Source organism: Micromonospora sp. RTGN7 (assembly GCF_033804645.1).
Lineage (GTDB): Bacteria > Actinomycetota > Actinomycetes > Mycobacteriales > Micromonosporaceae > Micromonospora.
Genome location: NZ_JAPZLF010000027.1, coordinates 1 through 57671, shown reverse-complemented (window position 1 = coordinate 57671; position 57671 = coordinate 1). Strand labels below are relative to the sequence as shown.

Below are 57671 nucleotides of genomic sequence, written 5' to 3'. Positions count from 1 at the left end.
CGAGGTCGCCGAGGTGCAAGACACCGAGCCCGAGGTCGCCGAGGTGCAAGGCGCCGAGCCCGAGGTCGCCGAGGTGCAAGGCGCCGAGGTGCAAGGCGCCGAGCCCGAGGTCGCAGAGGTGCAGGACGCGGAGGTGCGACAGCCGCGATGACGGCGCACGACGGTGCCGAGCAGCATGCCGAAGGCGCGCCACCGACACTCTGATCCCGATCGACCAGGTCGTGGACCAGAAGCCCTACTACTCCACCGTCAACGGCCACCATGCCAAGATCCGCACCGTCGGCGTCAATCGCCTGTCGACCGGAATCTGTCACAGGTCCGCTGACCTGCGGTGTGCGGGTTGAGGTGCTCTGTCAGCACCTTTCGGGCGGCGACTGCCTCTGGTGTTGCGGACAGGAGCCAGGATTCCGTGGCCCGTGCCGGTCGGATGGCGGGTCAGGAGGTTCAGGAGGCGGCGATGCCTTCCATGCCGATGCCATCGGCGAACTTCGGCAGGCCGTCGACGGTGGTGACGAGGGTCAGGGAGCCGTCGTCGTTGACCTCGTAGCCCTGTACGTTGCCGACGGCGGCGTTCTGGACGTACAGGAAGCCGTCGCTGGTGGTCATGTCGATCGGCCCGCCGCCGGTGTCGGCGGCGATGGCCCTGACTAGTTCGAGCTTCCCGTCGTCATCGACTCGGTAGGAGCTGATGGTGGAGCTGCCGGCGTTGGCGACGTAGAAGTAGTCACCGACGCGCTGTATCCAGCACGACGCCTGCTGGCCGTTGGGCACAGACGGGCCGATCTGGTCGAGCCTGCCACTCTCGTCGAGCTCGAATCGGCTGACCTCGTTCGTGCCGGACTCGGTGACCAGTAGCGAGTCCTCGGTGTCGAAGGTGAAGGCGAACGGTACGGAGCCGGCATCGCTGATGACCGGGTGCCGGGCCAGTTCGCCCTCGGGGCCGATCTCGAAGCTGAACATCACGTCGGCGGCCTTGGCGCTCACCAGCACGAACTCACCATCGGGGTCGATGTCGACCTGGGCGGGGGCGGTCATGAAGGCGGGCGGGTTGCCGTTGTGCAACCCGAGCGAGCGGTTGGCGTCGCGGATCGACGACAGGCGCCCCCCGTGCAGCTCGAACCCCTGCACCGAGCCCTCACCCCCGGCATTGAGCACGTACACAAGGCCGTCGCGCACCGTGACGCTGACCGGCAGCAGCCCTCCGGACCAGATGACCTGGAGCCGGTGCAGCCTGGTGCCGTCAACAGCGAACACCGTCACGGTGTTGCTGCCGGCGTTCACCGCGAACAGCAGCCCACGGTGGTAGATCAACGATCCCTGCGACGCCAGCGCGTCGACCGGCGCGCCGACGGTGAACCCGCCCAACCCGCCTGTCTCGTACTCACCCGCCCTGGTTAGTCGGCCGTCCTCATCGCGGTCGTAGACCTTGATGGTGTTGCCCTCTGCCTTGTTGGTCTGGACGAAGACCGCGCCATCACCGTCGTGGTGGTGCCCGCGGCCTCCGCGGTCGTCCTGGTACGACTCGGGACCGCCACCGTCGGCGAAGGCCGGCCCGGAGGCCTGCCCGACACCGGTCAGACCCGTCAGGAGAGCTACCGCAACCGCTGCTCCGCGCCTCATCGTGACTCCTTCCACCCAAAAAGATCGAATGCGAACACCCTTCTCTTTGTGACGCTATCGGAGATAACAGCGGAGTTAAGGCCATTAACCCGAAAGGGGGAATAATGAGCATTTTCATCTCAGGGCGTTGATGATGCCGTGGGCCCGGGCGAATCAGCGTGCCGTCGAGAATCGCGTACGCCAGCGCGGACTCGGGCCATGACGGCAGCCCGGTCGTCCGCGCTGGCCGGTCACGCTTCTTAGCCTGATCAGGACCGTCTCCTCGTGGGTCATCGATCAAGTGGTTGATCAACGGGTGTGTAGCGGATCGAAGCCGCGCGGCCTCCAGCGTCACGAGTGGCTACGCTGGAGGCCGCCGGCCTTCGAGTATCTACGGGTCAGTCATTTGGTACGGGTCGTGTGGTTAGCGGTCGATGCCGAAGTAACGGGCAACGTGCACGATGATCTCCTCGGCGTACGGAGAGAGCCGGAACAGCTTCTTCTTGAGCACCTCGGTGGTGGCGGCGGTCAGATTGGCGAGGCTGGCCAGGTTCGACGGGATGTTCCTGAGATCGGGTTCGAGGGTTTGGATCAGGTCGTAGATGCTGCCGAAGCCCTCGCGTTGCAGCGCCTTGGCCAGGGATGCCGGGGCGGTGTCGGAGGCAGCGATCGGGTCGAGTAGGCGGCTGACGAAGGTGACCCGGTGGAAGACGCGCCAGCAGGGTGGTTTCTGGTCGGCCTGGTTGGCTTGGCGTAGGGCGGCGGCCTGGGGAGAAGTGGCGAGCCAAAGCGGGTCGACGACCTTGCCGTAGAAGTCTTCGAAGTTGTCCTTGGTGACGTCGAGGTAGAAGGTCATGAAACGGTAGGCATCGACCCTGCCGGGGGCCGTGACAGGCTGGTTGGTCTTGGGGTCGTAGACCGGGGTTTCGCCGCCCTGGTAGCGCTGAAGATCCCGGCCGCCGGTGCACCCGATCTCGATCCCGAACGTCTTCGTGGCCGACTTCGCCCTGGTGCGGGTGACGCTGCTGCCGCCGCCGATGCTGGCCTCGAAGCCGATCTTCGTGCCGCCCGCGGCGCCGCCGATTTCGAACATGCCGCCCCCGCTGAGGGTGCCCTTGATTGAGTAGGACCCGCTGGTGGTCTCGGTCACCGTGTCGGTGGTCTCGGTGGATTCGGCGAAGAAGCCGCCGCCAGCGGTCCAGACGTAGGTGTTGGCCAGATTGCGCCGGGCCGAAGACCTGTTGGCCACCTCTCTGGCTCTCTCGGCCGTCCGGTCTGAAGCGTGGGTCTCCGTGGAGGCCGAGTCGTAGTAGCTCTGCAGTTGCTGCGCCTGGCGCTCGATGCGGCGCTTCAGGGCGTAGGCGTCCCGGGGTTTGAAGTAGCTGTACTCGGCGCCGTCGCCGGCGGTGGGATAGTGGGTGGGGTCGGCGAAGGGGCCGGTCAGCCCGTAGCCGACGAGCCCGTCGAGGGTGCCCTGTTTGGTGTAGAGCGGGTTGATTTGGAACTCGATGATGTTCCAGTCTCGGGGGATGTCGGGGTTGGGCATCATCCGGTAGGCGACCAGCGCACCGGTGTGTGCGAGGCGCAGTGCGAAGACGTCGGCGGTCTCGGACTGAACCAGGGCGTAGCCGGTGTTGGCCGGTACCCACCGCTGGCCGGCAGCCGGGTTGAGCGGGCGGTTCGGGTCTTCCCACGCGCCGCTGAGCGCGACGGTGCTGGTGCGGGTGGTGTTGCTGCCTTCGGAGACCTCGGTGTCCTTGGTCCAGCCGTTGGAGAATTCGAGGCCGAGGTCGAGATTCCCCTCCATGGCGAGCTTGGCCAGCGGTGTGGCGATGCCGACACCCAGCGGGGCGGCGATCTGTAGTACGTCCGCCGAGACCTCCCACGAGAACTTCAACTTCAGCGCGACGTCCATGCTGATTTCCTTGCTGGACGACAGCGTATTGGTGACCTCCTCAGCCTGGACGAAGGAGACGGTGGAGGCGTCGACGTAGTCGTCGGTGCCCGGACGCTTGACCAGGTTCTCGGAGGGGACTGGCGGTGCCCCCTCGATGTAGCCGACGAGCTGCGGGTCGAACTGGGCCTGGCCGACCCACTTGCTGACCAGGTTACCGACCTTGTAACCGGTGATCAGATGCCAGCGGCCATCCTGCTGGTAGCTGTAGCAGCGCTTCATCACTCCCTGCACGCCGCGATGCGGGACCCGCTGGGCGTCGGCGTACTCGGCGACCGAGGGGGCTGCGCCGATTATCTCGTGGAAGGTGGTGCGAATGCCGGTCAGCGCCGAGCGGACCTCGGCGGTATCGGCGGAAACGGGTGCCATGGAGAGCACGATGACGGGCTCACTGCCGGCGGTGGCGGTCAGGTTGTTCCCACGCGGCCCGGCGTCGAGGATCGGGGCGCCGATGACCGTGGAGGAGGCGTCGAACGGGTAGTAGCAGACGAGGTCCTCGGATTCCCCGCGCAGCCGGGTGAAGACGTTGTCGAGGATCTGTTCGCCGGTCCGCGCTGCCTGCCAGACCCGGATCTCGTCGAGGGCGCCGGCAAAGGCGTCGCGCAGACCGTCGTTGGTGGCCGTGCAGCCGCCGACGGTGAACTGCTCGGGCCCGTAGCCGGTGGTCACGACCGCCTCAGTGGCCGGCACTGGGTCGGCGGGGGTCGCATCCCCGTTCTGATAGAGCCGGAACCGGTTGCCTCCCGGGTCCGGCGTCTTGACCCAGCTGGCGCCGTGCAGCCTGCCGGAGTAGCTGCCGGCGACGTCGACGGTGGTGTTTCCGGCGTCCTCGGGGAAAGTCCACTGGGCGACCAGCCCGGGCGTGCTCTCGGTGATCGCCACGCCGATCTTCGCCGCCTCTCGGGCCACGTTCCACAGCCGTACCTCGCTGAGCACGCCGCGCAGCCCATGGCTGGTCTGGCCGTAGCGGTAGCGGCCGATCTCGAGGAGCCCGTCGTTGCCCGTCGGCGCCGGGCCGATGATGGTGGCGGTGCCTGCCGACGCGCCGTTGACGAAGAACTGGATGTCCGACCCGTTCGGGTTGGCTCTGCGGGTGACCGCGACCCGGGTGAAGACGCCTGCCGACAGCTTGGTCGTGGAGACGGCAACGGCTGGCTGGATGCTCGCGGTGTTCTCGTAGGTGAAGGCCAGCGCCCCGTCAGGCTGCACATAGAAGGCGTACGACACGGTCCCGCCGGCGCCGTCGGCCAGCCCTCCCTTGCAGACCAGCCCCTGGTTGTTGCCCAGCGTGTCGAGCCGGAGGAAGACCTCGATCGTCAGGTCACCTGTGATATCGAGGGCGTCGGCGCGGCCGGTGTCCAGCCACGCGGCACCGTCGAAGCGCAGCGCCCAGTCCTGCTCGAACGCCGCCGCCAGGTGGCCCCACTGGCCGGCCGGGTAGACGTCCCGGCTACGCACCAACTGGTCGCCTACCCCGGCGAGGATCTTGTATCCGGCGAAGGTGGAGCCGACGACCCGGGGGTTCCCGGCGATCGTCGCGTCATTGCCCCGCCCGGTCAGGTCCGTGGTCCGCCGGCCGGGAAAGTTCCAGTAGCCGAGCAGGTCGGCCTCCCGCCCGGTCAACCGGCGGTCCTTGTCCGCCTTCAACTCCTGCGCGGAACGGGCCCGACCCCAGATACGCATCTCGTCGAACTGGACATAGGCTTTGTAGCCCCAGATGGGAGCTAGGCCGAGCACGAGTTTGCCGGTGCCTGCGAAGTGCCCGATGGCGGTATCGCGGGCAACTTCCACGCCGTCCCGGTAGATGATCTGGATGCGGTTGGTGCCCTCCCGGTCGTAGACGCATGCCCAGTGGTGCCAGTTCAGATCGCTGTAGGAGGTCGAGGCGTCCACGCTGTCGTTGTAGAAATCCATCGTGAAGGCGTTGTTGTCGCGGAACCCGACGTGCAGGCTCTTGTCCGTCGCGGCCGTGGTGCCGAGGCAGACAATGAAGTCCGTCCGGCCGGTTGTTCCCCGCTTGGCCCAGAACTCGATGGTGAAGGAGGTACCGGTCAGGTCTATGCCGGTGCCGCAGTCGAGGTAGTCGCTGCTTCCGTTGAACTCCAGCGCCGAGGGATAGGGCGTGCCGGAGACGCCGAGGGTGTACCGGGTGGTGGGGGTGCCGGGCAGGTGGGCGTGCACGATACGGCTCTGCGGGCCGGCGAAGCCCGGGTTCGCCCAGGCTTCCACGGTGAGGTCGCCGACCATCGCCGCCCCGGGGCGCTGGGCGGCCGGGAGAGCGAGCCGCTTGGTGCCGTCGAAGGAGAACGAACGCCCGGGGGCATGGCCCCGCCAGTGGTTGCCCCGACCGGCCATGACGTCGACGGCCGCGCCGTTGGGCACGGCGGCGGTGATGGTCGCACCGACGCCGACCGCGACGATCAGCGAGCCGCCGTCCAGGCGCGCTCCGGGGCGGCTGGAGCTGGCCGAGGCGTAGTTGTAGACGACCGTCCGCACTTGCGCACCCGCCGGTGCCGGGGCCGGATCCGTGGTCAGGGTGAGGGTGGTGGCATTGACGAGCGCGGCGTTCTTCAGCTGGCGGACCGCGCCGGCCACCCGGATCGAGGTGCCCACCGCCAACGCCACGGCAAGCGGCGCGGCGAGGGTCACGGTGCTGCCCTGGACCGAGGCCACCACGCCCAGCAGGTCCCCGGTCGGGGTGCCGTTGAGGACGGCAGCGAACTGGTCGGCGCGCCGCGGCACCTCGTTGAACGTCTCGGTCTGGGTCGTGTTGTTGGCCGTGCGGGTGACCACCACCGTGCAGAGGTCAGCGCCCGCGACGCCCGAGACGGTGAAACTGAGCTCGGGCAGGTCGACCCCGGTGTCCCGGCTGGTCAGTTGCAACCGGCCGGAGGGGAGCTTGATCTGCTTGACCGCCCGGGAGGCGGTGACGTCGTAGTAGACGGAGAAGAACTGCCCATCGACGCCGCGGAAGTACAGCACCACCTCGCCGGTCGCACTGTCGAGCAGGACCGGAGTGTCATGGCTCCACGCGAAGGCCAGGATCGCGCCGAAGATGCTCAGTCCGGTGTTGTCGACGGCGACCACCGGCATCGCCAGCGCCACGTCGTCGCCGCCCTGAAGCCCGCCGCTGAGCGCCGCCAGCACGGCCTCCTTCTCCACCAGTAGGCCCTGGTCCCGGATCAGTTGCGCCTGCGCATCCGCCAAAGTCTGGAGTGCGGCGTCGCGGGCCGAGCCTGCCGAGTTCAGCGCCCCCAGCAGGCTGCTCGCCCGACCATTGCGATCATGGGGCCAGACGAAACTTCCCTGGTCGTAGCAGTAGCCGGAATTCACGAAGCCCCAGTACCTGTTGTTCCAGTACTGATAATTCGGGAGCTGCCCCTGCACGGCCTGGTCTGCCTGGTCGATGAGCGCCTGGTCCTTGACCAGCATCGCCTGCGCGGCAGTGACCGCGGCCTGGGCCGCGCTGAGCACGTCCATGTCGTTGGTCGGGTTTGGGCGCCCGACGGTGGAGAGTGCGACCGAACGAGGCACCTGCGCGAGCCGGCCGTCGGCGGCGAGGGCGAGGTCAAGGGTGGCGATCAGAGGATTGCCGTCCGGGGCGAAGGTGTCGACCGTCGGGCAGGCCAGCAGGACCCGCGCCTGCCGCTTGGCCGGGCTGGGCTGGTCGGCGTAACCGGTGACGGTCTCCTCCTGCTGGAAGTACAGCACCGCGGCCAGCCCGGCCGCGAGCGACCGGCCCGCGAAACCGAAGGTCTCCCGGGACAGCCCGGGGCTGTCCCCCACCGGCGCCCCCGAGGTCAACCACGTCGCGCCGCCCCGGACGGTGCCGTCGAAACCGTTGTCGGTGTGGTCGGCGATGCTGGCCCCAGCGCCCTCGTCGAAGCGGTAGTAGGCGACCATGCCCGGCTCGACCCCGGCGAGGCGGCGGCGGACGTCCCGGGCCAGGTCGGCGCCCGTCCGCGCCTGGCTCCAGATGCGCACCTCGTCGACGTCACCGGAGAAGAAGCCGGTCGCGGCGCTGCCCGACGGCCGGGCGCCGACATACGTCACCACCCCGGCGGAGGAAGAGGCGGGGGTGAACGACATCGGGGCGCTGGCCACCTCGCCGCCGTTGACGTACAGCGTGCCTCTGGCCTCGGTACCGGTGCTGAACACCGCCGCGACGTGGGTGTAGCGGTCGATCGGCACCTTCCCGGCGGGCGAGGTGAGCGTGTTGCCGGTGCCGGGATGGGTCAGCACCAGCGCCCCGGTGGTGGTCAGGCTCAGGCTGAACGATCCCGCCTTCACCCCGTCTCCGGCGGCCGCGATGTACCCGCCGGAGGCTGCCGGCTTGACCCACGCCTCCACCGTGTAAGCGCCCTGCAGCCGCGCGCTTGGCGCGCTTCCCAGGTCGAGGTAGTCGTCCTTTCCGTCGAGGCGCAACGCGGTCCCCGCACGGTCGGTCGGCAGCGCGACCGGCACCAGCGGTTCCTTGGTGAACGGGTCCGCGCCGGGCTCGCGCTCGAGCACCGAGGCGGCGTACCTCGGGTCCGGGCTGGTGTAGAACTGGGTGCCCGCCAGGTTGAACAGCCCGTCGTCGGCCCGTTCGAAGTTGAACGCATCGATGCGGCCGGTCACCCTGTTCACGGCGAAGAGCTGCCACCGCATGACGCCGTCGACCTGGGTGGGCAGCAGCATCACCGCGAACTCACCGTCGGTGACGTTGCGGACGAAGGACAGCTGCCGGGTGGTCTCGTAGAACGGGTTGCCGTCCAGGTCCCTGGTGCCCAGGGTGTCGCCGCTGGAGGCGGGCGAGGTCTTGCTCCGGCTGCGCCGGTAGCGCACCTCGAGCACCGGCTTGACCGTCGCCCCCACCTGCACGAAGCGGTCGCAGAGCACCGTGTCGGACACCAGCGGCACGTTGGCCCCGCTCGCCTGGGCGTAGTCCTTCCGGCTCGCGTCCCCGGAGGCACCACCGCCGGTCAGCCGGAACAACGCGTCCGGGTGCGTCTCGTCGACCGACTGGCGGAACAGCAACAGGTATCTGCCGTCCGAGACGACCTGGAACGGCGCCTGGGCACCCAACCGGGCGGTCGTGGACAGGAACGGATCCAGATCCTCGGGCTGGAGCTGCATACCGGCGGCGACCTCGGCCCGCCCGCCCAGCTTCACCGCCGGCACGCCGACCGCCTTGCCGCCACCGAAGCCGACCTCGGTGACCTCGCTCGGGAACATGAGCTGCGGCGGGTTGTCGTCCCAGTACGAACTGTCGATCTCGCCTCGCTCACGGCTGCCCATATCCAGGTTCAGCACGTTGTAGTAGATACGCCGGGAGTCGTCCATCGCGAACGCCACCGTCGTGCCCTGATGGCGCACCATCGTCGTATACACGTAGGTCCTGTCGGTGTACACCCTGACCAGGTTCTTGTTCGGCATTCCCTACCTCACGTCGATGAATCACCCATATGCGCGCAGGAAAGCTACAGAATCGGCCCGGACGCGCACCAAACAGGCCGCTCTGGAGACATGGTCCACCTCGGATTCCGTATTACCGAACCGGACCCGTGCAGTTACGACGATTCGACGTCGACATCAACGTCCGGGGCCTACGCGGCGATGGGCCCCGCCTATCCGGAGGAAATGCCGGAATCAGCCAATCCCGGGCTTACAGCTTCACAGGTCGGCCGGACTCGCCTCTGGATAAACGACCCGCACAGGTCGCCCGGTGAGCCCGGAATGCACCGGCGGGACCGGAGACATTCAGCACAACGGCCGTGGTGGAGCCGTGATGATGCTCGGGCGCCCCCCGCTCGCCCGCTCTTCCCACGAAATAGATCCTCGGCAAGGGGTACTCAGGCAACCTGCCCGATGTCGCCAATTCCGACGTGCCGTGATAATGCCTAACGAGTGGTAGGCGGATCGTCTGCCGGGTGTTGACAGGCTCGACATGACCTCTTCGGCATCGTTCGCCACCCGCTTCGGTGATCAGCCCTGATTTTTACCTCTCCCCCGCCCCCGGGCATTCTCAATTCTCAGACGCCGCACCGCAAACGTCAAGGGGTGTTCACGTGTTCGACTCAGCGTTAATCATGAGTTCTATATTAGGAATATAATCATGTCGGGAAATATCCGACCGATGCTGGCTCCGGCGGAGCGGTACAACAGTGGAAGCCCCTGCAGGAATTTCACTCAACAGCTTCACCGAATGATCAAAGTGTGCCCCGTGCAGAACGAACGCAAGAGCACGGTCCACATACGCTTCACGTAAAGTCGGCAATCGGTCGGAACCAACAGAACCTTCGCGTGCCGTACGACCCGGAACAGGCACTACACCCGGCGGGGACCGACGCGTGCACGTCAACGACGGCCGCACCATGATCTACGTCGATAATTTCGCCGAGCGCGATTTCCACCGCCGAGTGGTAGTCGCACAGAGAGCCACGCCGGCTCTGTTGCGTTGTCGGATCGGTGGACGCGCCGAGGGCTCTGTTGCGTTGGGCGAAAGCATGATCGACTCCGGCTTGCCCGGTGGGGTCTGCTTGGCCGGTGAGGTCGTCGTCTCGTGTCCGGTTCGGCTCCCCGTCGCCGTCGGCGTTCGTCGGGTTGCGGTTCCCGCCTGAGGTGATCGTGCTGGCGGTCCGTTGGTACCTGCGGTTCAACCTCTCGTACCGGGATGTGGAGGAACTGCTGGTCGAACGCGGTGTCGAGGTGGATCACGTCACGGTCTACCGGTGGGCGCAGCGGTTCACCCCGCTGCTGGCCGACGCCGCCCGCTTTACCCGAGGGTGCTCGCCGGCTCAGACCGATGCGCGGACTCCGTTCCGACCGCGCCGCCCAGACGATCATCACCGGCCACGCCTTCGTGAAGAACCTCCGACGCGGCCACTACGAACTCGCCACCGACGCCCCACCCGCGACCCGGGTGGCCGCCGCGTTCACCGAACTCGCCCACGCGATCTGACCAGTGCCTGCTGACGCGGCTTGCCTGCCCACGATCCACCAATGCAACAGCGCCGGTTGACGTGCACGATACCGGCGGTCGGGTCTCAATAGTCGATGATGACGGACCCTCGGGTTCCGCTGAAAGACCGTCAGTTTGGCTGAACCCACGCGGACGGCTGGGCCGGCGGGGCGCGGTCAGAGGTCAGAGGTCAGAGGTCAGAGGTCAGAGGTCGAGCTTGAAGCCCACATGGCTGGCCTTGAATCCGAGGCGCTCGTAGAAACGGTGCGCATCGGTGCGGCTGGTGTCCGAGGTCAGCTGCACCAGGCCGCAGCCGCGGTCGCGGGCCTGCTCCACCGCCCACTCCATCAGCGTAGCGCCGAGGCCGGACCCGCGCTCGCCGGACGCCACCCGGACCGCCTCGATCTGCGCCCGGGTGGCGCCGCGCCGGGCCAGGCCGGACAGGAAGGTCAACTGGAGGGTGCCGACCACCTGGCCGTTGCGCTCCGCCACGGCCAGCATCTGGTGCGGGTCCGCGTCGATTACGACGTACGCGGCCGTGTACGGGGCGGGATCGTCCGGGCTCTCCCGGGTGGCACCCAGCGGGTCGTCGGCGAGCATCGCCACGATGGCGGGTACGTCGGCCGCAACGGCGCGCCGGATGGTCAGGTCCCCCATGTCGTCACTCCCACTCGATCGATGACGGCGGAGCGGGCCACCCTACCGGGCGGCCGCAGCCGACCGTGCGAAGGACCTGCCGCCCGGGCGCCGGCCCCGGCGTTCACGATCGCGGCCGGCGCCCTCCCAGCCGGCGCATTCCACTGTTCCCGGTCCGGCTTATTCGCCCTCTGCGGCACCGTTCCGAGCCGCGTCCCGTTTCCGGATCGGGACACCCGTCATGCTGCGATCGGCCGGTCAGTAAATCACCAGGATTTCCTTCCGGCATGTCACCGTGCCGACCCGAGCGAGGCGCGCCGGCGCCGGCGGCGGCGCCGGCGGCGGCGCCGGCAAGCGCATTGCCGAAAGACCGTCGCATGCAGTCCCCATGTAGTCCGCAGCACATCCTACGAAAACGTCGGCAAGCGTATTGCCCGCTCCGCGCTCCGATAAGAAAGTGGGATGTCGGGCACCACGGCACCCGTCCTGGCGCTACCAGACGGAACGCCGTGGTCCATCGAGATCCGGCGACGTGATACCCGCGGCGCACGGCGCGGTCGGCTATCGGACCGAGTCGCTCCACACCGCCCTGACCTGCGTGACAACCGTCCCGCACGGCCCGCCCCTTCCCGGCCCCCTTCCCAGCGACCGAAGCGGAGCGGTGTCGTGCCTGCGTGCAGCCGTGTTCCGGGTGTCGCCCGCAGCTTCGGGAAACCCCGCCGGAACGGCCCGCGCGACCGTTGGTCACGCGCGGTGTTGACTCACTTCTCAAGGCACCGGTTGCCGGCCACCGCCCACGGCGACGCCGCCGAGGTCACCGCGGCGTGCCTGGCGTACGTCGGCTCGGTGGACGCGGACCGGGCGGGCCCCCGTACCGCCGACCGGGCCGCACGGCACCGGCTCGCCGCGCGGGCGTTGATCCTGCTCACCGGCGCGGCGGGTTACGACGCCGCCGCCGCACGGGCCCGCGGCCTGCTGGGACCCGTACCGGAGGGCCGGCTCGCGGCTGCGTGGCGCATGGCGGACGAGGCGGCGGCCGGCACCGCGGACTTGCTCGTCAACTCCGCCCGCCGGTACGCCTGGAATCACCTGCGCCGGCCCGCGCCCGAGGCGGCCACCCCGACCCACGTGCGTCGCTCGGCCGAGCTGGTGCGGGCGTTCGCGCCGTCCACCGGGGACGGTGACGCCGGATGATCGGTCTGCTGCCCCGCGACCGGCCCAGCCGGCTGCTGACCATCGGCACCGGAATCGACTCGCTCGGCACCGGCATGTTCTTCGCCTCGTCCACGCTGTACTTCGTCGGGGTGGTGGGGCTGCCCGCCGGGCAGGTGGCGCTGGTGGTCACCCTGGCCGGGGCCGTCGCCCTGCTGGTCCCGGTGCCGATCGGGCGGCTCGCCGATCGGGTCGGTGTCGGCCGGTTCTACGTCGCGCTGTTGGTGCTGCGCGGGGTCGGGTACGGCTGCTACGCGTTGATCGACGGCTTCGCCGGCTTCCTGGTGCTGACCGTGCTGCTGACCGCGGCCGACCGGGCCGGTTCCCCGTTACAGCAGGCAGTGGTGACCGTGGTGGCCGGCAACCGGGACCGGACCCGGACCATGGCGGCCATCCGGGCCGTCCGCAACGTCGGCCTGACCCTCGGGTTCCTGCTGGCCGGCGTGGCGTTCGCCACCGACCGGCCCGCCGCGTTCACCGCGCTGTTCCTGGGCAACGGCGTGTCGTTCATGATCATCGCCCTGCTGGCCCGGGCAGCGCTGCGGCACGCCGAGGCCGCCCGGGTGCCGGCCCCGCCGGCCCGGCCCGCCGATCCCGACCGCTCGCCGCTGCGCGACCGCTGGTTCATGGTGTTCACCGTCGGCAACGGCTTCCTGTCGCTGTACGACACCGTGCTCATCGTGCTCCTGCCGGTCTGGATCCTGAGCCACACCGGGGTGCCGGCTGCCTGGGTGCCGGTGCTGATGGCGGTGAACACCGTGCTGACCGTGGTGTTGCAAGTCTGGGTGGCCCGCTTCGCCACCGACAGCGCGGGGGCACTGCGGCTGCGCGCGCCCGGCTGGACAGCCTGGTAGAGCGGACCCTCGACGTGCTCGGGGTGGAGTTCGGGGCCACCCACACCGAGGTGGTGCTGACCGCCGACGGCCCGCGGGTGATCGAGACGCACGTCCGGATGGGCGGCGATGAGATCCCGGCGCTGGCGCACGACGCCACCGGGGTGGAACTGGCCGAGTACGTCGTCCGGCAGACGGTCGGCGAGGAGGTGCTGCCACAGCTGCGCACGTCGCTCGCTGCGGCGCCGGCCGGGCGGTCCTCGGCCATCTGGTTCGCCGCCGCGCCGGCCGCCGGGGTCCTGACCGCCGTCGAGGGCACCGAGCTGGCCGCCGAGGTGCCCGGGGTCACCGAGGTGCGACTGCTGGTCGAGCCCGGTGCGAAACTCGCCGCGCTGGCGTCGTCCGACGACCGGATCGCGTACGCGCGGGCGGTGTCGGACAGCCCGGGCGCCGCGTTGGCCGCCGCCCGCCAGGCGGTGGAGCTGCTGGAGTTCCAGATCCGCTCACGCGCGACCACCGGGCCGACGGTGTGAGCGGGCGGGTATCGCACCGCCGCGCACCGGGTGCTGGCGCCGGAAGTGGTCGACTACCTGGAGGGCGCCGCCGACGAGCACAGCCTGCGCCGCAACGAGCAGGCCTACCACCGGCTCGGGCTGCTGCCCCGGGTGCTGACCGGGCACGCCGGCGCGGACCCCGGCACCACCCTGTACGGGAGCGACCTGCCGTACCCGGTACTGCTTGCGCCGACCGCCGCGCATCAGCTGTTCCACCCCGACGCGGAGCTAGTGCTCTGACCACGAACGTTCACGGTGTGGGTCAGGCGGGTCTGTTGCGAGATCATCGTCTCCCCATAGGCGCGGCGCAGTGGGGCGACATGGCGATCTGCCGGGCCCGGACGCGTCACCTGGGTGGCGCGGCGCGGCTGTGCCTGACCAGCGCGACCGGCAGGAGTGAGTGAAAGGCGGGTGCCCCAGGGAGGCACCCGCCTTCGCATCAGCCCTGACCCTGCGGGATCAGGAGCGCTCCTCGGTCAGCAGGGGCCCTGCGAGTCCCAGGGGCCCCACTGCCCGCTGTTGGCCGGGTTGTCGCCCTGCGTCCACCACTTGGCCCGGTAGCGGTGTCCCTCGTGCGAGACCTGCTGGCCGCCGGTGTAGACGGTCGTCGGGTTCCACGTCGGGGCGGAGCAGGTGCCGGAGGTGGGGGACGTCGATACCGTGGGCGACGCGGATGCCGTGGGCGACGGAGTGACCGCGCCGCGGGCGTGGTCGGCCGTCAGGGCGTAGGTCTGGCCGCCGAAGCTGAGCGTGAAGTTCGATGGGCCGGCGATCGGCAGGCTGTAGTTGAGGGTGACCTCGGCGAACGAGCCTGGTGCGATGGCCGACGGCACGTTGAGCCGTACCCGGTGGAAGTCGCCCTTCAGTCCGCCGACGTTGCTGCCGGTGTGGCCGGCTGACACCACGGACAGCGCCCACCCGGACTGCTGTCCGAGCGTGCCGGGTGCGGAGGTGGGGTAGTCGAACTCGAGCTGGGCACCGGCGGGGATGGTGGCACCCGAGTTGTTGGTCAGGCGCAGTTCGGGGTTGATCGGGTAGTTGTTGTCGCCGAGCGCGAAGCCGCCCATTGTCGCCGCGACGTTTAGCGTCTGGGTCGGCATGGCGATCTTCGCCTTCCGCTCCCCGTACGGGCTGGCGGTCTGGAACTTGTCGTAGACCAGGTTGGTCATGGTGTTGCCCATGTAGTATTCGCCGCGCTGAGCGTTCCACGCGTAGTCGCCGGCCAGCTCCCAGATCATGATGCCGCCGAGGCCCTTGGCCACGACGTAGTCCGCCTTCGAGGCGATCGACTGTTCGTCCTCCGTGGACAGGTAGACCTGCTTCTGGGAGTTCCACAACCACGGCGCGACCAGGCTGGACGAGTAGTGGCGGGTGTAGCTGCCGGTCAGCACGTCGGTCGGGTCGGTCTGCGGGGTCAACCCGTACGCCTCCAGGTAGCTGCCGCTGCGCCCGTCCTGGAGGTTCTTCGCGTGCCACATCGGGTTGGCTCCGCCCGCCACCTCGGCACCGTTCTCCAGGTCGTGCCAGACGTTGTCGATGCCGATCGCGCCGTTGCCGCACGGGGTGGTCGATCCGACCGTCCCTCCTGTTCCGGCGGGACACTTGGTCTGGTCGGGCAGCGCGGCCCGGCCCCACAGTCCGTTGCTGCCGCCGGTCACGCCCCGCCAGCCGCGCGTGTAGTAGGGCACGCCGATGTTGATTCGGCCGGATTGCATCGCGCCCCGGAAGTAGTGGTACGCCCAGTCGGTGTTGAGGTATCCGATGTTCTGGTACGCCCCGTACACGCCGCCGGCGGCGAGTTCGGCGTCCTGCCCGTCGTCGTAGAGGGCGGCGTTCGGGCCGACGAAGTGGTTCCAGGCCCCGTGCAGGTCGTAGCTCATGATGTTGACGTAGTCCAGGTACTGCAACGTCTGGTACGACTCCATGCCGCGCAGCAGCCAGCCGGAGGCGGGCGCGGCGACGGTGACCATGTAGTACTTGCCGTCGGCCGCCGCGGCAGCGTCGAGCTTCTCCCGCAGGGTCCGCATGAGCACCTGGTAGGAGGCGTTCAGGCCGACCCGTTTGGCGTCGGCCTGGGCGAAGTCCAGCGGGTGGCCGGCCTTGTTGTTCGACGTCGGGTACTCGTAGTCGATGTCCACGCCGTCGAGGCCGTACGTGCGCAGGAAGGTGACCACCGAGTCGGCGAACGTGTTGATGCCGGCGGTGTTGACGGTGTTGCTGCCGGTCGTGGTCATCCGGTAGAAGCCCCCGGAGTCGATCCGGGTGCCGTTGGCCTCGATGTAGCCGCCGGTCTCGGCCCAGCCGCCCACGCTGACCAGCGTCTTCACGTCCGGGTGCTGCTTCTTGAACTTGTTGAGCAGGTTGAAGTGGCCGGTGTAGGAGTACGCCGGATCCATCTCCGCGCCAGACACACCGGGCCAGGTCATGTTGGTGGCCGGGTTGTTGGGCGCGGTGGGCGAACCGATGGAGATCTTGTTCGCCGGGTCAACGTGGGCGAACGCGTAGTTGATGTGAGTGATCTTGTCCCACGGGATCTGGTTCGCTAGGTATGCCGGTGCGCCGTTCTTGCCAGTGCGCCAGCTGGTGAAGTAGCCGATGATCCGTCGCTTGTGGTCGGCGCCCATGACCTCGCGACCATCGGTGTCGTAGACGTCGCAGTAGGGCGTGGTGACGCCGGGCGTCTGGTAGAGCCCGTCCGGTCGGCACTGCGCGTGGTCCACCTCGGCGGAACTCGCCTGACCTGCCAGTGCCACGACCGCCGGCACCATCAGCAGGCTGGCGGCGGCCGTGGCGATGAGATGCGGTAGTCGCCTCCGTCGCATGGGATGCCCCTCCAATATTCAGTAAAGAAAGTTAACAGTAGTGCAGCCAAATATATGCCGACATCGATGCCGGCACAAGGGGTGGGTCTGTTGCGTTGGGCGAAAGCATGATCGACTCCGGATTGCCCGGTGTGGTCTGCTTAGCCGGTGTGGTCGCCGTCCCGTGTCCGGTTCGGGTCCCCGCCGACGTCGGCGTTTGTCGGGTTCCGTTCCCGCCTGAGGTGATCGTGCTGGCGGTCCGTTGGTACCTGCGGTTCAACCTCTCGTACCCGGGATGTGGAGGAGTTGCAGGATCTGAGGTGGGCGAGGAAGCCGTGGCTGGAACCGGCCGAATCGGCGCGTAGCAGGATCGGGGTGCCATACCGATGCTGGTCGGGGATCTGGGCGAGGGCTTGGTCGAGCACGGTGATGTGATCGGCGGTGGTGTTCGACCCGGCCCGGCCGGGTCGCAGCATGCCGGCGAGGGCTTCGCCGGTGTTGTCCAGGAAGCACAGCAACGGGTGGAAGCCGAAGGTCTTCTTCCAGGTGCGGGTCGCCGATTCCTTCTCGGAGCGGCAGAGCACGATCGTCGCGTCGATGTCCAGCACCAGTCCGTCGACCGGCCGGCCGGCAGCGCAGGACTGCGGCCGGTCACCGCGGGTGGCGGCATGCTGGGCCCAGGCGACCTCGCGGGCTCGGGCCCGGGCGGACCGCAGCTCGGCCAGCACCGACTCGTCCACCTGCGACAACAGCCGCCAGGCGGTCGGGTCCGAGGCGACCGGCCCGAACAGGCCGGCCTGGTCACGCAGCGCCGCCAGGTCCGCGATGGCCTCGCCGCCGTCGGCCAGCATCACCGCCAGATCGGCAGCGATCCGGCCCGGGTCGTGTCCGCCCTGCTGTTGCCGCAGCCCGGCCAGGGCCTCACTGAATGCGCTGGTCAACCCGGTCACATCAGCGAGGTCGGCGAGCAACCGGGCACCGGCGTGACCGACCACGCCCCGGCCGCCCCGGTAACAATGATCTTCGGACGTGTTGCGATAGCCTTCACCCAGCAAGTGCCTTCCGTGACGGGTTAACAGGACTCTCGACAAGCCCTATTTTCCCTGATCAGGAGGCACTTCTTCGTTCTCGGTCCACTCCTTGGACAGCCCTTAACGAAGGGCCGAGGCTAGCAGCCGCGCCACGTGCTGTACGAGTTTCCTGGGGACGTCCAGGATGGCCCGATAGGCAATCACGTGGGGTCCTTCCTGGCAGATCAGATCCGTCGCAAGAACCTGTCGGGGGCCCCACGCCCTGTCTCTGCGCCATCCGTTTTGAACGCGTTGCCCGTGTCATCCCGAACTGAGCCCGGATGGCTGTTGAGATCACCTCACTCCACCTGCGGCCGCACCGCTTCTCTTGTGTACTCCCATTGCACCCGTGTATAAAGGAGGAACGGAACTGATTCCGGAACCGTGCGCATTCGGTACACTGGCGCGGTCTCGGAATCGAGGGAGGAAAGGAATGTCATGACCAAGATTGGGAAATTAGCCACACGTCTGGGCATTTTCAGTGCGATGGTCGCTGGCGCCGTGTCGCTGACGACGGCGGCCCCCGCAAGCGCCGCCCCGGTGAACGGCGGGTGGTTCACCTCCAGCACCGCCTGCTACCAGGCCGGCAGCAACGCAGTCGACCGGCCGGACTCGCGTTACTCCGACTATTCGTGCACCTATTCCGCCAGCCACAACCCGCACTGGCACCTGGTCCTCTACACCTGATGTCCACCACCGCACGTAGAGACCCCCGGAGGTTGCCGAGTGTTGATGTTGGGTTCGCCGAACTCGGTGTAGGTCTCAACGTGAGGGTCCTACCGGTAGGACTCGGTCAGTTGACTCTTCGCTTTTGCCGTGGAGCCGCCGGTGACCCCAGCTCTGGTGGCGTGCTCGCGTAACTCGACGGTGCGGCCCTGGGCGTCGACGATCGTGGCGGTCGGAGTGCCGCCGGTCGGCGGGTTAGGGGTTCGAGTCCCTTCGGGCGCACAAGTGATCAAGGTCGTGACCTGCAATAACAGGGGTCACGGCCTTTTTCTTTCCCATTTCGTGGCCGTCGGTCCCGTCTGCTGGAACGTTGGTGCTTCGTTGGTGCTCGTCTGTTTCGGCGGTGGTTTGTGCTGGGCTGCGTCTAAACTGTCGGTGAGTGTGCGGTGCGTGTACCGTGCCAAAACCTCGTTCGGGCGTGACCTGGCACTTTGAAGATTTCGCCAAGCTGCCCGGTGGTACTCGTTGATCACGCCGCCGAGACGTTGTCGGCGTTGGACGGGAGCGTCCATCGCGATGACGCCGGCTGGATCGTGGTTGGGTGGCAACTGTTGCCGGCCTTGATGCGGGCGGTGATCATTGAAGTGGTCCACGTACTCGCCGACCACCGCGAGGGCGTGTCGTTCGCGGTATCACAGCAACCGGTTGGCGGATCCAGTTGCGCAGCGCCTCGGGATGCACACCGAGTTGCTCGGGCCAGGCGCTTGATCACCGGTTTGGGGTCGCGAGTGTTCGACACACAGCTCTACAAGCAGCGCAACGTCGTCGAACGGTGCTTCAACCGGCTCAAGCAGTGCCGCAGCGTCGCCACCCGATACGACAAGACAGCCAAGTCGTACCAGGCCACCGTCATGCCCGGACCGGTTCCCGCACGTCACATCTGGGGGGAAGTCTTGCGCCGGCTGAGGTTGGTCGCCTGTCGGACCTCCGGTCGTAGCGCCTGGCGAATCGTCTCCCGGCTGTACCCGGTGACCCTTTGCAGGTCCACCGGCCGCCAGCCCGCCGTGTGAAACGCCCGGAGTTGCTCATCCCGCTCGGTCAACGCAGCAGCCCTGGTCGCCTCGTACCTGGCGACGACCGCGTGCAGATCATCCTCGGAGAACCGGTCCATGCCCGTAAGCCTATTGGGCTAGGCCAAGCACGCTTGACCAGCGGGGTGAACCGCTGCACCCACCGGTAGGCGGTGACGCGATCCGGCGCTGTTGCGTTGTCCGACCAGTACTCCTCCACGTCTCGGTAGGAGAGGTCGAACCACAGATACCAACGGCCGCCAGAACGATTACCTCGGGCGGGAACCGGAACCCGAAGAAAGCCGTATGCGGGCGGAGACCAGGACCGGACACGAGACGACGATCTCACCGGCCAAGCAGACCACACCGGGCAAGCTGGAGTCGATCATGCTTTCACCCAATGCAACAGAGCCTCTGGAACCATCTGCAGAAACCGGCTCACTCCCTCCGCCCGGCGCGGATCGGCGAGGCTGTCCAGTTTCTAATTGACATCCGCGATTGTGGCCATGACTGTGCAACCTATCGCGCGCCAGGCAGAGAAGCTGGCTCGAGAGTGCCCTTCCGAGCCGCTCAGGTCAGGGGCTGTTGACAACCCGATCATCGCGGCCCAGAAGGGCACTCTCGTCATCCACCCGCCAGCTCGGACGCCGCTATGAGCGGGGCCGAGCCACGGATCGAGGCTCAGGAACTTCTTACGCGGCGGCGGACGTTACGCACGCTGGCGAGCACGAGCAGTGCGCCGAGCGCGGTGGCCACGGCACCGGCGGTCAGCGGGGTGGCCAGGTTGCTGCCGGTGACGGGCAGCTCGCCCGATTCCAGCTTGACCGTGGCTCGTCCTTCCGCAGTGACCGGGATGCCGGTGTCAGTGACCCCGCTGGCGGTGGCGATGTTGGTGTACATCCCGCGAGGGGGTGTGCGCCGCCACCGGGCGGCGCGCCGGGCAGCGCGCCGGTCAGGCAGGCCGATCCGAACGCCTCGAAACGTGGGTCCGCAGTCGCCCCCGTGAAGGATTCGGTCACCAAGGTGCTCCCCGATTGGGCAGCAGCCGAATCGGGCACCGGTATCACCGCCAGCCCGACACTGATCAGCATCGCCGCAGCTGCTGCGGAAACCTGCCGCAACCGGCTGGAAAGCGCAGAAACTCCCATAGTCGTCACAGAACGCAGCATAGCTAGCAAATAATGCTGCCCGTACTTAACCGGACAAAAAGCATTTGAGGCTGATGTTGGCCCGGCCGTAGCTTCCAGTGCGACGAGGCGTTCGTGCGCCGCTTCCGGACGGGCCGCGACGTGCTGGGGGCGGCGGTGCAGTTGTGCACCTTGCCGTGGTTGGGGTTCGTGTCGGCGGCGCCGGCGGCGGTGGGCCGGTGCACGCCGGCGGGAAGGTGAACCGGCCGGTGGACCGCTCGAACCCCTAACCTTCTGATCCGTAGTCAGATGATCTTGCGGAGAGTGACGAAAGTCCGGTGAACTTTTGGCAGCATCCGAACCGGTCCGGCCGCGTCCCCGCAGGTCCGGCCTTACTTGACTGAAGTGGATGCGTCGCCGCACTGTCGGATTCGCCGAGAATCCCTGGTGCGCGAGGTTGAGGAGAGCTTCCTGGGTGTAGCGGCCGGATCGGAGCGTGGCGTCGATGTCGATGAAGTCACGGGCAAACGCTCGTCCGTAAAGCGCGCTCATCTTGTTCGCGACCGCATCGTCGGGGTGCAGGACCGGTCCGATCGCCATGAGGATGGGTTCGTTGGCGCGCCAGTCCACACCGAGTTCCACCTTGGATGCACGGTCGCCGTCGGTGACGGTCAGCCGGGCGAACGTGTCGTACTGCCGCTCGATGTCGACGGTCAGCCATCGTCGCGGTAGGCGTCCACGACGGCCGTGACCGCAGTGCCGAATTCGTCGCGGCGCTCCCAGGCGGTGAACAGGTCGACATCTTCGCTCGGACGCTCAAGCAGCCCAGCGGCCTGGACGGCGTAGCCGCCGGCGAGAGCGAAACCGTATCGGCGGGCGGTGGCGAGCCCGGTGCGGGCGAGCAGTTCGTGGAAGGCATCCATCGTTACGCGGCGTTCGTGTCGGTGGTGACGAGTTCGGGGAAGGCTTCCTCCCAGTGTCGTCGGAGTTGGGGTGGTAGCCAGAGGGTGGGCCAGAGTCGCCGGAGCTGGTCGGCATTGAGCCAGGTGTTCAGGTCGTCGACCGTGCCGGCTTCGGTGAGTACCACCTTGTACATGCTGGCCAGGCGGGCGGGCCGACTCAGGTCGTACTCGGTGTGGCCTGACCAGTCCAGATGACGAGGAAGCTTCTTCCGACCGGGTCGCTAGGGTGTCTCCCGGCGCTGGAACACCAACCCGACCCGTGCGTAGTGGGCTATGGATGGCCACTCCGGCCGGGAGGCAATCTGACCCCTGCAGGCACCCGTGCTGAGTAGCGGGCGAGCCGTAGAGTGGCCCCATGGTTGCCATCAGCTACGCCCGCGTCGTCCGCATCCCTGGCGTCGGCTACGGCACCGTCCACCAGCACCCCACCTCCTTAGCCTGACCGCGATCCCGCTCAGCCTCGAATCTGATGGAGGTATCCCGCCAGTGGACGAGATCAACGTGATCGTGGGGGCGCTCGCGGCCGGCGCGAGCGCCGGGGTGGCCGGCACCGCCACCGAAGCTGTCAAGGACAGCTACCAGTTGTTGAAGGCGTCACTGCAGCGCCGGTTCACCGGACGGGCCACTGCCCTGGAGCAACTGGCGGCCGACGAGACCGAGCCTGGGGTGTGGCAGGCCCGCATCGGCCAGGACCTACACGACAGCGGCGCGGTCGCCGACCAGCAGATCTTGACGGCCGCTCGGGAACTACTCGCCTTGGCCGACCCCGCCCGCGCCGCACAGTTGAACATCACCGTGGACACGGTTAACGGTGCGGTCGGCTCTTTCCATGCACCGGTCAGTTTCGACCAAAGGACACAGTTCCCCCCAGCACCGCCGGCAGCCGGGTAGAGGCGACGGCTGCCGGCACCACTGATCCGCCCGGCCTACGTCTACGCGACATGTACGGTGCGGTCGGGACCTTCTACGGCCCGGTCACGGTCGGCGGCCGCAACCAGGTCGACTGGCCATACCAGTCAGGGTCGATTCCTCCGGTTGCCGACCACTTCCAGCTGCGGGACGTGGCGGCCGCACTGGACGCGGCGACCGCACCGGGTAGCACCGCTGTCGTGTGCCAGCTGCTGTCGGGCCTCGGTGGCGTCGGCAAGACTCAACTCGCCGCCCACTTCGCCCGGCGGGAGCTGACCGATGGTGCGGTGGACCTGCTCGTCTGGACGACCGCCACGTCTCGGGCGGGCATCCTGTCGTCCTACGCCCTTGTAGGCAACCACCTCGGCGGAACCGACCATCAGGACCCGCAACGGGCCGCCGAGGAGTTCCTGGCCTGGCTCGCCAACACCGGGCGACGCTGGCTAGTGGTCCTGGACGACCTCACCGAACCGGGCGACCTCGCCGGGCTATGGCCGCCGTCAACGCCGAACGGCCGGACCGTCGTCACCACCCGCCGTCGGGACGCAGCGCTGCTGGGCTCCGGCCGCATCCCGGTCGAGGTGGGCATCTTCACGCCGGCCGAGGCCGAGAAATACCTGCGTGGCAAGCTGGCCGGCCGGGCTGACCTCGCCGAAGACGTGGAAGGGCTCGCCACCGACCTGGGCTACCTGCCGCTGGCCCTCGCCCAGGCCTCCGCATATCTGATGGACCGGGGACTGACCTGCGGCGAGTACCGCAAGCGGTTCGCCGACCGGCGACGGCGGCTGGCCGAACTCATGCCGGAGCCGCAAGCACTACCCGACGGGCACCGCGCGACGGTCGCCGCGGCCTGGTCGCTGTCGATCGAACTGGCCAACGCGATGACCCCGGCCGGACTGGCCCGGCCGCTGCTGGAGCTGGCCAGCCACCTAGACCCCAACGGTGTGCCGACCAACATCTTCATCACCCTGGCGGCGCTGCGGTACCTGGACGAAGGCCGGGGATCGCCCCCGCGCCCCACCGGGTTCCTGGCATCGTTGCGGCGGTCCCGGCACGTGCGACCGCAGGTCGGCGCAGCCGACGCCCGCGACGCGCTGCACTGCCTGCAGCGGCTTAGCCTGGTGTCGCTCACGGACGACGCCAGCGAGGTCCGCGTGCATGCGCTGGTACAACGCGCCACGCGTGAGCAAATTCCGCCGGATCGGCGGACTGCCGCGGAGCAGAGCGCCACCACCGCGCTGCAGCAGAACCGCGGGGCGGACGCGATCCTCCGGTTCGACCTCAGCCTTGAGGAAATCGTGTTCGGCGTCGAAGCGCCGATCACGATGGACACCACTGTCACGTGCAGCACCTGCGAGGGAGAGCTCCCGGCGCTGCTCGACTGCCGCGGCTGCGGCGGCAGCGGGCTGCTGAGGACCCTCCGGAAGCTGACCGTCAAGATCCCGCCTGGCGTCGCGGACGGGATGCGGATCCGGCTGGCACAACAGGCCGAAATGGGACGATACGGGGGAACCCGCGGCGACCTGTACATCGAAATCCACGAACTGCCACACGAACGGTTCACTCGTATCGGCGACGACCTGCACTGCGCCCTAGACGGCTCGTCCGTCGACCTCGCAACGGGCGGTATCCTGCCAATCGTCGGGCTCGACGGCGCGACGTTCCGGGTTCTGGTGCCCCCCCGCGCGCACCCCGGCACCAGGATCCGGGTGCCGGGCCAGGGCGTGCCGCACATCAGGCCGACTGACCCCAGGCGCGGCGACCTCTACATCACGCTGCGCTAGCCTCGCGGCGCGTAACCGGACGGGTCGTCTTATCGAGGGCGCTGTTGGCTTGAGGCAGAACACCCGGTCCGGTCCAGCCGCCCTTGCAGCACTACGTGCGGGCGCAACCGTACGAGGGATTGCACCAGATCCTCGGTGAGCGGGAGATTGATCCCAGCCTCCCGTCAATCGACTTTCGGGCCTTCAGCCTCTTCAACGGGTGGCCTGCTCACGGTCCTGACCGGTTCCCCTGCCGGGCAACGGAGCAGGTCGAGCGGGTCGGTACGGACACCGAACCGGTGCCGCAGCGCCCGCCCGGCGGCGTGCAGGCCGGACATCCCGTGCACGGCCGGGCCCGGCGGGGTCGAGGCCGAGCAGAGGTACACGCCGGGCAGCGGGGTCCGGTACGGGTCCCACCGGGGCACCGGGCGCATCACCAGTTGCCACGGCGTGACCGCCCCGCCGGAGATGTCCCCGCCGACGTAGTTCGGGTTGTGCGCGGCGGCCCGCGCCGCCGGTACGACGTGCGTGGCCAGGATCAGGTCACGGAAGCCCGGCGCGAAACGTTCCACCTGCGCCACGATCTGGCCGCTGACGTCGCGCGGCGAGCCGTTCGGCACGTGCGCGTACGTCCAGAGCACCTGCCGGCCGGCGGGCGCGCGGCTCGGGTCGACGACACCGGGCTGTACCGCCAGCACGTACGGGCGGTCCGGGTGCCGGCCGCGCAGCACGGCGGCCTCCGCGGCCTGGGCCTCGGCGGCCGAACCGACCAGGTGCAGGGTGCCGGCGCCGGCGCAGTTCGGTTCCGCCCACGGCACCGGGCCGGCGAGCGCGAAGTCCACCTTGCACGCGGCCCCGCCGTACCGGAAGGAGCGCAGCCGACGCGCGTAGCCGGCGGGCAGCCGCTTTCCGGCGATGCGCAGCAGCCCGGCGGGCGAGACGTCGAGCAGGACCGCGCGGGCCGGCGGCAGTTCGGCCAGGTCGTCGATCCGGACACCGGTCACCACCCGACCGCCGAGCTGCCGTAGTCGGGTCACCATCGCATCGGTGATCGTCCGGCTGCCGCCTACGGGGATCGGCCAGCCGACCGCGTGCCCCAGGGTGGCCAGCAACAGCCCGGCCCCGGCCGGCGCGAGCCGGCGGGGCGGGGCGATGGCGTGCGCGGCCACCCCGGCCATCAGCGCGGCGGCCTCCTCGCCACGGAAGCGGGTCGCCCCCACCGGCGTGCCCTGTTCGAGCGTGCGTATCCCGAGCAACAGCGCGGCGAGCGGGTCGCCGGGCACCCCACGCAGGTCGGACATGGCGGTGTCGACCACACCCTTCCAGCGCCGCACCAGAGGACCGAGCAGGGACAGCCAAGCCGCCCCGTCCCGGCCCAGCCCGTCGGCGGTACGGTCCAGGTCCCGCCAGGCCAGCGCCGCCCGGCCACCGTCGAGCGGGTGCGCGTACGCGATCTCCGGTTGCCGCAGCCGTACGCCGTGCGCGGCCAGGTCGAAGGCGCGGAAGAACGGCGAGCCGAGCGCCATCGGGTGCACCGCCGAGCAGACGTCGTGCAGGAACCCGGGCAGGGTCAGTTCCTCGGTGCGGGTGCCACCGCCGATGGTGTCTGCCGCCTCATAGACCTGGACGGTCAGTCCCGCCGAGGCGAGCACCAGCGCGGCGGCCAGCCCGTTGGGGCCGGAGCCGACCACCACCGCGTCCAATCCGCCGGTACCGCCGGTCCCCGCCCGGCCATCCGTCTCCGACCCCATGTCGCCCTCCCTCCTCAGACCAGTGCCTGCTCAGCGGCCAGGCTGGCGTAGAGCGCATCGGTCCGGACCAGGTCCGGATGCGAACCGACGGAGCGCGCCTCGCCGTTCTCCAACACCACGATCTGATCGGCGGCGAGCACCGTGGAGAGCCGGTGCGCCACCACGAGCACCGTGGTCCGGCGGGAGATGTCCAGGATCACCTCACGCAACGCGGCCTCGTTGGTGGCGTCCAGTTGCGAGGTCACCTCGTCGAGCAGCAGCAGCCGGGGCCGGCGTAGCAGCGCCCGGGCCACCGCGATCCGCTGCCGTTCCCCGCCGGACACGGAGAGCCCCCGGTGCCGGATCGGGGTGTCCAGGTCCCCGCCGAGGCGCTCCAGCAGGGGATCGAGCCGGGTGGTCCGCAGCACCGCGCGGATCTCCTCGTCGGAGGCGCCGGGCGTCGCGTACGCGACATTCTCCCGCAGCGTTCCGGCGAGCACGGAGACGTCCTGCTCGACGTAACCGATCGCGGCCCGCAGTTCGCCCAGCGGCCAGTCGGCCAGTGGCCGTCCGTCGAACAGGATCCGGCCCTGCCGCGGTTCGTAGAAGCGCTCGATCAGGGCGAGCACCGTGGTCTTGCCCGACCCGGACGGACCGACCAGTGCCGTCAGCCCGCCGGCCGGCACGGTCAGCGTGAGGTCCCGCAGGGCCGGCTCGTCCCGGTCCGGGTAGCCGAAGAAGACCCCCTCGAACACCACCTCCGCCGGCGGGCCGTCAGCCCGTCGCGCGCCCCGGGGGATCGCGGTGGCAGCCGCGGCAGTGGCCCGGACCGGCGTCGCCGGGGGAAGGTCGATCGGCTCGGTGGGCAGCGCGTCGATCTCGGCGATCCGGGTCAACGCCGCCCGCCCGACCTGCAGATAGGTGCTGGCGCCCACGAGCTGCATCACCGGCTGGCTCAGGTAGGCCACGTAGAGCAGAAAGGCCACCAGCGCCGAGACCGGCATCGCGCCGCTGGCCACCCGCACGCCGCCGACCCCGAGCACCACCAGGAACGCGACCTGGATGGCCAGGCCGGCGCTGGTTCCGGCGACCGAGCCCCAGCGGGCCAGGCTCACCCCCTGGCGGTACGCGGTGAGTGCCGCCTCGTCGATCCGGGCCGCCTCGGTGGGCTCGGTGCCGGAGGCCTTCATGGTGGTGAAGGCGCCCAGCGCACGCTCCAGGGCGGCGCCCATGTCGCCCACCGACTCCTGCGAGCGCAGCGCGGCGGTCCGGATCCGGGGCATCAGCAACCCCATGATCAGCACCAGCAGCACCACCACCACCGCGGTCACCCCGAGCAGGGCCGGGTCGACAACCGCCATCAGCAGCACCGCGCCGAGCAGCATGACTCCGCCGGTGAAGAGGTCGATCAGGGACTGGCTGGCGATCTGCCGCAGCAGCATGGTGTCCCCGGCGACCCGGGCCAGCAGGTCACCGGGGGCCTGCCGTTGCAACGCCGGCACGGTGAGCCGCAGCAGGTGCCGGACCAGACCACGCCGCCCGTCCAGGGCGACCGCTTCGGCGGTACGCAGGATCAGGTAGTTGCCGAAACCGAGCAGCACGGCGGCGAGCAGCACGAGCCCGGTCAGCACGGCCAGCGCCCGACCCACCCCCTGCCCGGCGGTGAGGCCGTCGATCAGGGCCTTGGCCGCCAGCGGCTGGGCCAGCCCCAGCAGGCTCGACGTGAGCAGCAGCGCGGCGGCGGCCAGGAACGGCCCGCGGTGCGGCCGGACGTACCCGGCGATCATGCGGAGCCAGTGCCGGTCCCCGGCCGGGGTCGTGCTCATCGCTCACCCCGGTGGCGGTAGACGTTGACGTACATCGGTTCCGTGCCGGTGAACTCGTTGCCGGCCCAGTCGGCGTGCCGGGCGACGCGGACCAGGCCGGCCCGCTCGGCATACCCGTCGACCTCGTCGGCGGTGGTGAGTCGGCTCAGTTCCGAGGCGATCCGGGAGCGGCCCTCCTCGATCCAGATGTGCGCCAGGTGCCAGATCCGGTTCTCCACGTCGATGGTGGAGTACGACAGCAGCCCGGTGTCCTGCCCGGGATAGGGGACGAAGAAGGAGTCCCGGGCCCGGCCCTGGTTGAGTACGGCCAGCGCGAACTCCGGATTGTGGGTCTCCACCACGAGGGTTCCGCCGGGGGCTAGCCGGGCGGCGGCCGCCCGCACGACCCGCTGCTGGTCCGCCGGGTCCAGCAGCATCGACAGCGTGCCGCAGACGCAGTAGACCAGCCCGTACCGGCGGTCGTCCGCCCAGTCGCGGATGTCGCCGTGCACCGGCGTGACCGGGCGGGGCTGGTCGGTGAGGGCGGACCGGAGCGCGTCGAGCATCTCCGGCGAGGAGTCCACGCCGACGATCTCCCCGACCCGGTCTGCCAGCGGCAGCGCGATCCGGCCGGTTCCGACGCCGAACTCCAGGGTGGGCTGCCCGCCGCCCGGGTGCAGGTCGGCGAGGAAGCCGACGAGCGGTTCCACCGCCGGGCCGCCGGGGAAGAGCCGGTCGTAGAAGTCGACGAACTGCCGTCCGTAGCCGATGTCGGCGATCTCGGTCATCTCTGGGTGCCCTCCGACAGCGGTACGAACGGGGATACCAGCAGGTAGTCCGGCTTGTGCGACTCGTCGTAGCCGGTGCCCCGGGCGATCACGAACTGGAACCCCCGGGGCTGGTCCGGCCCGGGGTGCTGCCGCCGTACGACGTGCTCGACGATGTCCCGCATCACCTCGTACGGCGTGGTGGTGGTGATGTCGACGCCGGGGGTGCCCAGGTGTCCGATGAGGTCGGCACAGATGTCGAAGATCGCCTTGTCCTGCCGCCGTTCCGGGAACCAGACCATCTGCCGCCACTGCCGGGGTGGGATGAGGGCGGTCTCGACCCACCGGGTCTGCTCGCCGTCGGCGGTGAGCACGCGGTGCAGCAGGTGGAAGTCGTGCTGCGCCGGCTCGGGGGCGAAGAACCGCCAGTTGCCGATGAGCAACCCGGGTACGTCGTAGCGGCGGAACCGATCGAAGACCTGCTGGGGGTGCTGGCTGAGCACGGTCACCCCGAACCAGCCGACCAGGCCGGCGGTGATCGCGGTGGTCAGCGGGCGCAGGTCGGAGCCGACCCGGCGGCTCACCGGTCCCCCTCCACGCCCGGCTCCATGACGTCGTCGACGAACGCGGTGAGGATCTTGACGACCTCTTCGGCCCGTGCGGCGTCGGTGAGGATCTCGTCGTGGTCGGCGTCCTCGATGACGTGTCGCTCGGATCGGGGCGCGGCGGCGGCGAACTCGTCGTGCAGGTCGGCCTGGACGGCGTCGGTGCGCGCGGTCGCTCCCGCCGTCACCACCACCAGCGATACGTCGATCGGGGGCAGCTCGGCGGCCTCGTCCTCGAAGCGTTCCTGCACCACCTTCCACTCCCGCCGGGCGGCGGCCCACAGTTCGGGGTCGCGGTACTGGGCCAGGGCGAGCTGGCGTACCGACTCCGGCAGCCGGTCGACCCAGGCGGCCCGGGGCAGCATCGAGCCGAACCCGGCCCGCAGGGAGCCGGGCATGATGGCCAGGGTGCTGGTCAGCGCCTTGCCCCCCTCGGCCTGACGCAGGGAGCGGCGCAGTTCGGCGGGGTGGCTGGAGTCGACCAGGGCGACCCCGCGTACCTGCCCGGCCAGTCGCTCGGCGGCGAGCAGGGCCAGGTAGCCGCCGAGCGAGTGGCCGACCAGGATCACCGGGCGCTCGCCGGCCACGTGCCGGGTCAGGTCAACGAGATCGTCCACCATGGACTCGAACTGGTACTCCCCGGTGCCCCGGTAGCGGCTGGCGCCGTACCCGGCACGCTGGTAGGTCACGGTGGTGAACCGGGTTCCCAGCGGGGCGGCGATCCGCTCCCAGTGCTCGGCCGTGGCGGCCATCCCGCTCTCCAGCAGCAGCACCGGTGCTTCGGCGCCCGGATCGGCCGGTTGCCCGGCGTACCGGTAGGAGAGGACATTGCCGGCGGCGGTGGTGAAGGTGCGCTCGTCCCCGCGTCCCCGCTCGATCATCCGCCGCCGCCGGATCCGGGCGACCTGCCCGGCGGCGAAGAGGGCCAGCCCGGCGGCGGCCGCCATGGCGGGCAGGGTGTCGTCGCGACGCACGCCGGTGGCGTCGCCGGTCCGCTCGCGGGGGCGGGTGGTGTAGGCGACCGCCGGGTAGGTGGAGGTGAAGGCCCAGAAGAACCGGCCGAGCCCCATGACCCTCGCATTGACCAGGTGGAACGCGCCGGCGGCGGCGAGCAGGTACGGCGCGGGGCGGCCCCGGGCTGCGTAGGCCAGCGGGAAGGCGCACTCCATCGCCAGCACCCCGTGGGCGGTGAGCTTGGTCAGCCTCGGGTAGCGGCGCATCAACTGCCAGACCTGCGGGTCGCCGTAGGTGAGGGTCCGGGTGATGCCGGGCAGTGCGCGCCCGCTGCGCCACGTCTCACTGGGCAGCTTGGCCCAGCCGGACACCGTGTAGGAGAGCACCGACTGAAGCGAGACGAACCAGAGGCAGGCGTCCACGACGGCGGGGCGACGCTGGCCGGCGCGGGCGACGGTGGTGAGCGCCTGTACGAGGAAGGAGACCTGGTCGGCACCGTCGCTGCCGTACAGGTGCTGGGCGTGCAGCGCGGCCTGGCTGCCGGTGAGCACGGCGTTGGCGGCGACCCGTTGCCGCCGGTTGAGCGGAAGCCAGAGCGCGGCCGCCGCGGCGGCCCGGCTGACGTGCAGAGCGGTGACCACCCGGTCGTCGGCGACCAGGTCCAGCGCCCGGGTGAGTCGGGGGGCGTGGGCCTCGAAGGTGCGCCGGTTCACCGCCCAGTTGTTCGCCCCGCCCCGCCGCCGGTCCCGGCCCCGGGTGAGGTACTCCAGGCTGGCGAAGAGGTGGGTCACCGAGCTGATCCGCTCGGTCCAGTTCAACACGGTGGAGCGGTCGAGGACGGCGGGTTGACGGCGTCGGTCACGCCAGAGTGGTCTCTTCATGGGGGCAGCGCTTCCTGACAGGGCGTGCAGAACCGGGGTGGGAGGGTCCGACGGCGGCGGCCGGGTGGGGGGGGGGGGGGGGGGGGGGGGCCCCCCCCCCCCCGGCCCGGTACGGCGGCAACCGGTCGCCCGGCTGCGTGCCTAACCGCCTGTTACTGCGGTCGGGGCGTAGGGCCGCCGATGTTGCGCCCCAAGGCGTATCCGGCGGCGAAGAGCCCCGCCACCGAGCCGACCAGGCCGACCCCAGCCGCTACGGTGACGATGGTCGCCGGGGTGGCCAGCACGGGCATCCCGCCGACCTTGTTGCACGCCTCGTCGGCGTCGATTCGGATCGCGGCAAGATCGGGATCCGCGTTCACCCTCATGGCGAGGACGGACATGGGTCACCTCCTGACTGACGGTGTCGGTTGTCGGCAATCACTGCGGCTTCGGGTACCTGCCCTCGGCCATGTTGCGGGCGATACCCACCATGTAGCCGGCGTGAAGGGCCACGGCGCCGACGGCGACGCCGAGCGCCACCGCGGGGGTGGCGAGCACGGGGGTGAGGCCGGCCAGCCCCTGGGCGGTCCGGTCCTCCTCGCTGAGCTCGCCGAACATCTCCAGGGAGATGTCGTTGGTGTGGTCGACAAGTGCGGTCATCTGATTCACCTCCTTCGGGTAGTCGGTTAGCTACAGTGGATGACGGCGCGCACGTCATTCATCTCAGCTAAAAATCGGTGAGTCGCTAGGATGTCCGCTGGAGTCATGAGCGTCAACCAGGTGAGCGAGATCCACCCGATCGGCGAGGGGAGGGGAACCACATGGACCAATCGCCTACAGGCACCCTCGCGGAAAAGATCAATAGACTCTTCGAGGTGATCCGCCGACCCGACCGGGAGCAGTACCGCAACGAGGAGGTGGCCACCGCCTGCCGCGAGGCCACCGGCGAGAGCTTCTCCACCACCTATCTCTGGCAGTTGCGCAGTGGCCGGCGGACCAACCCCACCAAGCGGCATCTGGAGGCCCTCGCCCAGTTCTTCCAGGTGCCGGCGGCGTACTTCTTCGACGACGAGCAGAGCTCCCGCATCGCCGAGGAGCTGGAGCTGCTCGGCGCGTTGCGGGACAGCGCCGTACGACAGATCGCGCTCCGGGCGATCACCCTCTCGCCGGAGGGGTTGGACACCATCAGCGACATGATCGACGCCATCGGGCGGCGGGAAGCGCGCCGGGCCGGCGCGGACCATCCTGGTCACCGCGACCGGCGCGGCATCGGCGGGTCGGCGGGCCGCGATGACGGTTGATCGGAGCATGTGGCGCCGGTGCCAGCGGATCGTCGACAGGCTGTCGATTCCGACGCCCTTCGAACCGGACGGGTTCGTTGACGCGCTGGCCCAGCAGCGGGGCCGGCCGGTCGAGCTGGTGCCGATGCCCGGTGGCGTGAGCCAGTGCGGCGCGCTGGTCGCCACCGACCAGGTCGACTACCTCTTCTACGCCACCAGCACCACCCGGCTGCATCGGGAGCACATCCTGCTGCACGAGGTCGGGCACCTGCTCTGCGGCCACGTGGACGACCGTTCCCTCACCGCCCTACCCCCCGCGCTGCTGCCGAACCTCTCCGCCGACCTGGTCCGCCGGGTGCTCGGCCGCTCCGACTACTCGGCGGCGCAGGAGCAGGAGGCCGAGCTGATCGCCTCGATGATCGCCCAGCGCGCCCGCCGTGGCCCGACCGGCGGCACGGGCCCGGTCGACCCCGAGATGGCCGAGGGGCTGGCCCGGCTCGGCTCGATCTTCGACACCGGCTGACCAGGGCGGTGCGCCGTGCTGACCTGGCTCAACTTCGTCGCCTTGAAGCTCGCCATCGTGGTCGCGGCCTACAAGCTCATCCCGGTGGGTGGCAGGCGTCGTACCGGCGGCACCCGCTACCTCTCCGCCTTCTTCCTCTGCATCGGGCTGGGGCTCGCCGTGATGGCGCACCCGGTCCTGGTGGCGATCAGCCGCGTCGAGCCGGTGCCGAACCTCGGTCGGCTGCTCGGCAACGCCCTGGAGATGCTCGCCGCGTACTTCCTCGGCGCGCTCGGCCAGAGCATCGCCCGCCCGGCCGAGACCCGACGCTGGCTACGCCGGCACGTTGTCCTGCTGGCCGGCGCGACCGTCCTGATGGGGGTGCTGCTGGTCAGCGCCGACACCACGTTCACGTTGAACTTCGTCAACGTGTACTCGCAGGACCCGATGGTGGTCGCCTACCTCGTCGTGTTCTTCAGCTACATCGCGGTCTGCCTGGTCACCTTCATCGCCAGCGTTGGCGGCTACGTACGGCACGCTGCCGCCGGGGTGCTGCGGACGGGGCTGAGCCTCGTCGTCGCAGGCTCCGCGCTCGGCATCGTCTGGGCGGCGTGGTCCGGGGTGCGGCCCGTGGTCACCCTGGTCACCGGCCGGTCCCTGGCCACCTCGCTGCCGATCGGTTCCACGCTGGGCTCGGTCTGCATGCTGCTCTGGCTGATCGGCGCGACCCTGACCGCCTGGGGTGACCGGATCACGGCGCCGCTGCGCTGGCTGCGCGCGCTGCGCCAGCTGCGCCGGATCGAACCGCTCTGGCAGGCGCTGCGGGCCGCGATGCCGCACATCGCGCTCGACACCGGCGGCGGCTGGCCGTTCCCCCGCGCGGAGTTCGCGCTCTACCGGCGGGTGATCGAGGTCCGCGACGCGCAGTTGACGCTACGCCCGTACGCGCATCCAGACGTGTCCCGCTGGCTCGGCCCGGCGGCGGACCCAGCCACCGTGGAGGCGGCGGTGATCGCCGCCGCCCTCGTCGGCCACGCCCAGGGCCGCAACTACCGCGTCGAGCACCCGTTCCAGGACGTGGACGCCTCGCTGGCCTCGGAAAGCGCCTGGCTGGCGCAGGTGGCCCGGCAGTTCGTCGGCTCGGCGGAGGTGGAGCGGGTCCGCCGGCTCGCCGCCGCCGAGGCCGACCGCGCCGACGTGTAGGGGCTCTTTACTTCCCGTGTGGTGAGCCTTTTCAAGCTGATCTTGCAGCGCAGGCGGGTGCGATCAGGGACGGGCAGGTCGCGAACCGGCCGGTGTATGTCGCCCTCGCGGTCACCGCCGACGGCGGCAAGGACGTCCTGGGGCTGTGGGTCGGCGACAGCAACGGCGAGGGGGCGAAGTTCTGGACCCGGGTGCTGACCGAGCTGCGCAACCGGGGCGTCGCCGATGTGCTGATGGTCGTGTGTGACGGGCTCAAGGGCCTGCCCGACGCGATCGGTGTCGTCTGGCCGCAGGCTGTGGTCCAGACGTGTCTGATCCACCTTTTGCGCAACTCGTTCAAGTACGCGTCGAAGGCCTGGGCACAGATCGCGAAGGACCTCAAACCGGTCTACGGGGCGCCCGGCGACTCCGCCGCGCTGGACGCGTTCGCCGAGTTCTCCGACAAGTGGGAGAGGAAATATCCGGCGATCATACGGCTGTGGGAGAACGCCTGGGCGGAGTTCACACCGTTCCTGCAGTTCAAACGCCGAGATCCGAAAGATCGTCTGCTCCACCAACGCGATCGAGTCCCTCAACGCCCACTTCCGCCGAGCCGTCAACGCCCGCGGCCACTTTCCCAACGAGCAGTCCGCCCTGAAGATCCTCTACCTCACCGTGTGCAGCCTCGACCCCACCGGCAAAGGCCGCACCCGCTGGTCCAACAAGTGGAAAGCCGCCCTGAACGTCTTCGACATGGCCTTCGACGGCCGGCTGACCAACCCCCAGCGCTGAACAGCGACGAACCTCGAACTACAGAATCCTAAAGGACGTCTCGTAACTCGGTAGACGGTCCATGGCGGATCATGTCGTGGTGCAGGTGATCTCAGCGGCCCACCCCGAATGGATCTTCCCGTTCACCGGGCTGCAGCCCGCCCAGTTCCGCAGGCTGGTCCGGCTGGTCGCCGAGCGTGGAGGTGACGCGATCGGTGACGGTCGGCCCGGCCGGCAGTGGTCTCTCGACCTCGCCGACCGGGTGTTGCTGGTAGCCGCGTACTGGCGTACGAACCTGACGATGCGCCAGATCGGCCCACTGTTCGGGGTGTCGCACTCCGCCGCGCACCGCGTCATCGACACGCTCGGCCCGCTCCTCGCCCTGGCCCCCCTGCGCTGGCGCCGGGTCGACGAGATCACCATCGTCGACGGCACCCTCATCCCCACCCGGGATCACCGCCTGGCCGCCCCGAGTAAGAACTACCGCTACTCCACGAACCTGCAGGTCGCCATCAGCGCCCACACCCGCCTCGTCGTCGCCCTCGGCGATCCGCAACCCGGAAACCGCAACGACACGATCGTCTATCGCACCTCCGGCATCGACCAGGAGTTGGCCGGACGGCCGGTCATGGCCGACGGCGCCTACCGCGGTAACCCAGACGTGATCATCCCGTACCGCAAGCCCGCCGACGGCAGCGCACTACCCCAGTGGAAGACGGACTTGAACAAGCAACACCGCACCGTCCGAGCACAGGTCGAACACGCCCTAGCCAGGATGAAATGCTTCAAGATCCTGCGCGACTACCGCCGCGCCGCCCACACATTGACCGACACCGCTGCCGGCATCGCCCACCTCCACAACATCATCCTCGCCGGGTGACACCAGCACCGTTGCCAAGCAACGCCTTCACTAAGTTACGAGACATCCTTTAATTACACCTTTTAGGTGACACACCCCGGGGGCAGAAAATGCCCCTTGTGACTGCGGGTACGGCCGTCTACTGTGGCTCGTGAAGTGCCTGAGTGCGCCGATGAAAACGGGGAACTGGGTGGAAACTGGCGCGGAAGACGCTTTTGATGTTGCTGGTGTCGAACCTGTTGTTCTTGTTCGCCGCGAAGATGTGGCAGTGCGGTTGTTCGTTTTTCCGCATGCCGGCGGTGGTCCGCAGAGCTTCGCCGAATGGCCGGCCTCCCTGCCCGCCGACGTCGAGGTCGTCAGTTACGAGCTGCCCGGCCGGGGCCAGCGGCGTACCGAAAGGTCCTACGCGGACCGCGCCCGGCTCGTCGACGACCTCGTCACGCTCGTCGACCGGCTCGACGACGGCGCCCCGTTCGCGTTCTTCGGGCACAGCTTCGGCGCGTTGGTCGCCTTCGAGGTGTGCCGGGCGCTGGCCGAGCGCGGCAGCCGGACGCCCCAGCTGCTGATGCTGTCCGCGCACCGCGCCCCGCACCTGCCCCCGGCCCGGCCGGCCGCCGCCCTCCCTGACGACGACCTCGTCGACCTGGTGCGCCACTGGGGTCTGGTCCCCGCCGACCTCCTCGCCGACGACGACCTGCTCGCCCTGGTCCTCCCCCCACTGCGCGCCGACCTGACCCTCGACGAGAGCGGTCCGACCACGACCACCGCCTTCCCGGAGGCCATCCCCTGCGTCGTCTACGGCGGGACGGGGGACCGGACGGTCACCGCCGAGGAACTCGCCGCGTGGCACACGGACCTCGGCAGGACGCCCGACATCCGCCTCTTCTCCGGCGGTCACTTCTTCACGGTGGACGAGCGGCCCGCCCTCCTCGCCGACCTCACCGACCGCCTGGACTGGGTGCGGGCGGCGGCCGGACCGTCCGTCGTGCTCGCCGGCGAGCCTTACGCCATCCCCGCCGAGAGCCTCTGGCAGCGCTTCGAGGCGCAGGTCGCCGCCACTCCCCGCGCCCTCGCCCTGCTCGACACGCCGCGCCGGTGGACCTACCGCGAGCTGCGTGACCACGCCACCGCGGTCGCCGGTGCGCTGGCCGCGCGCGGCGTCGGCCCCGGAGACGTCGTCGGTGTGCTGCTCCCGCACACCGCCGAGTACGCCGTCACCCTGCTCGCCTGCTTCGGCCTCGGCACACCCGCGTGCCTGTTGGAGAAGAGCTGGCCCGGCACCCTGCTCGCGCAGTTCCTGGCCAGCGCCCGGGTGGACGTGGTCGTCACCACGCCGCAGCTCGCCGGGACGGTACCGGCGCAGTACCGCACCCTGGTCCTCGGGCCGACTCCTCCGGACGGTCCCGCACCGCTGCTCGGCCGGGCCGCCCCGGACGACATCGCCCTGATCTCGATGACCAGCGGCACGTCCGGCACACCGAAGGCGGTACTCAACACCCACCTGGGCTGCCTGTACTGCTTCGACGCGCGGGACGCCCGCTACCCGTACACGGCCCGGTCGCGCGACGGTCTGAACGTCTTCTTCGCCTGGGAGTGCCTGCGTCCCCTGCTCAACGGCCGTCCGGCCGTCGTCATCCCGGACGAGCACATCGTCGACCCGGTTCGGCTCCTCGACACCCTGCACGAGCAGCAGATCACCCGGATCGTGGTGACGCCGTCGCTGTTCGAGGGGCTGCTCGACCACCCGGTCACCGGCCCGGCCGTGGCCCGTCGGCTCGCCCACCTGGAGATCGTGTTCCTGATGGGCGAGGTGGTTCCCACTCGGGTCGTCGACAAGGCCGCCGCGCTGCTGCCGCCCGGGGTGCGGCTCGTCAACGCGTACAGCACCTGGGAGAGCCTGGACGTCTCGTACGCCGACCTGAGCGCGAGCCGGGCCGGGCCCGCGTCGCCCTGCGCGCCGGTGGGGCGTCTGCTCGACGGCAGCGCGGCCGTGCTGCTCGACGAGACGGGCCGACCGGTGCCCCGGGGTGGGGTCGGCGAGCTGCTCGTCGCCGGGCCCGGGGTGGCCACCGGCTACCTCGACGACCCGGCGAAGACGGCCGAGCGCTTCGTGGCCGCCCCCGAGGCGGTCGCCGGCACCCCGTTCGCCGAGGCGACCTTCTATCGCACCGGCGACCGCGCCCGGCTGCGCCCCGACGGCGAGCTGGAGATCCTGGGTCGTACCGGCGACGTGGTGAAGGTGCGCGGCTTCAAGGTCTCGCTGCGCGCGGTCGAGCACGTCCTGGACCAGGAGGACGGCGTCGCACGAGTCGTGGTGCGGCCCGTGGCAGACCAGCGCACCGGCCAGCAGGACCTCGTCGCCTACGTCCAGGGCGACGCCGGCGCACCGTCGGCGACGGTGCTCGCCAGGCTGCGCCGCCGGGCCGCCCGCGACCTGCCCGAATACGCCCGGCCACGGCACCTCGTCGGCCTCGCCGCGATGCCGGTCAGTGGCGGTGACGCGCGCAAGCTCGACCTCAAGGCGCTGCCACCGCCGCCCGCCGGGCCCGCGCCGGACGACACCGCCCCCGAGACGCTCACCACCGTCGAACGGCGGATCGCCGCCGGGTGGCGGGAGGTGCTCGGTCGTACGCCCGACGCCGACGACAGCTTCTTCGCCCTGGGTGGCGACTCGCTCAGCGCGGCCCGCCTGTCAGGGGTGCTCGCCACGCGGTTCGGGATCACGCTGCCGGTCGTCGACATGTTCCAGGCACCGACGCTGCGGGCGATGGCCGCCCACTGCGCCGGTCGGGCCCTCCCGACGGACCGTCCCGCACCGGCCAGGAGCGTGCTGGCCGGCGAGACCCGGATAGCGATCGTCGGCATGGCCGGCCGTTTCCCGGGCGCCGACGACATCGGCGCGTTCTGGGCGAACCTGTGCGCCGGGACCGACTCGCTCACCTCGCTCACGCCGGAGCAGCTGCGACGCAAGGGCGTCGCGGAGGAAATCGTGAACCACCCCGCGTGGGTGCCCGCGGCGCAGGTCGTCCGCGGCGCCGACACCTTCGACGCCGAGTTCTGGGGCATCGGGCGGCGGGAGGCCCTGCTGATGGACCCGCAGCACCGGGTCTTCATCGAGACCGCGTGGACCGCCCTCGAGCAGGCCGGCTACGCCCGCCGCGACAACCCGCACCGGCAGCGGACCGGCGTCTTCGCGGCCTGCGGCATCGACGGCTACCTGATCCACCATCTGCGGGGCGGTGGGCTCACCGAGCCACTGGACCCGGCCGGGTTGTTCCTCACCGAGATCGGCAACGAGAAGGACTACATCGCCACCCGGGTGGCGTACCTGTTCGATCTCGGCGGCCCGGCGGTCGCCGTGACGTCGGCGTGCAGCAGCGCGTTGGTCGCGGTGGCCCAGGCCGCGCAGTCCATCGCGACCGGCCAGTGCGACATGGCGGTGGCCGGCGCGTCGTCGCTGACCTTCCCGAACCTCGGCTACCGCTACGAGGAGGGCCTCGTCGGCAGCGTCGACGGCCGGGTCCGCCCGTTCGACGCGGCGGCGAGCGGCACCCTGTTCGGTGACGCGGTCGGTGCGGTGGTGCTCAAACGGCTCGATGCCGCGCTCACCGACGGCGACCCGGTGTGGGCGGTGCTCACCGGTTACGGCGTCTCCAACGACGGGCGGATGAAGGCGGGATACACCGCGCCGAGTGCCAGGGCGCAGTCGCGGTGCATCTCCGACGCGATCGCGATGGCCGGCATCACCTCCGACCAGCTGTCGTACGTGGAGTGCCACGCCACCGCCACCCATGTCGGCGACGCCATCGAACTCGCCGGGTTGCGCGCCGCGTTCGAGGAGCACCACGGCGACGGTCCACCGGTCACCGGCGGCTGCGCGATCGGCAGCGTGAAGGGCAACATCGGGCACGCCAACTGCGCCGCCGGCATCACCGGCCTGATCAAGACGGTGCTGAGCCTGCACCACCGCACGCTGGTGCCGACCGTCCACCACGACACGCTCAACCCGAAGCTGGTCGACCTGGTCGACGCGGACGGCTCACCGTTCACCGTCCAGACCGAGCTGCGTCCCTGGACGGTGTCCGACCCGGGGCGTCAGCTTCCCCGCCGCGCGGGCGTCTCCAGCTTCGGCATCGGCGGCACGAACGCCCACGTGATCCTGGCGCAGGCCCCCGGTACCGACCCGGACCGGGCCCGCGCCGAGCCCGCCGTGACGGTCGAGCCGGCGCCGCAGCTGGTCACCGTCTCGGCACGCGGCGAGGAGTCGTTCCCGCGCCAGGCCGCGGCGCTCGCCGCACACCTGACCGAGGTACCCGCCGGCGACCTCGCGGCCGCGATCCGTGCGCTGCACCTCACCCGCGAGTCCCACCCGCTGCGCGCCGCCGTCGTCATCGACCGCCCCGCCGCCGCGTCCGCGCTGGCCACCGTCGAACCGAGGAACGCAGGCCGGCCCGCCACCGTCGCGTTCTGCTTCTCCGGTCAGGGCTCCCAGCGGGCCGCCACCGCCCGGTCCCTCTATCGTGGCCGCGCCGACGGCGGCCGTTTCCGCCGCCTGTTCGACGAGGCCTGTGCGAGCCTCGCCCCGCACCTCGACGTCGACCCGCGCGAGCTGATCCTGGCTGCCGACGAGACGACCGTACACCGCCCGGTGACCACCCAGTGCGGGCTCTTCGCCGTCGGGTACGCCCTCGCCCGCACCCTGATCGAGGTCGGCGTCACCCCGGTGGCGGTGGCCGGGCACAGCATCGGCGAGTACACCGCGGCGGCCGTGTCCGGGCTGCTCGACCTGGCCGAGGCCGCCGAGCTCGTCGCGGTACGGGCGGTGGCGACCGAGCAATTGTCCGAGGGGCCGGTCGGGGCGGGCGGCATGCTCAGTGTAATCGGCGACGAGCAGCGCCTCGCCCAGTGGCTGTCCGGCCGCCGTGACCTGTGGTTGGCCGCCGAGAACGCGCCCGGCCGGGTGGTGCTCTCCGGTTTGTCCACCGCGCTGCGCGCCGCCGCCGCAGAACTGCCCCGGATGGGGTTCACCTGCCGGGCCGTACCGGTCTCCCACGCGTTCCACAGCGAGCTGATGGCTCCGGTAGCCGATCGGCTCGCTGCCGCCGCGCAACGGTTCGCGCCGCGCATGGCCGCCATCCCCGTCGCCAGCAACGTGACGGGCTCCTGGTTCGACGCCGGCTACCGGCCCGGCGAGTACTGGGCGGAGCACGCCCTCTCGCCGGTGCGCTGGCGTGCCGACGTCGAGACGCTGCTGCGCTGGGAGCCGGATCTCCTCCTCGAGGTCGGGCCCGGCACGGTGCTCACCGCGCTCTCGGCCAAGTGCGTGGCGGCCCACGGCGACCCGGCACCCACCACGCTGGCCACCCTCGCCGACCCGGCCGACGAGGAGGCGGGGCTGCTCGCCGCGCTCGGGCAGCTGTGGTGTCACGGCGTCGACCTCGACTTCGCCACGCTCCACGAGGGGGCCCCCGTCGTCCCGGCTGCGGTGCGCTGGGCGCTGCCGACGTACCGGTTCGCACCCACGAGCTACTGGACGCGGCCCGAGGCGTCGGTGCATGTCGACGGCGCACCGGCCCGCACCACGGTCGGGACGGGCCCGCTGACACGGTTCGCCGACCGGCCGGGTGGCCGCCTGCGGCTCTACTGCTTCCCGTACGCCGGGGGCGGCCCCGACACGTTCCGCTCCTGGGCGCACGCCGCACCCGACTGGCTCGACGTCGTCGCCGTGGATCCCGCCGACGTCGACCTCGCCAGGCACATCGTGGCCGACGCCGGGGACGTACCCGTGGCGTTCTGCGGCCTCAGTGCCGGTGCGTCCCACCTCCTCGACCTGCTCACCGGCGACCTCGCGGACTGGGCGGCGGACGGCCGGGTCGAGGCGGTCTGCGTCGTCGGCCGGGCGCCGCTGGGCGCACCGCAGCCCGGTGCCGAGCTGCCGCTCGACGAGTACCTCCTAGCCCCGGACGAGCTGCGCGCCGATCCGCGCTGGCAGGCCGAGGTGCTGCCCCGGCTGCACGAGGACCTGGCCCGCGACGTCCGGCACGCCGCCCGCGTCGTCGCCCGGGGGCGCCGGCTCGACTGCCCGGTGCAGGTGCACCACGGCACCGTCGACCCGTCGTTCCCCGCCGCCACGGCGGCCCGCTGGGCCGACGTCACGACCAGCCCGATCGTGGAGACGAACGGGCACGAGGGCGGCCACGACTTCATGGTGCTGCGCCGCGCGGACGTCCTCGCCGGGGTGGCCACCTTCCTCGACCGGCTCGTGCCGTCGAGCAGCGGTGGCCGGCTGTACGACGTCCGCTGGGTGCCTGTCGGTGCCGTACCGCGGCGGGTGGCCGGGACGGACGTACCCCGGTGCGACCTCGACGACCCGAACGCCGCCGGCCTGCTGGCGGAGGCGCTGACCGGTCCCGCAGCCATGGCCGTGCTGCGCTGCCCGTCCGCCGGTGACGGAGGTGCCGCCCTGCTGCTGGTGCTGCGTCACCTCGCCCGCGTCGAGGCCCGGGGCCGGCTGGTCCTGGTGCTGCCCACCGACCCGTACGGTGGGCTCGCCGCGGCGATGAGCCGTTGCCTGCCGCACGAGGAACCCGGTCTGACCGTGCTGCGGTGCCATGGCGACGACCCGATGACCGCGTTCCCGCCCGACAGCGGCGAGACCGACCTGCTCGCCCGCGACGGTCTCCTGCTCGCACCGCGACGAATCCCGATCGACCAGCCCGACCTGCCGCCCGGCATGCTCGGCGCCACCGGCGGCAGCTACCTGCTCGTCGGCGGCACCGGCGGCATCGGCCGGGCCGTCACCGACTGGCTGCTGCACCATCAGCGGGTCGAACCCGGCCGGGTGGTCGTCACCGGCCGGACCGACCCGGGCGACCTGCGGCCCGGCGTGCGGTTCGCGCCGCTGGACCTGACCACCGGCGCGGGTCTGGCCGACCTCGCCCGCCCCGGTGGCTTCGCCGGCATCGTGCACCTCGCCGGGGCCCTCGACGACGGCGTGCTGCGCAACCTGGACGCCGATCGGCTCCCGGGGGTGCTCGCCCCCAAGCTCGCCTGGGACAGCCTCGTCGACCTGGGCCGGGCGGCCGGCACCCGGTGGATGGTGACCTTCTCGTCCACCAGCGCCCTGTTCGGCGCGGCCGGCCAGGCCAACTACGCGGCGGCCAACGGCTGGCTCGACGCGGCTGTGACGTGGGGACCGCCGGTCGAGGGTCCGGCCGTGGCCTCCGTCGCCTGGGGCACGTGGGCGCAGGTGGGCATGGCCGCTGGCAACGAGCGGGTGCTCGCGGCGGCCCGGGCGACCGGCGAGACACCGCTGCCCACCGGGGCGGCGTTGCGACTGTTCGGCCGGGTGCTCGGCGGGTTGCTCGCCGGCACCGCCACCGGCGGCCGGCACCTGGCCGCCTACGACCTGGGTGAGCCGTCACCCGAGGCGCTGCCGGCCCCGACGTCGCGCGGGGTCGACGCGGTGGGCGGGGCCGAGGAACCTGACCAGCTCCGCACCTTCCTCCGCACGTACGTGCACCGCTGGGACGAGTCGCAGCGGCTGGCCGACCTCGGCCTCGACTCGCTCGACTTCGCCCGGCTGCGCGGCGACTTCGCCCGCCGGTTCGGCCGGGACGTGCCCCTCGCCGACATCGCCCGCCCCGAGCAGCGCCTCGGTGAACTGTACGAACTGCTGGCGGAACGGTAGCCGTGCGGACGTCCGACGTGACCGAGGAGATCGTCCGGTGGAGCCGGAGCGCGCCCGACGCGGCGGCCGTGCGGTTCCTGCTCTCGCCGAAGGCGCACACCGCGGCGAGCACCGGACCGGCGTCACGGCTGTGGCGATCCGCAGTGGACCGGCACCTGACGCCGGTGCTGCACCGGGTTGTCGCCGGCGGGAAACTCGACCGCGCCGACGTTGCGGCGCTGACCGTGCCGGACCCGCTCAGCGAGCCGTTCACCGTCGACCAGCCGACCGGCGGTGCGCCGGGCTCCGTCGACGAGCGGATCGCCCTGCTGCGCCGCGCGTACGGTCCGTTCGCCGCCTGGTGGGGACGGTACTTCGCCGGCAACGGCGACCAGCCGGTGCCGGTGACCGACCTGTGGCGGCTGTACCTGCCGTTCGCCTGCTGGATCGTGGCCGCGAAGCGGCGCCGCCGGCCCGGTGAGCTGTTCGTGGTCGGGTTCAACGGCAGCCCGGGCGCCGGCAAGACGGTGTTGTCGACCGCCCTCGCCGTCCTGCTCGACGTGCTGCTCGACCCGGTGACCGAGGGCCGGGCGGTGGCCCGCAGCGGCGATGACTGGTACCTGCCGCGCGCCGACCGGGAGCCGCTGCGCGCGTTGGGCTACGACGCCGGTGTCCCCGGCGTCACCAACCGGTCCGGCCCCGGCACCCACGACCTGGCCTGGCTGCGGCGCAACCTGGCGGAGCTGGAGCGCAGCGGCCCGACCAGCGGCGTGATCCGGATGGGCAACTTCGACAAAAAGGCGGACGACCAGCCCACCGGACCGGATCGGTACTTCGAGGTGCGGGGCCGGGTCGGGGTCTTCCTGTTCGACCTGTGGTTCGCCGGGGCCGAGACGGACATCGATCCGGAGCTGCTCCCCGACGGCCTGCGGCGTCGGGTCGCCGAGCATCTGCGCCAGTGGCGTCCGGTGTTCGACCGGATGGACGCGCTGTGGAGCTTCGAGTGGCCGTCGTTCGCGCAGATGGTCAACGACCGGGAGGCGCAGGAGGTGCTCGTCGAGCGCCGCCGTGGCACCCGGGGCATGAGCACCGAGCAGATCCGCGCCTTCATGACGTACATGATCGAGCGGACCTGGGACTGGCGGACCACGTCGCCGGTGCCGCCGGGGCACGCCGTCACCTTCCACGCGAGGCGGGCCACGGACCACCGGATCATCGCTGTTCAACGAGGAGGTCGTGCATCGTGAGTCGGTCGTCGTCCCCCGTCCCGCCGGTCACCCGGACGTTTGCCATGGCCGACGTCGTGCGCCAGTACCGCGAACTGGCCGAGGAAGCCACCGCCGGTACCGGCCCGGTCCACGACACGCTGATCGTCGGCGGCGGCGCGGCGGGCGCGGGTGTGCTGCGTGACCTGGCCTCCCGGGGGAACGCCAGCGCGCTGCTGGTCGACCGGGGGCCGTTCGGCGGTGAGACGTCGAGCAAGACCGGCAAGGCCATCCACCCCGGCATCCGCTACCTCCGGATGGCCTTCCACCGGCTGCTGCTCGCCGCCCACCTGCGCCGCGACCCGAAGATCAGGCAGAGCAGCCTGCAACACCTGCGCAGCGCCTGGCTCGACCTGCAACTGGTCTGGTACGGCACCCGGGAACGCCGGATCCTGCTGGAGACCACCGGCGGCACCGTCGAGGAGATCCCGAACATCGTGTTCGTCCTCCCCGACAGCCCGGAGAAGAAGTGGTCGGTGTTCTTCGGGATCTCGCTGTACGACCTCTTCACCACCCTGTGGGCCTGGTGTGGGCTGGTGCCGCGCCTCGGCCGGGTGAAGGTGTTCCGCGACCGGGCGGCGCTGCACCGCGAACTGCCCCACCTCGCCGCGCCCGACGTGGTGGGCGGCATCCGCTACTGGGACGGCAAGGCCAACAACGACAAGATCCTGGTGGTCAAGACGATCCGCGACGCGTACCTGCGCGGTGGTCCGGAGCATCCGATCCGCGCGTTGTGCCACGTCGAGGTCGACGGGTACGAGTGGGACCCGGCCGGATACTTCCGGGTCACGCTCGCCCGCCGGTTCCCCGACGACAGCCTGCCGGCCACCGTGGTGGTCCGGGCGCACACCATCACCAACGCGGCCGGCCCGTGGATCGACGAGGCCCGCAACCGCACCTCGGCGCCCGACGGGCGCACGTCGGTGGCGTACTCGCGGGGCACGCACCTGGAGGCCACCAACCGCTTCATCCACGAGACGATCGCGGCCGACCCCCGGCTGCAGGTCGGGCTGGTGCCGCTGAACGCCGAACGGCAGCACTACCTGCGCCCGTTCTGCCAGCACGGCCTGTGGTACGTGCAGTGCACCACCACCGACCGTGGCCAGCGGGACCCGGACCGGACGGTGCCGGAACCCGACGAGTACGAGGAACTGCTGCACTCGTACAACAGGCTGGTCGACGACCGGTGGAAGATCGACCGGCGGGACATCTTCAACGTCTTCTGCGGCATCCGGCCGCTCGCCTCGACCGACGGCGGCGAGATCTCGGTCAAGGACATCTCCCGGATGTTCCGGGTCAACCGGCGGGTCGTCGGCGACGGCCTGCTGCTCGACCTGGTCAACGTCAAGCTGACCGACATCCGCTGGGCCGGGCAGGAGGTCGCGGGGATCCTCGCCCGCGAGTTGCGCGACCGGCACGGCCGGCGGATCGGACGGTCGACCACGAAACGGTTGCCGTTCCTGCCCGTCGTCGACGAGCAGCGGTTCGCCCCCGACCACGCCGGCGCGGCGCGCGGCGACGTGGACTTCATCCGCGCCAAGGCGGCGCACCACGTCACCTATCAGATGGTCGGCAGCTATGCCGACTACCTGCTCAACACCGGCGCGGTCCGGGACGCCGTGGTCTTCGACGCGGACGGCCGGCCGGACCTCGACCTGCCCGTCCTGGAGCTGGTGCTCACCGAACTCGCCGACCGGCTGGGCTGGGACGAGGGGCGCCGCCGCGCCGAGTGGAAGGCGTTCCAGGAGATCTACACCCGCAACATGGCGTACGCCGAGCTGGGCGCCCGCGTACGCGATCACGAACCCGCACCGGCCGATCGGCTGCTGGCCGGCGGGGTCGACTGACGAGACGGCCGACATCCGGCGACACCGGTACCGACCGACGGCGAAGGGATCCGCCCCATGTACTTCGAGAAGGACGCGAGCATCACCGACATCGAGAGCGAGACCGTCGCCGTCGTCGGGTACGGCATCCAGGGCAAGGCGTTCGCGGCGAACCTGCGCGACAGCGGGGTGCCGGTCGTCATCGGCAACCGCGACGACCAGTACCGCAAGGATGCCGTGGCCGACGGGTTCGACACCCGGCCGATCGCGGCGGCGGTCGCCGCAGCCTCGATCGTCATCCTGCTCATCCCCGACGAGGCGCACCCGGAGGTCTTCTCCGCCGACATCGCGCCGCACCTGCGCGAGGGTGACCTGTTCCTGCTCGCGCACGGCTTCTCCATCCTGTTCGACCGCATCGACCCCGCCCCGGGCGTCGACGTGGCGCTGCTCGCGCCGAAGATGTTCGGTCGGCCGATCCGCCGGCGCTACCTCGACGGCAACGGCGTGCTCGCGTTCCTCGACGTGGTCCGCGACGCCACCGGGCGGGCGCTGGCCCGCACCCTCGGCGTCGCGTCCGCGGTCGGGTTCACCCGGTACGGCGTCCTGCCCGTGTCGACCGCCACGGAGACCGAACTCGACCTTTTCCAGGAGCAGTTCCTCACCCCGCTGCTGCTCGACGCCGTCCGGGTGGCCTTCGAGGTCCTCGTCGAGCAGGGCTGTGACCCGGTGCCCGCGCTGCTGGACATGCACGCCTCGGGCGAGATGGCCGAGATGATGGTCGAGGCGGCCACCATCGGGCTCTTCGAGGTCATCGAGGAGCAGGGCTCGCCGACGTGCCGGTTCGGCGTCCAGCGCAACCTCGGCACGCTGCTCGGTGAGGACGTCCGGGACAAGGGCCGCGCGATTCTCGCCGACATCCGCGGCGGCGGCTTCCTGGCCGCCCTCGAACGGGAGGCCGAGGCGGACTACCCGAGCCTGGCCGCGTACCGAGCCGCGTACCGCGCCGACGCGCTGACCAAGGCGCACGAGGCGTACCGCGCCGTGCTGAAGGCGGCCTGAGATGGCCGACGAGTCGAACCGGCTCCGGGCGTTGGACGCCCGGCACGTCGTACACCCGTGGGCCGACCTGTCGGTTCTGGGCAAGCAGCAGCCGCTGGTGATCTCCGAGGCGCGCGGGGTCGAGGTCGTGGACAGCGCCGGCAGGACCTACCTCGACGCCATCGGCGGGATGTGGTGCGTCACCGTCGGGTACGGCAGGCAGGAACTCGTCGATGCGATACGGGACCAGGCGGCGCGGATGCCGTACTTCACCCCGTTCGGCGACGTGTCCAACGAGCCGGCCGCCCGGTTGGCCGAGCTGCTGGCCGGGCTCGCGCCCGGTGACCTGAACCGGGTGCACTTCACCACTGGTGGGTCGACCGCGGTCGAGTCCGCGGTGCGGACGGCGCAGTTCTACTGGGCAAGCGTCGGCCGGCCGGGCAAGTACCACGTGCTGTCCAGGGTGGACGCCTACCACGGCAGCACGTACCTGGCGGCGTCGTTGTCGGGGAAGGCTGCGGACCGGACGCGGTTCCACTACGAGTCCGGTTGGGTGCACCACCTGGAAAGCCCCGGGTACGACCCGGACACCTCGGACGTGCGGGCGGACCAGCGGCTCGAGGCGTTGATCGACGGCATGACGGCGGCGATCGACGAGATCGGCCCGGAGAACATCGCCTGTTTCATCGCCGAGCCGATCCTGGCCTCCGGTGGGGTGCTCATCCCGCCGCCCGGCTACCACGCCGCGACCCGCGAGCTGTGCCGGCGCCACGACATCCTGTACATCAGTGACGAAACGGTCACCGGCTTCGGTCGGCTCGGCCACTTCTTCGCCTCCGAGCCGCACTTCGGGATCGTGCCGGACCTGCTCGTCACCGCCAAGGGCCTGACGTCGGGCTACCAGCCGCTCGGCGCGGTGCTCATCGCCGATCCGATCGCCCAGACCCTGGTCGACCGGGCCGACCCGGCGAAACCGGTGTTCTCCAACGGGTTCACCTACTCCGGGCATCCGGTGGCGTGCGCGGCCGCGATCGCGAACATCGAGGTGATGCGCCGCGAGGACATCTGCGGACACGTCCGCGACGTCGGGCCGTACTTCGTCGAGCGGCTGCGTGAGCTGCGCTCCGCCCCGATCGTGTACGCGGTGCGCGGCGACCACCTGATGGCGTGCGTCGAATGCCACGTACCCGGCGAGGTCGGGCCGACGCCGCGCAACATGGCGCTCGCCCAGCGGGTCGACGCGTACTGCGAGCGCGCCGGGCTGCTGGTCCGCCCGTACGAGAACCTCTGCATCATGTCGCCGCCCCTGGTCGTGACCCGGGCCGAGATCGACCGGATGGTGGACATCGTCGCCGGAGCGCTCGCGGCCGCGCAGGCCGACCTCGACGCCGGCCTGATCGGTTAGCCACCGGAACCGGCGAGAGTGGGGAGTGAGCATGCAAGGGGATCCCGACGTCCTCGACTGCCGTGGGCTGAGCCCCGCCCTGACGGTCATGCGGATCAAGCAGGCGGTCAGCGCCGGACCGGACGGTGACGGCCCGCTCGAGGTGATCCTCGGCGACGGGTGCAACCAGAAACGCATCAGCGGGGCGCTGGCCGGTGCGGCGGAACGGGTGCGCTACCTGGGCACGGTGCCCTGGTGGCAGCGCGCCGACCTCGGGTACCGCGCGGGTCGGCTGCACCTGGGCGGCACCGACCTGGCCGAACTGGCCGGGCAGGTGGGCACCCCGGCCTATGTGCTGCGCGCCGACCGGGTGCGGGACAACCTGGACCGGGTCGCCGCCGCCCTCACCGAGGCGGGGATCGACCACCGCGTCCACTACGCGGTCAAGGCCAACCGGACGCCGGCGCTGCTGGCGTACCTCCGGACGACCGGCAGGTGCGGGGTCGACGTGTGCTCCACCGGCGAGGTGGCGCACGTGCTCGCGTGCGGCTTCCCCGCCGAGTCGATCTCCTTCACCGGCACCTCGTTGTCCGCGCGGGACATCGAGGTCCTGGCCCGGTACCCACGAATGCGGGTCAACCTCGACTCGGTCGCGTCGCTGGACGCCCTCGGCCGAGCTTGCCCGGGCCGCGCGGTCGGCCTGCGGATCAACCCCGGTGTCGGAGTCGGTTACCAGGATGACGACCGGCTCAGCTACTCCGGTGCCGTGACCACCAAGTTCGGCATCTACGCCGAGCACGTCGCCGAGGCTGCGGAGGTCGCCGCCCGGCGGGGGTTGCTGGTCACCCGGCTGCACCTGCACGTCGGCTGCGGCTACCTCGACGCGCAGCTCGACCAGTTCGACCGGGCCCTCGCCGCGGCGGCGGAGTTCCTGCCGCGCTTCCCCGACGTCACCGAGGTCAACCTCGGCGGTGGGCTGGGCGTGCCGCACACCGCCACGGACCAGCCGCTCGACCTGCGGCGCTGGGCCGGCGTCGTGGCCCGGCACTTCGGCGGCCGGGGCCTCACCGTCGCCGTGGAACCGGGTGACTACCTGGTCAAGGACGCGGGGGTGCTGCTCACCACGGTCACCTACGTGGAGCGTCGCCGCGACGTGCTCTTCGCGGGCCTCGACGCCGGCTTCAACCTGGCGATGGAGCCCGCGTTCTATGGGCTGCCCTGCGAACCGGCCGCAGTCGCGCCCCGCTGGGACGAGGGCACCGACACGTACACGATGGTCGGCAACATCAACGAGGCGCTCGACGTGTGGGCGACCGGCCGCCGCATGCCGAAGCTGCGGGCCGGTGACCCGGTGGCGCTGCTCAACTCCGGTGGCTACGCCGCGTCGATGAGCTCCGACCACTGCCTCCGGGGTCAGGCGGCCTCGGTACTGCTGATCGATGAACCCGTGAGCGTGCCCGGCCGCCCGCCCACCGCGACAGGAGGCTGAGACATGTCGGCTGACACCGTGCTCGAAGGGGCCCGCCCGCCCGTGCCGAACTACGCGTTCGACCCGTCCGACCCCTGGACGACAACCATGCAGAGCGGCCTGGCCCGTGCGGGTCTTCGCGGGTGCCACGTCTACGAGGTCGGCGTCGGCAGCGGCACGAATGTGGTGTTCATGCTGCGCGAGTGCGGCGCCGAGCTGGTCCTGGGCAGCGACCTGGACCCGCGCCTGGCGGTGCTCGCGAAACGCTTCGTCGAGCAGGCCGCCCCCGAGCTGCACGACCGGTTCCGACCGATCCACGGTGCGGTCAACCTGATCGATGTGCCCGCCGCCCTGGCGGAGACGGCGGAGGTCGACGTGGTGGTGGCCTGCCTGCCGCAGGTCCCCGACCCGTACGACGCGATGTGTGCGCGGTTCCACGTCGCGCAGCTGAGTGCGCCCGCCGGCACGGTCTCCCAGGTCGCCGACCACATCGCGCACTACTATCCATGGACGTCGTTCCACGAGTACCCCTACAACGCGGTCGGGCTGGGCCTCATCGAGGCGCTGCTGCGCCGGGTCCGCGCCGCCCTGCCGGCCGCCGAGGTGGTCCTCAACCTGAGTTGTCGTGCCGGCAAGGAGGTGCTGCTGCGGCTGCTCCGCGCCAACCACTACCGACCCGAGGAGCTCGCCTCCCGCATCGTGCGCCAGCACCACGGCACCGACATCTCGTTCTTCGTCGCGCTGGAGGCCGCCATCGGCGGCACCGGCTACGAGCGGGACTTCGTGTGTGAGTTCTACCGCGACCCGCACGGCTACGAACCGATCTCCGCGCACGAGGCGAGGGAGCGGCTCGCGCACCCCGGCGAGCCGGTCTACCACGAGCTCTGCGTGCTGCGCGGACACCCCGAGAGGCAGAGGTGGACATGATCGACACCCGCACGCCGACGTTCCGGACCGTGCCACCCGGGACACCGTTCCGCGTTCCGGTACGCGGTCGCGCGTACCTGGCCGGCTCGACGCACGAGAACTTCCCCGAGAGCGTCCCGGACATCGGCGACACGATCCCGACGCTGATGCTCGACCGGGCCGCCTCGGCGGGTCCGCAGCTCGCGGCGGCGGTCCGTGACGCGGTCGACGAGGCGCTGCCGACGCACGGCGGGGTCCTGCTGCGAGGACTGCCGCTGACCGACCGGGCGGGCTTCGAAACGCTCGTCGCCGGCCTCGGCTACGACCTCGTCGGCTACCGCGGTGGCATCGCCGTGCGCCGCAACGACTCCGCGGTGGCGCTGCACGCGAGCGACGAGGACGCCCGCGTCACGCTCTCGCCGCACAACGAGATGGCGTACCTGCCGAGGTACCCTCGCAAGATCTTTTTCTTCTGTGAGAAGCAGGCCGAACGCGGTGGCGAGGTGCCCGTCAACGACATCCGGCGGACCGCCGAGCTGATTCCCGCGTCGGTGCTCGACGAGTTCCGCGAGCGGGGTGTGCGGTACCACCGCAACCTGCCGCGCACCTCGACTGCGGGTGAAACCGGTTGGCTCGACACGTTCGGCACCGACGACCGGAGCACGGTGGAGGAGCACCTGCGCACGTCCGGGTACGAGTGCACATGGAACGCCGACGGACGGTTGCGCTACCACTACCGCCGTGACGCGTTCGTCACCCATCCGGTGACAGGGGAGGAACTGTGGTTCAACCAGGTGACCGAGCTGAACTGCTCCTACTGGCGGGCGCACCCCGGGTTCCCCGCCGACCTGCCGGACGACGACTACCCGGCGACCACCACGTACGGCGACGGCGCGCCGATCCCGCCGGAGCTGGTGTCGTACCTACGCGGCGTCCTCTGGCGGACCACCCGCGCGGTCCGGATGCGAGCCGGTGACGTGCTCGCCCTGGACAACCAGGTGCTACAACACGGGCGGTTCGCGTACGAGGGCGTCCGCCAGCACTACGTCAGCCTGACCTCATGAGCACCTCCTCCGTCCCGCCGACGGTTCCCCCGCAGCCCGCGCCCCGTCCGGCGTCGTCGCCGGCGCCGAAACCGTCCCGGCGTCCGGCCCGGCCCTGGTTCTCGTCGGGGCCCTGCGCCAAGATCCCCGGCTGGGAGCCCGGCGTGCTCAAGGACGCGTTCGTCGGCCGGTCGCACCGGCACCCCACCGGGCAGGAGAAGCTCCGGAAGGTCATCCGCGAGTCCGCGCGGCTGCTCGGCGTGCCGGCCGACTACCGGGTCGCGATCGTGCCCGGCTCCGACACCGGCGCGATCGAACTGGCGATGTGGAACCTGCTGGGGCCCCTCGGGGTCGACGTGTGCTGCTGGGAGAACTTCGGGCACACCTGGCTCGCGGACGTGGTGTCCCAGCTGCGCGTACCCGACGTGCGGGTGCACCAGGCCGACGCGTACGGTGCGCTGCCCGACCTGACGGCGGTGGACTTCTCCCGCGACGTGCTGTTCACCTGGAACGGCACCACGTCCGGGGTGTGCGTACCGGGCGCGGAGTGGATCCCGACCGACCGGCGGGGCCTCACGATCTGCGACGCGACCTCAGCGGTGTTCGGTCTCGACATCGACGTCGCCAAGCTGGACGTGATGACCTGGTCGTGGCAGAAGGCCCTCGGCGGTGAGGGCGCGCACGGCATGATCGCGCTGTCGCCGGCGGCGGTGCACCGGCTGGAGACGTACCGGCCGGACCGGCCACTGCCGAAGGTGTTCCGGCTGACCCGCGCCGGTCAGCTCATCGACGAGGTGTTCGACGGGTTCACCATCAACTCACCGTCCATGCTGGCGGTGGAGGACGCGCTGGTCACCCTGGACTGGTGTGCCCGGCTCGGCGGGCGACCCGAGATGCTCGCCCGCTCGCGGCGCAACCTCGCCGTGGTGTCCCGATGGGTGCAGGGGAACCCGAACGTCGAGTTCCTCGCCTCGGACCCGGCGACCGTCTCGTCGACCAGCATCTGCCTGCGGCTGTGCCATCCGGTGTTCGACGCGCTGAGCCCGGCGAGGCAGCGGGCGTTCGTGGACCGGTTGTGCGCGCTGGTCGAGGAGGAGGGAGCCGGTCACGACATCGCCGGGCATCGGGACGCGCCGCCAGGGCTGCGGATCTGGGGCGGTCCGACGGTCGACGCCGACGACATCGAGGCGCTGCTGCCCTGGATCGACTGGGCCTTCGCCGCGACCCTCGCGGAGCACTCATGAGAGTCGGTACGGAGATACTGACGGCGTTCGCGGTGCGGCTCGCCGAGGAGAGCCGGCGGATGCTGGGCAAGGCGGCGGCGGGAGCCACGCAGGTGGAGGCGAAAGCGGACAACAGCTTCGTCACCGAGGTCGACCGGGCGATCGAGGAGCGGTTGCGGGAGCTGATCGCGGACCAGTTCCCCGGCCACGGCGTGTTGGGCGAGGAGTTCGGCGCCTCGGACCTGGACGCGGACCTGGTATGGGTGCTCGACCCGGTGGACGGCACCGCCGCCTTCGTCGCGGGGATCCCCGTTTACGGAACCCTCGTCGCCCTGGCCCGCGCCGGCCGCCCCTGGATCGGCGTTCTCGACTACCCGGTCACCGACGACCGGTGGGTGGGGATCGCCGACACCTACGCCTCGCGGAACGGCTCCCCGATCCGCACCCGCCCGTGCTCTTCTCCCGGGTACGCCCTGCTGACCTGCTCGAACCCGGACTTCTTCCCACCCGCCGAGCAGCAGGCCCTGACCCGGGTCCGCGACCGCGTGCGCTACAGCCTCTACGGCGCCAGCTCGTACGCCTTCGGCCTGTTGGCCAGTGGCCGCACCGACCTGTCGGTGGACTGCGGCCTCAAGCCGTACGACGTCTTCGCCCCGGCCGCGGTGATCAGCGGTGCCGGCGGCCTGATGACCGACTGGACCGGTGCCGACCTGAGCTTCGACACTCGCGGCACCGTCCTGGCCGCAGGCGACCGCACCCTGCACGGGGTGGCCCGAGACCTGCTCACGCCTCCGTGAGGGAGGCGATCCGGGGTTCGGCGATGGACAGATAGTCCTTCGTGGCCAGGCCGATGGTGCGGTCGAGGCGACCCGCGTTGAAGAAGATCTCCTCGTACCGCACCAGCTCCGGATCGAAGATCAGCTCGAGTCGCTCGTCGAACGCGAACGGGGGGATGGTGCCCACCGGGGTCCCCGCCAGCTCCTCGGCGGCGTGCCGCTCGGCGAACCTGGCAAACGTGCCGCCGGTCAATCCCTTGAGCTTGTCGAAGCTCACCCGCTTGTCGCCCGGCAGGACCGCGGCGACGAATTTGGTGACCTTCTTGCCGACTTTCACCATGATGATGATGCACTTCGCCGCTTGTGCCGGGTCATGGCCGCGCAACGCACTCACCGCCGCCGTCTCACCTTCCGGATCGTGCTCGATCACCCGATAGGTGGCACCGCGCTCATCAAGCAGTGTGACAAGCTTCTGATAAATGTCGTCCGCCATCGGCTGTCCATTCTTCCCGTCGGTGCGCTCCAGTCAAAAATGATGTCACACCAGGGTGTTCCGTTGCCCCCGGCACTCGTCCGGATTCATCCTCGCGTCCGACCGGATCGTGATGTGGATCGTCGGCACCACCGTGACCAGGTCGCATTACCGTGAGGGAGTCGCACCGGCCTCCATTGCAACCTCGAGACGCGAGCCCTTACGCGACCGGCGTGTTCGTCGGGGCCGGGGCGTTCGTCGGGGGCGGCGCGTTCGTCGGGGGCGGCGCGTTGGTCGGGGGCGGCGCGAGGATCGGGGCTCGGGTGCGTTCGGCGAAGCGGACCGCCGGACCGGTGAGCAGCGTGACCAGCAGGAGCAACACGCCCAGGCCGGCCCAGCCCACGAACCCGTGGGCGAGGCACGTCGCGGCCAGGACCGCCGGTGACGCCGCGTTGGCGGCACCCTGGCCGAGGCCGAAGGCGCCCGCGTACTGGCCCTGGGCGTACGGCTGGGCCAGCCCGAACGCCAGCTCGAACGACGCCGCCGCGTGCCACAGCTCGCCGAAGGTATAGACGACGGTGGCGGTGACGAGCAGGGCGACGGCCGGCCAGAGCGACACCCGGGGCATCGCCCCCATCAGGGCCAACGACACCATCAGCGCCGCACCCGCCCACATCATCCGACGGGCCGCCGTCCGCGGGTCGACCACACCGCGACTGACCCTGACCTGCAGGGCGACCACAAGAATGCCGTTGATCAGCATGAATCCGGTGATCGTCGCGCGAGGCAGGGTGGTGTGGTCGGCGATCCACAGCGGCAGTGCGAACGCGGGAATGGCCAGGTGCAGCGACACCCCACCGTTGATCAGGGTCACCGCGAGATAGGGGCGGTCGGCGAACGCCACCCAGCGCCGCTTCGGGTCCGCCGACGGCAGTGGCGCCACGTACGGCACCCGGGTCAGCACCGCCGCCGCGACCAGGAACGTCGCCGCACCCCCCAGGATGAGCGCGACGTAGACCGGCCCCGAGTCGAGCTGGATGGCGATGCTGGAGATGAGCACCCCCGCCATCACGCCGACATTGGTGATCGCCCGCTGGTACGACAGGAACCAGGTGAGCCGGTCGCCGGCGAGCGCCCTGACCATCGGCGCCCGACTGGCCGCGGCGGCCGTACCGACCAGGGTGACCAGCAACGACACCAGCGCCAGCGACCAGAACGAGCGGACCACCACGAAACCGGCGGTAGCCAGGGCCCCGACCAGCAAGGTGCCGATGTGCACCGCCCGGGGACCCAACCGGTCGGCGGCGTGCCCGGCCACCGGCCCGGCGACGAGGCCGACGGTCGCGCCGACCGTCAAACCGACGCCCACCGTACCGGCGGACATGCCGACGATCCGAGTCAGGTACAGCGAGCTGCTGAACATCATGCCGCCGCCGATGGTGACGGCGAAGACCGACCCGGCCAGCGCCCGCTGCGGCCCCGTCGGGGGCAGCAGCCGGCGGATCAGGGCGCGGGCCGGCAGAACTGCCGCCGTGGCAGCCGTCATGCCCGGGAGAACAGGCCGTCGGAATAGTTCCGCTCGGGCCACTGCCGGCGCACCCACTCCCACCGCTGCCCGCTGGTCAGCACCGGCTCGGCGACCGCGAGCCGGCTGCCGAACCACTGCCTCGTCTCAATGACCCGCTGATCGAACTCGGCGACCGAGTCGCTGATCAGCATGACCGCACCGAGCATGTCCGCGGACGCGGAGAACTTGTTGTTCAACGTGGCGCCCGGCGGCACCCAGAGCTGGACGTAGGCGACGTCGGGCAGGGCCAGCACCTGGTCGGTGTCGGGGTAACTGATGATGGTGCCGGCGGGTCCGTACAGCCCGGCGCAGCCGACCACACTCGGGTTGACCTTCACGTCGAGCTGCGGTTTACGGCCGATGGCGCAGAGCAGGGCGGCCTCGCCGAGGTCGACGTTGAACTTCGCCATGACCTGCTCCTGGGTGAGCGCGCCACCACGCCGGGCCGCACACTCGCTGAACACGATGCGGCCGGTCTCCCGCTCGTGGAACAGCTCCATGTGGAACACGCTGTCGCGCAGGCCCAGCGCGGCGATCGCGCCCCGCACGACCGGCTCGGCGGCAGCGTATGCGTCGGCCTCGCTGGTCGGGTCGAGCCGGCGCAGCGACAGCGGCTCCTGTCCGTTGATCGCCGCCAGGCACGGCTCGGTGTAGGCGCCCAGACCGAAGAACAGGATCTCGCCGTCGTGGACGATGCCCTCGGCCATCCACTCGTCGCCCTCGACGAACTCCTCCAACAGGAAGGTCCGGCTGGTCTCCTTGTTCTCGCGGCACTCGCGGCTGAGCTTCTCCAGCTCGGCGCGGTCACGCACGACGCTGGTCGAGGTGGTGCCCCCGCCGGCGATCGGCTTGAGCACCGCGCTGCCGAAGTCGAACCGCACCTCGCTGACGTCGTAAAGGTCGTGGACAACCTCGGTGCGGGCCACCGGGATGCCGGCCTCGGCCAGCCGGGCCTTCTGCAGCGACTTGTCGCGGAAGTGCAGCGCGACCTCCGGATCCATGCCGCGGACCCCCAGGGCCTGGGACAGCACGGCGGCGGTGACGACCGAGAATTCCCAGGTGGTCTGGACCGCGTCGAACGTACGACCGCCCATACCGGCCCGGTAGAGTCCGCCGAGCAGATCCTCGGGGTTGGTCACGTCGTCGACGCGAATCATTGTGCCGCCGGCCGGCATTCGAATCCGCCCAGAGTCGTACGCACCGGAGTTGCACAGCAGGACCGGCTCGACGTCGTGCACCTCGCACGCCCGCAGCGCATAAGGGTCGGCACCGATCATGAGAACGGATGGACTGTTCACGTCTCCTCCAAGCACGATCGAGCTTCAGCCGCATCGCTGAAAACGCGGCGAGCTTAGCAATGTGGGCCGCTTCCGGTCACCCAACGGTTGCATTCCGGACAAAGACATCGCCCCCAATGAACCAGACGACCACTCAGGCTGGGGGTCGACTCGTGGCGATCAGTGATTCGGACATTTCGAGCGCGCTCTCGGCCTATCTTGCGGGGCCTGTCAGAAACTTTGTGGTTGATCTTGGTGTGGTCCGTTAGGTCGGGTAGGAAGCCCGGCCAGAGGGGATCACGTCATGTCTACGAATCATCGCGCTGAGCAGCCGGAAGGCGAG

39 protein-coding genes and 9 pseudogenes (1 of these 48 running past the window's edge) are annotated in these 57671 nt (G+C 70.4%); 28 read left to right on the top strand and 20 right to left on the bottom strand.

What is annotated here, in order from left to right:
- Nucleotides 1-151: the 3' portion of a cation:proton antiporter gene (locus SNR22_RS26975; RefSeq protein ID WP_320069472.1), read on the top strand. 1223 nt of this gene lie to the left of the window's left edge; the window shows 151 of its 1374 coding nt (coding positions 1224-1374); the start codon falls outside the window, past its left edge; the stop codon is at nt 149-151.
- 293 nt (nt 152-444) lie between these two features.
- Here SNR22_RS26975 and SNR22_RS26970 read toward each other — a convergent pair whose 3' ends face one another.
- Together SNR22_RS26970 and SNR22_RS26965 are read right to left on the bottom strand one after the other, a co-directional pair.
- Nucleotides 445-1620, bottom strand: coding sequence for a lactonase family protein (locus SNR22_RS26970; RefSeq protein WP_320069471.1), 1176 nt, complete (start codon nt 1618-1620; stop codon nt 445-447).
- A gap of 403 nt (nt 1621-2023) precedes the next feature.
- Nucleotides 2024-8971, bottom strand: a complete 6948-nt coding sequence (locus SNR22_RS26965) for a LamG domain-containing protein (protein WP_320069470.1) — start codon at nt 8969-8971, stop codon at nt 2024-2026.
- 914 nt (nt 8972-9885) lie between these two features.
- On the opposite strand from SNR22_RS26965, the gene SNR22_RS26960 reads away from it, so the two are divergent.
- On the top strand, nt 9886-10155 hold the full coding sequence (locus tag SNR22_RS26960) for a hypothetical protein (protein ID WP_320069483.1): 270 nt from the start codon (nt 9886-9888) through the stop codon (nt 10153-10155).
- Nucleotides 10082-10496 (top strand): annotated as a pseudogene (locus SNR22_RS29515) (hypothetical protein). Before SNR22_RS26960 ends, SNR22_RS29515 begins: the two are co-directional and overlap by 74 nt.
- Before the next feature lie 204 nt (nt 10497-10700).
- On the opposite strand, the gene SNR22_RS26945 reads toward SNR22_RS29515, so the two are convergent.
- Nucleotides 10701-11153, bottom strand: coding sequence for a GNAT family N-acetyltransferase (locus SNR22_RS26945; protein ID WP_320069469.1), 453 nt, complete (start codon nt 11151-11153; stop codon nt 10701-10703).
- Between the two features lie 732 nt (nt 11154-11885).
- Here SNR22_RS26945 and SNR22_RS26940 point away from each other — a divergent pair.
- Genes SNR22_RS26940 through SNR22_RS26925 form a run of 4 tightly spaced genes read left to right on the top strand, consistent with a single transcriptional unit; the run spans nt 11886 to nt 13971 of the window.
- Nucleotides 11886-12326 (top strand): hypothetical protein, encoded by a 441-nt coding sequence (locus SNR22_RS26940; RefSeq protein WP_320069468.1) that lies wholly within the window; start codon nt 11886-11888, stop codon nt 12324-12326.
- Complete coding sequence (locus tag SNR22_RS26935; protein WP_320069467.1) at nt 12323-13198, top strand: MFS transporter; 876 nt, start codon at nt 12323-12325, stop codon at nt 13196-13198. Before SNR22_RS26940 ends, SNR22_RS26935 begins: the two co-directional genes overlap by 4 nt.
- Before the next feature lie 14 nt (nt 13199-13212).
- Nucleotides 13213-13710, top strand: a complete 498-nt coding sequence (locus SNR22_RS26930; RefSeq protein WP_320069466.1) for a hypothetical protein — start codon at nt 13213-13215, stop codon at nt 13708-13710.
- A 30-nt stretch (nt 13711-13740) separates the two neighbouring features.
- Nucleotides 13741-13971: an alpha-hydroxy-acid oxidizing protein gene (locus SNR22_RS26925; RefSeq protein WP_320069465.1), complete on the top strand. Its 231-nt coding sequence runs from the start codon at nt 13741-13743 to the stop codon at nt 13969-13971.
- A 236-nt stretch (nt 13972-14207) separates the two neighbouring features.
- Here the strand turns inward: SNR22_RS26925 and SNR22_RS26920 are convergent, their stop codons facing one another.
- On the bottom strand, nt 14208-16553 hold the full coding sequence (locus tag SNR22_RS26920) for a chitinase C-terminal domain-containing protein (protein ID WP_320069464.1): 2346 nt from the start codon (nt 16551-16553) through the stop codon (nt 14208-14210).
- Nucleotides 16554-16816: 263 nt separating this feature from the next.
- Nucleotides 16817-17580, bottom strand: a pseudogene (locus SNR22_RS26910) (transposase); the annotation flags it as partial.
- Nucleotides 17581-18088: 508 nt separating this feature from the next.
- Between SNR22_RS26910 and SNR22_RS26905 the strand changes: the two are divergent.
- On the top strand, nt 18089-18289 hold the full coding sequence (locus tag SNR22_RS26905) for a hypothetical protein (protein ID WP_320069463.1): 201 nt from the start codon (nt 18089-18091) through the stop codon (nt 18287-18289).
- A 785-nt stretch (nt 18290-19074) separates the two neighbouring features.
- Nucleotides 19075-19167 (top strand): annotated as a pseudogene (locus tag SNR22_RS26900) (IS5/IS1182 family transposase); the annotation flags it as partial.
- A gap of 41 nt (nt 19168-19208) precedes the next feature.
- Here SNR22_RS26900 and SNR22_RS26895 read toward each other — a convergent pair.
- From SNR22_RS26895 to SNR22_RS26885, 3 genes and pseudogenes are all read right to left on the bottom strand, one after another.
- A pseudogene (locus tag SNR22_RS26895) lies at nt 19209-19439 on the bottom strand (hypothetical protein); the annotation flags it as partial.
- A 26-nt stretch (nt 19440-19465) separates the two neighbouring features.
- Nucleotides 19466-19671: pseudogene (locus SNR22_RS26890) on the bottom strand (hypothetical protein); the annotation flags it as partial.
- Between the two features lie 348 nt (nt 19672-20019).
- A complete protein-coding gene (locus tag SNR22_RS26885; RefSeq protein ID WP_320069481.1) occupies nt 20020-20238 on the bottom strand; it encodes a hypothetical protein in 219 nt (72 codons plus the stop codon).
- A 102-nt stretch (nt 20239-20340) separates the two neighbouring features.
- Here SNR22_RS26885 and SNR22_RS26880 point away from each other — a divergent pair, with 102 nt between their 5' ends.
- Together SNR22_RS26880 and SNR22_RS29510 are read left to right on the top strand one after the other, a co-directional pair.
- The gene (locus SNR22_RS26880; RefSeq protein ID WP_320069480.1) at nt 20341-20520 is read left to right on the top strand and encodes a hypothetical protein; all 180 of its coding nucleotides are present in this window, start codon (nt 20341-20343) and stop codon (nt 20518-20520) included.
- Nucleotides 20521-20588: 68 nt separating this feature from the next.
- Nucleotides 20589-20699, top strand: a pseudogene (locus tag SNR22_RS29510) (DUF4158 domain-containing protein); the annotation flags it as partial.
- A 210-nt stretch (nt 20700-20909) separates the two neighbouring features.
- Here SNR22_RS29510 and SNR22_RS26875 read toward each other — a convergent pair.
- Both SNR22_RS26875 and SNR22_RS26870 read right to left on the bottom strand, forming a co-directional pair.
- Nucleotides 20910-21388: pseudogene (locus tag SNR22_RS26875) on the bottom strand (nucleotidyl transferase AbiEii/AbiGii toxin family protein); the annotation flags it as partial.
- A gap of 2 nt (nt 21389-21390) precedes the next feature.
- Nucleotides 21391-21630: pseudogene (locus SNR22_RS26870) on the bottom strand (hypothetical protein); the annotation flags it as partial.
- 283 nt (nt 21631-21913) lie between these two features.
- On the opposite strand from SNR22_RS26870, the gene SNR22_RS26865 reads away from it, so the two are divergent.
- A complete protein-coding gene (locus SNR22_RS26865) occupies nt 21914-22318 on the top strand; it encodes a hypothetical protein (protein ID WP_320069462.1) in 405 nt (134 codons plus the stop codon).
- Between the two features lie 50 nt (nt 22319-22368).
- Entirely contained in the window at nt 22369-24120 is a 1752-nt protein-coding gene (locus tag SNR22_RS26860; protein ID WP_320069461.1) for a DnaJ C-terminal domain-containing protein, read from the top strand.
- Nucleotides 24121-24284: 164 nt separating this feature from the next.
- Here SNR22_RS26860 and SNR22_RS26855 read toward each other — a convergent pair whose 3' ends face one another.
- The 7 genes from SNR22_RS26855 to SNR22_RS26825 form a co-directional block, all read right to left on the bottom strand.
- Nucleotides 24285-25850 carry an NAD(P)/FAD-dependent oxidoreductase gene (locus SNR22_RS26855; protein ID WP_320069460.1) on the bottom strand — a complete coding sequence of 522 codons (1566 nt, stop codon included), beginning with the start codon at nt 25848-25850 and terminating at the stop codon, nt 24285-24287.
- A gap of 14 nt (nt 25851-25864) precedes the next feature.
- Nucleotides 25865-27655, bottom strand: coding sequence for an ABC transporter ATP-binding protein (locus SNR22_RS26850; RefSeq protein WP_320069459.1), 1791 nt, complete (start codon nt 27653-27655; stop codon nt 25865-25867).
- Complete coding sequence (locus tag SNR22_RS26845; RefSeq protein WP_320069458.1) at nt 27652-28422, bottom strand: class I SAM-dependent methyltransferase; 771 nt, start codon at nt 28420-28422, stop codon at nt 27652-27654. The genes SNR22_RS26850 and SNR22_RS26845 overlap by 4 nt, the downstream gene beginning before the upstream one ends.
- Nucleotides 28419-28985 carry a hypothetical protein gene (locus SNR22_RS26840; RefSeq protein ID WP_320069457.1) on the bottom strand — a complete coding sequence of 189 codons (567 nt, stop codon included), beginning with the start codon at nt 28983-28985 and terminating at the stop codon, nt 28419-28421. The genes SNR22_RS26845 and SNR22_RS26840 overlap by 4 nt, the downstream gene beginning before the upstream one ends.
- Entirely contained in the window at nt 28982-30841 is a 1860-nt protein-coding gene (locus SNR22_RS26835; protein WP_320069456.1) for an alpha/beta fold hydrolase, read from the bottom strand. The genes SNR22_RS26840 and SNR22_RS26835 overlap by 4 nt, the downstream gene beginning before the upstream one ends.
- Before the next feature lie 152 nt (nt 30842-30993).
- Nucleotides 30994-31221 (bottom strand): hypothetical protein, encoded by a 228-nt coding sequence (locus tag SNR22_RS26830; RefSeq protein ID WP_320069455.1) that lies wholly within the window; start codon nt 31219-31221, stop codon nt 30994-30996.
- Nucleotides 31222-31258: 37 nt separating this feature from the next.
- A complete protein-coding gene (locus SNR22_RS26825) occupies nt 31259-31480 on the bottom strand; it encodes a hypothetical protein (RefSeq protein ID WP_320069454.1) in 222 nt (73 codons plus the stop codon).
- Between the two features lie 161 nt (nt 31481-31641).
- Between SNR22_RS26825 and SNR22_RS26820 the strand changes: the two genes are divergently transcribed.
- The 15 genes and pseudogenes from SNR22_RS26820 to SNR22_RS26750 all read left to right on the top strand — a co-directional run bounded on the left by SNR22_RS26820 (nt 31642) and on the right by SNR22_RS26750 (nt 54033).
- Entirely contained in the window at nt 31642-32121 is a 480-nt protein-coding gene (locus SNR22_RS26820; RefSeq protein WP_320069453.1) for an XRE family transcriptional regulator, read from the top strand.
- Nucleotides 32111-32623 carry a hypothetical protein gene (locus SNR22_RS26815; RefSeq protein WP_320069452.1) on the top strand — a complete coding sequence of 171 codons (513 nt, stop codon included), beginning with the start codon at nt 32111-32113 and terminating at the stop codon, nt 32621-32623. Before SNR22_RS26820 ends, SNR22_RS26815 begins: the two co-directional genes overlap by 11 nt.
- A gap of 15 nt (nt 32624-32638) precedes the next feature.
- Nucleotides 32639-33805, top strand: a complete 1167-nt coding sequence (locus SNR22_RS26810; RefSeq protein ID WP_320069451.1) for an MAB_1171c family putative transporter — start codon at nt 32639-32641, stop codon at nt 33803-33805.
- Nucleotides 33806-33867: 62 nt separating this feature from the next.
- Nucleotides 33868-34576, top strand: a pseudogene (locus SNR22_RS26805) (IS256 family transposase); the annotation flags it as partial.
- Between the two features lie 79 nt (nt 34577-34655).
- Complete coding sequence (locus SNR22_RS26800; RefSeq protein WP_320069450.1) at nt 34656-35435, top strand: transposase family protein; 780 nt, start codon at nt 34656-34658, stop codon at nt 35433-35435.
- 247 nt (nt 35436-35682) lie between these two features.
- Entirely contained in the window at nt 35683-43104 is a 7422-nt protein-coding gene (locus tag SNR22_RS26795; RefSeq protein ID WP_320069449.1) for a polyketide synthase, read from the top strand.
- Nucleotides 43105-43106: 2 nt separating this feature from the next.
- Nucleotides 43107-44330 carry a hypothetical protein gene (locus tag SNR22_RS26790; protein WP_320069448.1) on the top strand — a complete coding sequence of 408 codons (1224 nt, stop codon included), beginning with the start codon at nt 43107-43109 and terminating at the stop codon, nt 44328-44330.
- Entirely contained in the window at nt 44327-46195 is a 1869-nt protein-coding gene (locus tag SNR22_RS26785) for an FAD-dependent oxidoreductase (RefSeq protein ID WP_320069447.1), read from the top strand. Before SNR22_RS26790 ends, SNR22_RS26785 begins: the two co-directional genes overlap by 4 nt.
- A gap of 57 nt (nt 46196-46252) precedes the next feature.
- Nucleotides 46253-47233, top strand: a complete 981-nt coding sequence (locus SNR22_RS26780; protein WP_320069446.1) for an NAD(P)-binding domain-containing protein — start codon at nt 46253-46255, stop codon at nt 47231-47233.
- Between the two features lies 1 nt (nt 47234).
- Complete coding sequence (locus tag SNR22_RS26775; protein ID WP_320069445.1) at nt 47235-48617, top strand: aminotransferase; 1383 nt, start codon at nt 47235-47237, stop codon at nt 48615-48617.
- 31 nt (nt 48618-48648) lie between these two features.
- Nucleotides 48649-50085: a hypothetical protein gene (locus SNR22_RS26770; RefSeq protein ID WP_320069444.1), complete on the top strand. Its 1437-nt coding sequence runs from the start codon at nt 48649-48651 to the stop codon at nt 50083-50085.
- A gap of 3 nt (nt 50086-50088) precedes the next feature.
- A complete protein-coding gene (locus SNR22_RS26765) occupies nt 50089-50991 on the top strand; it encodes a class I SAM-dependent methyltransferase (protein ID WP_320069443.1) in 903 nt (300 codons plus the stop codon).
- Nucleotides 50988-52034, top strand: coding sequence for a TauD/TfdA family dioxygenase (locus tag SNR22_RS26760; RefSeq protein WP_320069442.1), 1047 nt, complete (start codon nt 50988-50990; stop codon nt 52032-52034). Before SNR22_RS26765 ends, SNR22_RS26760 begins: the two co-directional genes overlap by 4 nt.
- Nucleotides 52031-53257, top strand: a complete 1227-nt coding sequence (locus SNR22_RS26755; protein ID WP_320069441.1) for a phosphoserine transaminase — start codon at nt 52031-52033, stop codon at nt 53255-53257. Before SNR22_RS26760 ends, SNR22_RS26755 begins: the two co-directional genes overlap by 4 nt.
- A complete protein-coding gene (locus SNR22_RS26750) occupies nt 53254-54033 on the top strand; it encodes an inositol monophosphatase family protein (RefSeq protein WP_320069440.1) in 780 nt (259 codons plus the stop codon). The genes SNR22_RS26755 and SNR22_RS26750 overlap by 4 nt, the downstream gene beginning before the upstream one ends.
- On the opposite strand, the gene SNR22_RS26745 is transcribed toward SNR22_RS26750, so the two are convergent.
- The 3 genes from SNR22_RS26745 to SNR22_RS26735 form a co-directional block, all read right to left on the bottom strand.
- Nucleotides 54020-54505, bottom strand: coding sequence for a YbaK/EbsC family protein (locus SNR22_RS26745; protein WP_320069439.1), 486 nt, complete (start codon nt 54503-54505; stop codon nt 54020-54022). The genes SNR22_RS26750 and SNR22_RS26745 overlap by 14 nt on opposite strands.
- A 199-nt stretch (nt 54506-54704) precedes the next feature.
- Entirely contained in the window at nt 54705-56030 is a 1326-nt protein-coding gene (locus SNR22_RS26740) for an MFS transporter (protein ID WP_320069438.1), read from the bottom strand.
- Complete coding sequence (locus SNR22_RS26735; RefSeq protein ID WP_320069437.1) at nt 56027-57349, bottom strand: hypothetical protein; 1323 nt, start codon at nt 57347-57349, stop codon at nt 56027-56029. The genes SNR22_RS26740 and SNR22_RS26735 overlap by 4 nt, the downstream gene beginning before the upstream one ends.
- Between the last annotated feature and the right edge of the window lie 322 nt (nt 57350-57671).

Coding starts and splice junctions, on each gene's coding strand:
- SNR22_RS26970 (WP_320069471.1), bottom strand. CDS start 1,620: ATGAGGCGCGGAGCAGCGGTTGCGGTAGCTCTCCTGACGGGTCTGACC.
- SNR22_RS26965 (WP_320069470.1), bottom strand. CDS start 8,971: ATGCCGAACAAGAACCTGGTCAGGGTGTACACCGACAGGACCTACGTG.
- SNR22_RS26945 (WP_320069469.1), bottom strand. CDS start 11,153: ATGGGGGACCTGACCATCCGGCGCGCCGTTGCGGCCGACGTACCCGCC.
- SNR22_RS26935 (WP_320069467.1), top strand. CDS start 12,323: ATGATCGGTCTGCTGCCCCGCGACCGGCCCAGCCGGCTGCTGACCATC.
- SNR22_RS26920 (WP_320069464.1), bottom strand. CDS start 16,553: ATGCGACGGAGGCGACTACCGCATCTCATCGCCACGGCCGCCGCCAGC.
- SNR22_RS26905 (WP_320069463.1), top strand. CDS start 18,089: ATGGTCGCTGGCGCCGTGTCGCTGACGACGGCGGCCCCCGCAAGCGCC.
- SNR22_RS26885 (WP_320069481.1), bottom strand. CDS start 20,238: ATGTACACCAACATCGCCACCGCCAGCGGGGTCACTGACACCGGCATC.
- SNR22_RS26860 (WP_320069461.1), top strand. CDS start 22,369: ATGTACGGTGCGGTCGGGACCTTCTACGGCCCGGTCACGGTCGGCGGC.
- SNR22_RS26855 (WP_320069460.1), bottom strand. CDS start 25,850: ATGGGGTCGGAGACGGATGGCCGGGCGGGGACCGGCGGTACCGGCGGA.
- SNR22_RS26850 (WP_320069459.1), bottom strand. CDS start 27,655: ATGAGCACGACCCCGGCCGGGGACCGGCACTGGCTCCGCATGATCGCC.
- SNR22_RS26845 (WP_320069458.1), bottom strand. CDS start 28,422: ATGACCGAGATCGCCGACATCGGCTACGGACGGCAGTTCGTCGACTTC.
- SNR22_RS26835 (WP_320069456.1), bottom strand. CDS start 30,841: ATGAAGAGACCACTCTGGCGTGACCGACGCCGTCAACCCGCCGTCCTC.
- SNR22_RS26830 (WP_320069455.1), bottom strand. CDS start 31,221: ATGTCCGTCCTCGCCATGAGGGTGAACGCGGATCCCGATCTTGCCGCG.
- SNR22_RS26825 (WP_320069454.1), bottom strand. CDS start 31,480: ATGACCGCACTTGTCGACCACACCAACGACATCTCCCTGGAGATGTTC.
- SNR22_RS26820 (WP_320069453.1), top strand. CDS start 31,642: ATGGACCAATCGCCTACAGGCACCCTCGCGGAAAAGATCAATAGACTC.
- SNR22_RS26815 (WP_320069452.1), top strand. CDS start 32,111: ATGACGGTTGATCGGAGCATGTGGCGCCGGTGCCAGCGGATCGTCGAC.
- SNR22_RS26780 (WP_320069446.1), top strand. CDS start 46,253: ATGTACTTCGAGAAGGACGCGAGCATCACCGACATCGAGAGCGAGACC.
- SNR22_RS26775 (WP_320069445.1), top strand. CDS start 47,235: ATGGCCGACGAGTCGAACCGGCTCCGGGCGTTGGACGCCCGGCACGTC.
- SNR22_RS26770 (WP_320069444.1), top strand. CDS start 48,649: ATGCAAGGGGATCCCGACGTCCTCGACTGCCGTGGGCTGAGCCCCGCC.
- SNR22_RS26765 (WP_320069443.1), top strand. CDS start 50,089: ATGTCGGCTGACACCGTGCTCGAAGGGGCCCGCCCGCCCGTGCCGAAC.
- SNR22_RS26760 (WP_320069442.1), top strand. CDS start 50,988: ATGATCGACACCCGCACGCCGACGTTCCGGACCGTGCCACCCGGGACA.
- SNR22_RS26755 (WP_320069441.1), top strand. CDS start 52,031: ATGAGCACCTCCTCCGTCCCGCCGACGGTTCCCCCGCAGCCCGCGCCC.
- SNR22_RS26750 (WP_320069440.1), top strand. CDS start 53,254: ATGAGAGTCGGTACGGAGATACTGACGGCGTTCGCGGTGCGGCTCGCC.
- SNR22_RS26745 (WP_320069439.1), bottom strand. CDS start 54,505: ATGGCGGACGACATTTATCAGAAGCTTGTCACACTGCTTGATGAGCGC.
- SNR22_RS26740 (WP_320069438.1), bottom strand. CDS start 56,030: ATGACGGCTGCCACGGCGGCAGTTCTGCCGGCCCGCGCCCTGATCCGC.